Here is a 57,671-nt window from a genome sequence, read left to right on the forward strand (position 1 = left end):
CAAAAGTGCCTCGCCGTAAGGGCGAAACCGTGAGCAGCCGTTACCGCAGCAACGGATATGTACACCAGAAAGCCAGGTCGCCTGTCGACGCCATCGCTGGCAAGTCGAATCGTCGCACCGCAGCTCCCACAGCGGCCTAGGTGCAGCCGTCAGTAATCAGTCGACTACCAGACAGACACCGAGCATCCAGGGCTAAATTCCGAGGCAATAAAAAACCCGCCGAAATCACCCTCGGCGGGTTCCTCATTCCAGCAGCAGAAGAATCAAAACTCCTCCAACCGCCATACCTCATAAGCCGGCGTCTCGTACGGATGGCTACGCTTCAACGCAGCCACTACAGCCACAATCAACTCATCCGCCACCACCAACTCCACCTTCCATTCCTCAACCTGCTCGACCCGGCCCGCTTCGCCAATAAACGGCTGACTGCCATCCAATGGCCGAAACTGACCCAGGCCCAGCACCTGCCAGGCGCAGTGGTCATAAGCACCGATCCGCCCGCCACCGGCAGCAAACACAGCGCCTTTAACCACCTCGACATGGCTGTCGGGAACAAAAAAGCACAGCTTGTACACGGCGCTTAGTTCACCCACACGCGGGCGTTACGGAACATGCGCATCCACGGTGCATCTTCGGTCCACTCTTCCGAGCGCCACGAGTTTTGCACGGCGCGGAACACCCGCTCCGGGTGCGGCATCATGATCATCACGCGGCCGTCGCGGCTGGTGAGGCCGGTGATGCCACGGGGCGAGCCGTTCGGGTTGGCCGGGTATTTCTCGGTGACTTTGCCGTGGTTGTCGACGAAACGCATCGCCACGCAACCGGACAGGTCGGCTTCGAGCAGCGCTTCTTCGTTCTCGAACTCGGCGAAACCTTCACCGTGGGCGATGGCGATCGGCATGCGCGAACCGGCCATGCCTTGCAGGAAGATCGAGTTCGACTCCTGGATCTGCACCATGGCCACGCGGGCTTCGAACTGCTCCGAGCGGTTGCGCACAAAGTGCGGCCAGAACTCGCTGCCCGGCACCAGTTCGTGCAGGTTGGACATCATCTGGCACCCGTTGCACACGCCCAGGGCGAAGGTGTCGTTGCGTTCGAAGTAGCTCTGGAACGCGTCGCGGGCACGGCTGTTGAAAAGCGCCGACTTGGCCCAGCCTTCGCCGGCACCGAGCACGTCGCCGTAGGAGAAACCGCCGCAGGCCACCAGACCTTTGAACTCGTCGAGGTCAACGCGACCGGCAAGGATGTCGCTCATGTGCACGTCGATCGCGTTGAACCCGGCGCGGTCGAACGCAGCAGCCATTTCCACCTGACCGTTGACGCCCTGCTCACGCAGCACTGCCACTTGTGGGCGAATGCCTTTCTTGATGTAAGGCGCGGCCACGTCCTGGTTGACGTCGTAGCTGAGCTTGACGCTCAGGCCCGGGTTGTCTTCTTCCAGCAGCACGTCGAACTCTTGCTCGGCACACTCGGCGTTGTCGCGCAGGCGCTGGATCTGGTAGCTGGTCTCGGCCCACTGGCGTTGCAGCAGACGGCGCTGGCCTTCGAACACGGTGTCGCCGTTGAAGGTGATGTTGATCTGGCCATTGTTGATTGGCTGGCCGATTACCGACACGCACTCGCCCAGGCCCGCCGCGCTGAACTGCGCGAGGATGTCTGGAGTGGCGTCCTGGCGCACCTGGATTACCGCGCCGAGTTCTTCGTTGAACAGGATCGCCGCGATGTCGGCGGAGGTTTCCGCCAGGCCATCGAGGTTCAGGCTCAGGCCGCAGTGGCCGGCGAAGGCCATTTCCACCGCCGTGGTGAGCAGGCCACCGTCGGAACGGTCGTGGTACGCCAGCAGGTGACCGTCGGCGTTGAGGCCCTGGATCACCGCGAAGAAGGCTTTGAGGTCTTCGGCGTCGTCGACGTCCGGCGCTTGCGAGCCGAGTTTGCCGTGCACTTGTGCAAGGATCGAAGCGCCCATGCGGTTCTGCCCGCGACCGAGATCGACCAGGATCAGGTCGGTGGTGCCTTTGTCCATGCGCAGTTCTGGCGTCAGGGTCTGACGGATGTCTGCCACAGGCGCGAAACCGGTCACGATCAGCGACATCGGCGAGGTCACGGTTTTGTCGACGCCTTCGTCGGTCCAGCGGGTGGCCATGGACATCGAGTCCTTGCCGACCGGGATGGTGATGCCCAGCTCAGGGCACAGCTCCATGCCGACCGCTTTCACGGTGTCGTACAAACGCGCGTCTTCGCCTGGGTGACCGGCGGCCGACATCCAGTTCGCCGACAACTTGATATCGGAGATCTTGGCGATGCGCGACGCGGCGATGTTGGTCAGGGTTTCACCGATGGCCATGCGGCCCGACGCCGGGGCGTCCAGCAGGGCCAACGGCGTACGCTCACCCATGGCCATGGCTTCGCCGGTGTAGACGTCGAAACTGGTGGCAGTGACAGCCACGTCGGCCACCGGCACTTGCCATGGGCCGACCATCTGGTCACGGGCCACGAGGCCGGTGATGGTGCGGTCGCCAATGGTGATGAGGAAGCTCTTGCTGGCCACGGCCGGGTGGTGCAGCACGCGCTCGATGGATTCAGCGATGTCGAGGGTCGACGGATCGAAATCATCGCCCAGCTCGTTTTCGCGAACCGCCGAACGGTGCATGCGCGGGGCTTTGCCCAGCAGCACTTCGAGCGGCATGTCCACCGGGCTGTTGCCGAAGTGGCTGTCGGTCACGGTCAGTTGTGGCTCGGCAGTCGCTTCGCCGACCACGGCGAACGGGCAGCGCTCGCGCTCGCAAATCGCCTGGAAGCGTTCGAAGTCGGCCGGGCCGACCGCCAGAACGTAGCGTTCCTGGGATTCGTTACTCCAGATTTCGTGCGGCGCCATGCCCGGCTCGTCGTTTGGAATGTTGCGCAGTTCGAAGCGGCCACCGCGGTTGCCGTCGTTAACCAGTTCCGGGAAGGCGTTGGACAGACCACCCGCACCCACGTCGTGGATGAAGCTGATCGGGTTTTTGTCGCCCAGTTGCCAGCAACGGTCGATGACTTCCTGGCAGCGACGCTCCATTTCCGGGTTTTCCCGTTGCACGGAAGCAAAGTCGAGGTCTGCCGAGCTGGTGCCGGTGGCCATGGAGGATGCCGCGCCGCCGCCGAGGCCGATCAACATGGCCGGGCCGCCGAGCACGATCAGCTTCGAGCCGACGGTGATTTCGCCTTTCTGCACGTGTTCGGCGCGGATGTTGCCCATGCCGCCTGCGAGCATGATCGGCTTGTGGTAACCGCGAACTTCATCGCCACGAGGGGTGGTGATCGACTGTTCGAAGGTCCGGAAGTAACCGGTCAGGGCCGGACGGCCGAATTCGTTGTTGAATGCGGCGCCGCCGAGCGGGCCTTCAATCATGATGTCGAGCGCGGTGACGATGCGCTCAGGCTTACCGTACGGCACTTCCCACGGCTGTTCGAAGCCTGGGATCTGCAAGTTGGACACGGTGAAACCGGTCAGGCCAGCCTTGGGCTTGGCGCCGCGACCGGTGGCGCCTTCGTCGCGAATCTCGCCGCCGGAGCCGGTGGACGCGCCCGGGAACGGGGCAATCGCGGTCGGGTGGTTGTGGGTCTCGACTTTCATCAGGATGTGCACCGGTTCCTGCACCGCGCCGTACTGGCGGGTCTCAGGGTCCGGGAAGAAGCGGCCGGCGACGGAGCCGACGATTACCGAGGCGTTGTCCTTATAAGCCGACAAAACGCCTTCGCTGTGCATCTGGTAGGTGTTCTTGATCATGCCGAACAGGCTTTTTTCCTGGCTTTGGCCGTCGATGTCCCAACTGGCGTTGAAGATCTTGTGACGGCAGTGCTCGGAGTTGGCCTGCGCGAACATCATCAGTTCGATGTCATGCGGGTTGCGCTTCAAGCCGATAAAGGCGTTGACCAGGTAGTCGATTTCGTCTTCGGCCAGGGCCAGGCCCAGCTCGGTGTTGGCTTGTTCCAGCGCGGCGCGGCCGCCACCCAACACGTCGACGGCGGTCAGCGGCTTGGGTTCGGCGTGGCTGAACAGGCCGGCGGCCTGCTCGAGGTTCTGCAGCACGATCTGCGTCATGCGGTCGTGCAGCACGTCGGCTACCAGCTGTGCTTCTGCGTCGCTGAACTGGCCGGCGACGTAGAAGGCAATCCCGCGCTCCAGGCGCTGGATCTTGCTCAGGCCGCAGTTGCGGGCGATGTCGCTGGCCTTGCTCGACCACGGCGAAATGGTGCCGAAACGCGGCAACACCAGGAACAAACGACCGCTTGGCTCCTGGACCGGAACGCTTGGACCGTACTTCAGAAGGCGCGCGAGCACCTGCTGTTCGTCGCCGGTCAGGACGCCGGTGACTTCGGCGAAGTGAGCGAATTCAGCATACAAGCCACTGACAGCCGGGACTTTCTGGCTCAGTTGCTCAAGGAGTTTGCTGTGGCGAAAGGCAGAAAGGGCAGGAGCGCCGCGCAGGATCAACATCTTCGGGACAGCCTCGGGAAGGGGGTGTGCTTTGAGGCCGTGCATTCTAGCCTAAACCGCCCGCGACGGCACCCGAAACGGCACACTGGGCAACACCCGAACGTCGGCACGGGCTTCGTGCGCCTGGATGGCCCCTCATCAGGGGGCAGGTCGACGCTTATTTTGCGTCTGGAATTTACCGGCCAGCGCCCATTTTTGCAGGCTTGCAGCGGGTTTGCCGGTGGCTAGCAGACAAGCCCCTCGCTGTCGAGATATGGCGCCCGCGGTCCTTTGCGTATACTGCGCACATGTTTTCCCCAACGGCTTTGCGTCCGCGATACGCCAAATGGCTGATCGCAACCGGACTCTTCCTGATGCTCAGTGGCTGTGTTGATAAACCCAACACCCTGGAGCGCATAAAGGAGGACGGTGTGCTGCGGGTGGTTACCCGCAACAGCCCCGCCACCTACTTTCAGGATCGTAACGGTGAAACCGGCTTCGAATACGAGCTGGTGAAGCGTTTCGCCGACGATCTGGGCGTGGAGCTGAAGATCGAGACCGCTGACAACCTCGATGACTTGTTCAACCAGCTCGGCAAGCCCAACGGCCCGGTGCTGGCGGCGGCCGGCCTGGTCAGCAGCGAACCGCGCAAAAAGCAGGTGCGGTTTTCCCATTCTTACCTCGAAGTCACCCCGCAAGTGATCTACCGCAACGGCCAATCGCGGCCGACCGATGCGGGGGACCTGGTGGGCAAGAAGATCATGGTGCTCAAGGGCAGCACCCACGCCGAGCAACTGGCGCAGTTGAAGCTGACATACCCCGGCATTGAATACGAAGAGTCCGATCAGGTAGAAGTGGTCGACCTGCTGCGTATGGTCGACGAAGGCCAGATCGACCTGACGCTGGTGGACTCCAACGAAGTGGCGATGAACCAGGTCTACTTCCCCAACATTCAAGTGGCCTTCGATCTGGGCGACGCCAGCAACCAGAGCTGGGCCGTGGCCGCCGGCGAAGACAATAGCCTGCTCAGCGAAATCAACGATTACCTCGACAAGGTGCAAAAAAACGGCACCCTGCAACGCCTGAAAGATCGCTACTACGGCCACGTCGACGTGCTCGGCTACATGGGCGCCACCACCTTCGCCCAGCACTTGCAGCAACGCTTGCCCAAGTACGAACAGCACTTCAAGACCTACGCCAAGAAGGAAAAGGTCGACTGGCGACTGCTGGCGGCGGTCGGTTATCAGGAATCGCTATGGCAAGCGGCCGTTACGTCCAAGACCGGCGTGCGCGGTCTGATGATGCTGACCCAGAACACCGCGCAGGCCATGGGCGTGTCAAATCGGCTTGATCCGAAGCAGAGCATCATGGGCGGCGCCAAGTACCTGGCCTACATGAAGGATCAACTCGACGATTCGATCATGGAGCCGGACCGCACCTGGTTCGCCCTGGCAGCGTACAACGTCGGCAGCGGCCATCTGGATGACGCGCGCAAACTGGCGGCCAAGGAAGGGCTGAACCCGAACAAATGGCTGGACGTGAAGAAAATCCTGCCGCGCCTGTCCGAGAAGAAGTGGTACAGCAAAACCCGCTACGGCTACGCCCGAGGCGGCGAACCGGTGCACTTCGTGGCGAACATTCGCCGCTACTACGACATCCTGACCTGGGTCACACAGCCGCAACTGGAAGGCGACCAGGTGGCCGAAGGCGCGCTGCATGTGCCAGGGATCGACAAGAGCAAGCCGAATCAGGAAACGCCGCCGCTGTAAGCCTCAACACACACCAATGTGGGAGCGAGCCTGCTCGCGACTACCGTTCAACACTCAACATTTCTGTCGACTGTCACAACGCTTTCGCGAGCAGGCTCGCTCCCACAAGTCCCGCGGTCAACCCCACTGTCATAGTCGACACAAAACCTGTGGGAGCTGGCTTGCCAGCGATGGCAGCGCTGTCGATTTGCCTCAGGTCCTGCGGTCAACCCCGCTGTCATAGTCGACGCAAACCCTGTGGGAGCTGGCTTGCCAGCGATGGCAGCGCTGTCGATTTGCCTCAGGTCCTGCGGTAACCCCACTGTCATAGTCGACGCAAACCCTGTGGGAGCTGGCTTGCCAGCGATGGCAGCGCAGCCGATCTCAACCCTTTAACGCAGCCGCCAGGATCAACGCCTTCATCTCAGCCACTGCCGACTTGAAGCCAACGAACAACGCATGAGCCACCAGCGCGTGGCCGATGTTCAGCTCGTTGATGCCTTTGATCGCGGCCACGGCTTCGACGTTGTGGTAGTGCAAGCCATGCCCAGCGTTGACGATCAAACCCTGCGCCAGGCCAAACGCCACGCCATCGGCTACGCGCTTGAGTTCTTCGGCGACCTCGGTCGGGGTCTCGGCGTCGGCATAACGGCCGGTGTGCAGTTCGATAGCCGGCGCGCCAACGCGTTTGGACGCGGCGATCTGGCGCTCGTCAGCATCGATGAACAACGACACTTCCGCGCCGATCTTCGACAGCCGCTCCACCGCCGCTTTGATCCGCGCTTCCTGGCCGGCAACGTCGAGGCCACCCTCGGTGGTCAGTTCCTGACGGGTTTCCGGCACCAGGCAGATGTGCGCCGGGCGGATGCGCTCGGCGAACGCCATCATTTCCTCGGTGACGCCCATTTCAAAATTCATGCGGGTTTGCAGCACATCTTTGAGCACCAGCACATCGCGTTCCTGGATATGCCGGCGGTCTTCGCGCAAATGCACGGTGATGCCGTCAGCACCCGCCTCTTCTGCGTCCAGCGCAGCCTTGACCGGGTCGGGGTAGCGCGTGCCACGGGCCTGACGCAGGGTGGCAACGTGGTCGATGTTCACGCCAAGAAGAATGCGATTGCTGGTGGTCACGGAAGCGCTCCTGAATTTGAAAGATTCGGCGCACAGCATACGGGGAGACTACGGCTTGCGAAACAGCTCGCGGCTGACCAGCGGACGACCGCCCAGGTGCACCGCCAATGCCTGGCGCATCAGACGCTTGGCCGCCGACAACGCGCCGGGCGCGGACCAGTCGGCGTCGGCCATGGCCAGCAGTTCGGTGCCGTTGAACAGGCCGGGCTGTAACAGGAAAACCCGCTCCAGGCCGGCATCCACCTGCAAGCGATACAAACCGTCCGGGGCGATCGGCTCGCCGTGGATGTCAGCGCTCAGCGCAAAACCATAGCCGAGGTCATCCAGTAAACGCCATTCGAATGATCGCAGTAACGGCTCCAGCGGCCGCCCTTCAGCCAGCGCCAGCAAGGTCGCGGCGTAGTGATCGAACACCCCGGGGTGCGGGTCTTCGGCGGGCAGCAAGCGGATCAGCAGTTCGTTGAGGTACAAGCCGCTGAACAGCGCCTCGCCATTGAGCCAGGTGGAGACCCCGGCGCTTTCCATGCGCCCGACGTTTTTCAGTTCGCCTTTGCCGCGAAACTCCACGTCCAGCGGCACAAATGGCCGCGCCAGGGTCCCGGCCTTGCCCCGCGCACTGCGCAACACCGCCCGCAGCCGCCCTTGCGGCGTGAGGAAATCCACCAACGCACTGGTTTCGCGGTAGGCGCGGGAGTGGAGGACGTAGGCAGGCTGGGCGATTGGCGGGGTTTGCGACATGAATGTCTCGCTGAAGGAGTGCCGTTTTTATATCAACACAAAGCAAATGTGGGAGCGGGCTTGCCCGCGATGGCGGACTGACAGTCAACATCTCTGCTGAATGTTACATCCTCATCGCGGGCAAGCCCGCTCCCACAGGGTGTTGCTGTGTATCAGAACCGGAGTTACAGGTCGCCGTAACCCAACGACCGCAGTGCGCGCTCGTCATCGGACCAGCCACCCTTCACCTTGACCCACAGGTTGAGCATGATCTTGGAGTCGAACAACAGCTCCATGTCCTTGCGCGCTTCGGTGCCGATGCGCTTGATGCGCTCGCCCTTGTCGCCAATGATGATTTTCTTCTGGCCGTCACGTTCGACGAGGATCAGCGCATGGATGTGCAAGGTCTTGCCCTGCTGCTTGAACTCTTCGATTTCGACAGTGATCTGGTACGGCAACTCCGCACCCATCTGGCGCATGATTTTCTCGCGCACCAGTTCGGCGGCGAGGAAACGGCTGCTGCGGTCGGTGATCTGGTCTTCCGGGAAGAAGTGGTCATTTTCCGGCAGGTGACCGGCGATCACTCGCTCCAGCGCTTCGAGATTGTGCCCGTGCTGCGCCGAGATCGGCATGATCTGCGCGTTCGGCAGTTGTTCCTGCAACCAGCTCAGGTGCGGCATCAGTTCGGCTTTATCTTCGATGCGATCGGTCTTGTTCAATGCGACGATCAGCGGGCCGGTGACGTACTGCACGCGCTCCAGCACCATCTGGTCTTCGTCGGTCCACTTGGTGCGGTCAACCACGAAGATCACCACGTCGACGTCTTTCAACGCCGCCGAAGCGGTTTTGTTCATGTAGCGGTTCAGGGCCTTTTCGCCGCCCTTGTGCATGCCGGGGGTGTCGACGTAGATCGCCTGCACGGCGCCTTCGGTCTTGATGCCGAGCATGTTGTGGCGGGTGGTCTGCGGCTTGCGCGAGGTGATCGCCAGCTTCTGCCCGAGGATGTGGTTCAGCAACGTGGACTTGCCCACGTTCGGACGGCCGACGATGGCAACATAGCCACAGCGAGTTGCGGTTGAATCAGTCATGGCCATTCTCCACGCCCAGGGCTATCAGTGCTGCGGCGGCCGCTACCTGTTCGGCAATACGACGGCTCACACCCTGACCTCGGCTTTTTTCATTCAGTAAGGTGATCTCGCATTCGACGAAGAACGTGCGGCAATGCGGTTCACCCTGGATATCCACCACTTCGTAACGCGGCAGTTCACAGGCACGGGACTGCAAAAATTCCTGCAGGCGCGTTTTCGGATCTTTATTGGTGTCGACCAGGGTCAGACCTTCGAACTCACCTGCCAGCCAGGCCAGTACGCGCTCGCGCGCCATGTCCATGCCGGCATCGAGGTAAATGGCCCCGATCAGCGCTTCGAGGGCATCGGCCAGAATCGACTCGCGACGGAAGCCGCCGCTTTTCAATTCGCCGGAGCCCAGGCGCAAGTACTCGCCCAAGTCGAAGCCGCGGGCCAGCACGGCCAGGGTCTCGCCTTTCACCAGGCGCGCGCGCAATCGCGACAATTGGCCTTCGCGGGCCAGTGGGAAGCGGTCGAACAAAGCCTCGCCGGCGACGAAGTTAAGGATAGCGTCACCGAGGAATTCCAGGCGCTCGTTGTTGCGCCCGGCAAAACTGCGGTGGGTCAGGGCCAGGACCATCAGTTCCTGGTCCTTGAAGGTGTAGCCGAGCTGACGCTCTAGACGGCTTAAGGAGACGCTCACGGTTTACCCACGCTGAGTTCGTGGCTGAATTCCACCGCCATCGCCGAAAGGCGGCGCAGGCTTGGGACAATTAACGCTGTGTTCAAAAATAACGTCCTGAATATCATTGGCTTCATGCGCAGGCGCCGATTGTGTCGACTCCAGAAATGCATTCGGCGCTGTGTTCAACAGCGCCGTGTGTGTTTACTTGATCAAGCCTACCCGCGAGAAATTAGGCAGGTGGCTGAGTTTGGGTTCCGGCCAGCTCATCCAGACGGCGAAGGCCTTGCCGACGATGTTCTTGTCGGGAACCATGCCCAGTACGTCCTTGGGAATGTTCGGATCATCCCAGTAACGGCTGTCGTTGGAGTTGTCGCGGTTGTCGCCCATCATGAAATAGTGTCCGGCCGGCACGGTCCAGGAACGGTCCGGCGTGGCGCGGTAACGGGTCATTTCTTTGCGGATCAGGTGCTCGGCTTCGCCGAGTTTTTCCTTGTACAGCTCGGCGCTGCCCAAGGTGCCGGGTTCGGTGCCCACAAGTTGCTCGGCGATCGACTCGCCGTTGACGAACAGGTGCTTGTCAGCGGTGTAGCGAATCTGGTCGCCCGGCAGGCCAACCACCCGCTTGATGTAGTTGACGCTCGGGTCGCTTGGGTAGCGGAACACCATCACATCGCCGCGTTGCGGATCACCGACTTCGATGACTTTCTTGTCGATCACTGGCAAACGAATCCCGTAGGAAAACTTGTTCACCAGAATGAAATCGCCCACGTCCAGAGTTGGCTTCATCGAGCCCGACGGGATCTGGAACGGTTCCACCAGGAACGAACGCAGCACCAGGACGATGAACAGCACCGGAAAGAACGATTTGCCGTATTCGACCAGCAAAGGCTCTTTGTTGAGTTTCTCGACCACCACCACATCAGGCTGGCTGACGCTGCCCTGATAGGCGGCAATGGCGGAGCGTCGGCGCGGCGCCAGGAAAACCAGGTCGAGCAACGCCAACAAGCCGCAGACGAAAACAGCGATGACCAGCAACAGCGGGAAATTTAGTGACATAGGACCTAACTATCCAACCTGAGCACTGCAAGGAAGGCTTCCTGTGGAATTTCCACGTTGCCGACTTGCTTCATGCGTTTCTTACCGGCCTTTTGCTTTTCCAACAGCTTGCGCTTACGGCTAACGTCACCACCGTAGCATTTGGCCAATACGTTCTTTCTGAGCGCCTTGACCGAGGTCCGCGCAATGATCTGCCCGCCGATGGCGGCCTGGATCGCGACGTCGAACATCTGACGAGGAATCAGTTCTTTCATCTTCTCGGTCAACTGGCGACCTTTGTAGTGCGCGTTGTCACGGTGCACGATCAACGCCAGGGCATCGACCTTGTCGCCGTTGATCAGCACATCCAGCTTGACCAGATTGGCCGACTGGTAGCGATCAAAGTGGTAATCCAGCGAAGCATAGCCGCGGCTGGTGGATTTGAGACGATCGAAGAAGTCCAGGACCACTTCGTTCATCGGCAAATCGTAGGTCACCTGGACCTGCGTACCGAGGAACAGCATGTCGTGCTGCACGCCACGCTTCTCGATGCACAGGGTAATGACGTTGCCCAGGTGCTCTTGCGGCACAAGAATATTGGCCCGCACGATCGGCTCACGCATGTCTTCAATCGAAGACAGGTCCGGAAGCTTCGACGGGTTGTCGACGTAAATCGTTTCACCGGTTTTCAGCAACAGCTCGAAAATAACCGTTGGCGCCGTGGTGATCAGGTCCAGGTCGTACTCGCGCTCGAGGCGCTCCTGGATGATTTCCATGTGCAGCATGCCGAGGAACCCGCAGCGGAAACCGAAGCCCAGGGCGTCGGAGCTTTCCGGGGTGTACTGCAACGACGAGTCGTTAAGCGTGAGCTTTTGCAGGGCTTCGCGGAAATCTTCGAAGTCGTCGGAGCTGACGGGGAACAGACCGGCGTAGACCTGCGGCTGGATGCGTTTGAAACCTGGCAGCACGTCGACGTCCGGCGTCGAGCTGAGGGTCAGGGTGTCACCGACCGGCGCACCGTGGATGTCCTTGATGCCGGCGATGATGAAGCCCACTTCGCCGGCCTTGAGGTCGGCGGTGGCGGTGTGTTTCGGGTTGAATACACCGACGCTGTCCACCAGGTGGATTTTGCCGGTGGATTTGACCAGGATCTTGTCGCCCTTCTTCACTCGGCCATGGCGCACGCGTACCAGGGACACGACGCCCAGGTAGTTGTCGAACCAGGAGTCGATGATCAACGCTTGCAGCGGATCTTCGTAATTGCCGGTCGGCGCGGGGATGGTGTGGACCAGGCGTTCGAGCACTTCGTCGACGCCCAGGCCGGTCTTGGCGCTGCATTCGACGGCGTCGGTGGCATCGATGCCGATGATTTTCTCGATTTCTTCTTTGACACGGTCTGGATCGGCCTGTGGCAGGTCGATCTTGTTCAGTACCGGCATGACCTCCAGGCCCTGCTCGATGGCGGTGTAGCAGTTGGCTACCGACTGCGCTTCCACGCCTTGACCGGCGTCAACCACCAGCAATGCACCTTCACAGGCCGCCAGGGAACGGCTGACTTCATAGGTGAAGTCGACGTGGCCGGGGGTGTCAATGAAGTTCAGCTGATACTTGATGCCATCGCGGGCGGTGTAATAGAGAGTAACGCTGTGGGCCTTGATGGTGATCCCGCGTTCCCGCTCGAGGTCCATGGAGTCCAGCACCTGGGCTTCCATTTCACGTTCGGCCAGGCCACCGCACATCTGGATAAAGCGATCGGCCAGCGTCGACTTGCCATGGTCAATGTGGGCGATGATGGAGAAATTGCGGATATGACTCAAATCACTCACGGATCAACACTCAAAAAGGCTGCAGGCATAGCCCGCCGAAAAATAGCCGGGAATTGTACCTGATCCACGGCGCAAGCGTCACGTTCGCCGGTGGGCGGCTTTGCCTGCAAAAACGCCCCGATCATCGGACCAGGGCGTTTCTTGAGCAATCGTCGCAGGAAAAATCTGCGATCAACCGGCTCGACGCAACAGCCAGATCCCCGCCAAGGCGCAAATCCCGGCCGGCACCAGCACCGCGAACAACGGCGAGAAACCGAACACCAGGCTCGACGGCCCCAGCAAATCCTGGGCGATGCGGAAAGTGAAACCCACCAGTACGCCGGTAAACACCCGTTGACCGAGGGTCACCGAACGCAACGGCCCGAAGATGAAGGAGATCGCCATCAGCACCAGCGCGGCGGTCACCAGCGGCTGCAACACCTTGACCCAAAACGCCAGCCAGTAACGACCATTCGCCAGGCCTTGGTCCGCCAGGTAGTGGATGTAGCCCCACAAACCGCTGATTGACAGGGTATCCGGCGACATCACCACGGTACTCAGCAGTTGCGGGCTCAGCGCCACGTCCCAGCGTTCTTCCGGGGTGGTGACGACTTCGGTGCTGTTTTCGTGAAACAGCGTGGTGGTGACTTCGCTTAACTGCCAGTGATCTTCGTCGAACTTGGCGCGTTTGGCGAAACTGGACGAGAGCATGTGCCGCTCGTTATCGAAGCGGTAGCGGGTCACGCCGTAGAGCAGGCCGTTGGGCTGGACCGAGTTGACGTGGATGAACTCGTCACCCTGGCGGTGCCACAAACCGTGCTTGGCGCTCTGCGCATCGCCCCCGCCCTGAGCCAGAGAACGATTGGCCTGGGCCGTGACTTCGGTGGCCGGCGCTACGTACTCGCCGATCAGCAGACCCACCAGCATCAGAACCAGCATGGGTTTCATCACGGCCCAGACGATCCGTCCGATCGACACGCCGGCGGCGCGCATGATGGTTAATTCGCTGTTGCTGGCCAGGCTGCCGAGGCCGATCAGGCAGCCGATCAGCGCTGCCATCGGCAACATGTCGTAGAGACGACGTGGCGCGGTCAACAGCACGTAGCTGAGGACGTCGGCCAGGGTGTAGGTGTCGCTGACGTCGCCCATCTCATCGATGAAGGCAAACAGGGTGGCCAGACCGAGGATGATCCCCAACACCGCAAGGATCGCCACGAATACGCTGCTACCAATGTAGCGATCGAGCTTAACCACGGGCCACCTCCAGCGCACTGCGGCGACTCGCCCGCTTCAAGCGCATGGGCTCCCAGTAGAGCAAGCCGAGGCCGATGGCCAGGAAGATCGCGTGCACCCACCACAGGCCCAGCGCCGGGGGAATCTTGCCCTTTTCCAGGGCGCCGCGGGCGGCAATCAGGATGGTCAGGTAAGCCATATAAAGAAGAATCGCCGGCAACAGTTTGAGGAAGCGACCCTGACGCGGGTTGACCCGCGACAGCGGCACCGCCATCAGCGTGACGATAAACACCAGCAACGGCAGCGACAGGCGCCATTGCAGCTCGGTGCGCGAGCGGATGTCGTCGCTGCCGATCAACGACGAAGTGGTCATTGCATCACGATCGGTGACTTCATCGCTGACGTCCGGCTTGGGCAGCAGCACGCCGTACTCGTCGTACTTGATCGCCCGGTAATCGGCCTGGCCTGGGTTGCCGTCGTAACGATAGCCGTTGTCGAGAATCAGGTAGCGGTTGCCGTCCGGGCGGATTTCCTGGCGTCCCTTTTCGGCCACCAGCACGGAAATGCCACGATCCTTTTGGTCGGTCGAGGTGTTTTTCTGCGAGATGAATACCCCGGACAGGTTGATGCGGTCGTCCGACAGCTGTTCGGTGTAGGTGACTCGGGTGCCGTCGCGCAACGCCTGGAAGCGGCCGGGCTCGAGCGTGTCGAACTCGGTCAGCGCATCCTGCTTGTTCAGCAACAGCTGGAATTGATTCGCCCCCTGCGGCGCCAGGCTCAGGCTCAGCCACGCCACCAGCAACGCCACCAGGGTGGCCGGAAACAGGGTCATGGTGAACAGCTTCTGCTGGCTCATGCCGGTGGCCGACAACACGGTCATTTCGCTTTCCAGGTACAACCGGCCATACGCCAGCAGAATCCCCAGGAACAACCCCAATGGCAGGATCAGTTGCAGGAAACCCGGCAGGCGGAAGCCCATGATCAGGAACAGCGACCCCGGATCGAGCAGGCCGGACGCGGCCTGGGCAAGGTATTTGATGAAGCGTCCGCTCATGATGATGACCAGCAATACGGCGCTCACGGCGCTCAAGGTCACCAAAACTTCGCGGGATAGGTAGCGGAAGACGATCAAACCAGACACTCCAGGGTTGTCAGGCTAAGGCGGCCAAACAAAGCAAACCCGAACTCATGTGGCTGAGCCGGCGAAAAAGATGGCGCATTATCCTGTGATTGACCACGCCTGTCACTTCGCACGCTCAAGCTGAGGCGCAAAGCAGTGAAGTTCACGCATCCGAGGGTTGTCAGGCCGAGGCGGCGAGGTTCAAACTGCGGCCCTTGTCGCCGGCACCTCGCCGCGCCTACTTCTTCTACTTGGGCTTGCGTGCCTGACCCGGCACCGAGCCATTTGACCATTCACTCAGGGACCCGGACATGGAACTGGTTGTAAAAAGCGTCAGCCCAGAAACGTTGAAAACCGCCACTCTGGTGGTCGCCGTCGGCGAAAGCCGCAAGCTTGGCGCCGTTGCCACTCAACTCGACGCCCTGACCGGCGGCACCATCAGCGCTCTGCTCAAGCGCGGCGACCTGGCCGGCAAAGTCGGCCAGAGCCTGTTGCTGCACAACCTGCCGAACCTCAAGGCCGACCGCGTGCTGCTGGTCGGTGTGGGCAAGGACGCCGAACTCGGTGACCGCCCTTTCCGCAAAATCATTGCCAGCGTACTCAACACCCTGAAAGGCCTGGGCGGCGGCGATGCCGTGCTGGCGCTGGACGAAGTGGTCGTCAAGGGCCGCGACAGTTATGGCAAGACTCGCCTGCTGGCGGAAACCTTGCTGGACGGCGGTTATCAGTTCGAACAGTTCAAGAGCCAGAAATCCGAACCGCGCGCCCTGAAAAAAATCACCCTGACCACCATCAAGGCCGCCCAGGCTGAAGTACAGCGCGCAGTCACCCACGCCACGGCAATCGCCAATGGCATGGCGTTCACCCGCGACCTGGGCAACTTGCCGCCGAACATCTGCCACCCGACCTTCCTCGGCGAGCAGGCGAAAACGCTGGGCAAGGAATTCAAGGACCTCAAAGTCGAAGTCCTCGACGAGAAGAAGATCAAGTCGCTGGGCATGGGCTCGTTCTACGCCGTAGGCCAGGGCAGCGACCAGCCGCCGCGGCTGATCGTCATGCAGTACAACGGTGGCAAGAAATCCGAGAAGCCGTACGCGCTGGTCGGCAAAGGCATCACCTTCGACACCGGCGGCATCAGCCTCAAGCCTGGCTTGGGCATGGATGAAATGAAGTACGACATGGGTGGCGCCGCCAGCGTGTTTGGCACCCTGCGCGCCGTGCTCGAGCTGAAACTGCCGATCAACCTGGTGTGCATCCTGGCCTGCGCCGAGAACATGCCGAGCGGCAACGCATCGCGCCCGGGCGACATCGTCACCACCATGAGCGGCCAGACCGTGGAAATCCTCAACACCGACGCCGAAGGCCGTCTGGTGCTGTGCGACGCGCTGACCTACTCCGAGCGCTTCAAGCCGCAAGCGGTGATCGACATCGCCACCCTGACCGGCGCGTGCGTGGTTGCCTTGGGCGCCCACACCTCGGGCCTGCTGGGCAACAACGACGAACTGATCGGCCAATTGCTCAGCGCCGGTAAAACCGCCGACGACCGTGCCTGGCAACTGCCGTTGTTCGATGAGTACCAAGAACAGCTGGACAGCCCGTTCGCCGACATCGCCAACATCGGCGGACCGAAAGCCGGGACCATCACAGCGGCCTGCTTCCTGTCGCGGTTCACCAAGAACCTCAACTGGGCGCATCTGGACATCGCCGGTACCGCGTGGACCAGCGGCAAGGACAAGGGCGCCACTGGCCGTCCGGTGCCACTGCTGACTCAATACCTGCTGGACCGCGCCAAAGCCTGAAACCGATGACCGTGGGCGGCGTTGTTGTGCAACGACGCCGCCCACGACTCAGGAACCGCAATGACCAAAGTCGACTTTTATATCCTGCCCAGCGCCGATCCCTCGGCGCGGCTGGATTTCGCCTGCAAGCTCACCGAAAAAGCCTGGCGCATGGGCCACCGCATCTATCTGCATTGCAGCGATGCCGCCCAGCGTGACGATCTCGATGCGCGGCTGTGGGCGTTCAAGGGCGAGAGCTTTGTACCGCATGGCCCCGCCGACAGCGAGCCGGACGGATTGATCGTTCTTGGCCTGGGCGATGATTGCGGCCTACACCAGGACCTGTTGGTTAACCTGGACCTGAAAGTCCCGGCCTTCGCGTCGCGATTCGCCCGAGTGGCGGAAGTGGTGGTGGAAGATCCGACGATTCGTCAGGCCGCGCGGGAGAGTTTCCGTTTCTACCGCGAACAGGGCTATTCTCTGCAGGATCACCGTTTACAGCGACTCTGAGCCTTCCAATGGACACTCCGAAACCGCAGCAAAAGTCCGCGCACTTGCTGGATGACCTTGAGTCGATCCGCCAACTGCTGGGCGACGACAACCTGCAACCACCGCTGTTGACCGACGAAGTCAATGACGGCGACCAGGAACAGATTCCCATGTTGTTCGACCAGATTGACGGTCAACAACCAGCCGCAACCGCGGCGCCTGCACCAGCGGCCGTAAAGGGTCCTGGCGACCTGCTGCACCTGGACAGCGAACTGCGCGCCGCCGCGCAACTGATCCTGCAGGACGTAATCGACGACTTCGCCCCGCACATCGAAACCGAGATCAAGCGCCGGTTGGATGCGCGGATGGAGCGGTTGCTCAGCCAGTACGAGTAATTTCCTGTGGAACGAGCCTGCTCGCGAATAAACGCAGACACGGCGCAGCTGGAAAACCGTGGCGCCTGCTTCGCGAGCAGGCTCGCTCCCACTGTTGATCCCCACAGTATTTGATGCCACGCCCGGTCAGGGCTCTCTCGCCCTGCGCCCGATGCGCCGCTATACTTGCCGGCTTTTCCTGAATAAATGCCTATAGGGTCCCGCCGCGCATGGATAAGACCTACCAGCCGCACGCCATTGAAACTTCCTGGTACACCACCTGGGAGTCCGAGAACTACTTCGCCCCGCAAGGCGCGGGCGACTCCTACACCATCATGATCCCGCCGCCGAACGTCACCGGCAGCCTGCACATGGGCCACGGCTTCAACAACGCGATCATGGACGCCCTGATCCGTTTTCGCCGCATGCAGGGTCGCAACACCCTGTGGCAGCCAGGCACCGACCACGCCGGTATCGCCACGCAAATGCTGGTGGAGCGCCAACTAGAAGCCAAAGGCCAGAGCCGTCACGACCTGGGCCGCGAGAAATTCCTGGAAAAGATCTGGGAGTGGAAGGATGAATCCGGCGGCAACATCAGCCGGCAGATCCGCCGCCTCGGCTCATCCGTGGACTGGAGCCGCGAACGCTTCACCATGGATGACGGGCTCTCGGAAGCGGTGAAAGAAGCCTTCGTGCGCCTGCATGAAGACGGTCTGATTTATCGCGGCAAGCGTCTGGTCAACTGGGACACCAAGCTGCACACGGCGATTTCCGACCTCGAAGTGGAAAACCACGACGACAAGGGTTTCCTGTGGAATCTCAAATACCCGCTGGCCGACGGCGTCAAAACCGCGGAAGGCAACGCTTACCTGATCGTCGCGACCACTCGCCCGGAAACCATGCTCGGCGACGCCGCTGTAGCCGTTAACCCGAACGATGAGCGCTACAAAGCCCTGATCGGCAAGTTTGTCGAACTGCCGCTGGTCGGACGCCGCATCCCGATCATCGCCGACGATTATTGCGACCCCGAATTCGGCACCGGCTGCGTGAAAATCACCCCGGCCCACGACTTCAACGACTACGAAGTCGGCAAGCGCCACAACCTGCCGCTGCTGAACATCTTCGACAAGAACGCCGCAGTGTTGCCGGCCTGCCAGGTGTTCAACCTCGACGGCACGCTGAACGAGAGCATCGATGGCAAGATCCCGGCCGAATACGCCGGCCTCGACCGCTTCGAAGCGCGCAAGCAGATCGTGGCTGCGTTCGACGCCGCCGGCCTGCTGGTCAGCATCGATGACCACAACCTGAAAGTGCCGAAAGGCGACCGTTCGGGCACCATCATCGAGCCGTGGCTGACCGACCAGTGGTACGTGTCGACCAAACCGCTGGCCGAGCCGGCGATCGCCGCCGTGGAAGACGGGCGCATCCAGTTCGTGCCCAAGCAATACGAAAACATGTACTTCTCGTGGATGCGTGACATCCAGGATTGGTGCATCAGCCGTCAGCTGTGGTGGGGCCACCGGATTCCGGCTTGGTACGACGAGTCGGGCAAAGTCTACGTCGGTCGCGACGAAGCCGAAGTGCGCAGCAAGCACAACCTCGGCCCGGACGTGGTGCTGCAACAAGACAACGACGTGCTCGACACCTGGTTCAGCTCGGGGCTGTGGACCTTCTCCACCCTCGGCTGGCCTGCGCAGACGGAATTCCTCAAGAAATTCCACTCCACGGACGTGCTGGTCACCGGCTTCGATATCATTTTCTTCTGGGTCGCCCGGATGATCATGCTCACCATGCACTTGGTGAAGAACGAGGACGGCACCCCGCAGGTACCGTTCAAGACTGTGTACGTGCACGGCCTGGTGCGCGATGGCCAGGGCCAGAAGATGTCCAAGTCCAAGGGCAACGTCCTGGACCCGCTGGACATCATCGACGGCATCGAACTCGAAGCCTTGGTGCAAAAACGCACCTCGGGGCTGATGCAGCCAAAACTGGCGAAGAAGATCGAAAAGCAAACCCGCGATGAGTTCGCCGATGGCATTGCCAGCTACGGCACCGACGCCCTGCGCTTCACCTTCTGCTCGCTGGCGTCGACCGGTCGCGACATCAAGTTCGACATGGGTCGCGTCGAAGGCTATCGCAACTTCTGCAACAAGATCTGGAACGCCGCGCGCTACGTGCTGGACAAGGGCGAGGACTGCGGCCAGAACGGCGAAGAAGTCGAACTGTCCCTGGCTGATCGCTGGATCATTTCGCAGTTGCAGCGCACCGAAGCCGAAGTGACCCGTCAACTCGACCAGTTCCGCTTCGACCTGGCGGCGCAGGCCTTGTACGAATTTATCTGGAACCAGTATTGCGACTGGTACCTGGAACTGTCGAAGCCGGTGCTGTGGGACGAAAACGGCCCGATCGAACGCCAGCGCGGCACCCGCCGCACCCTGGTGCGCGTGCTCGAAGTGGCCCTGCGCCTGGCGCACCCGTTCATGCCGTTCATCACTGAAGAAATCTGGCAGCGCATCGCGCCGCTGGCCGGTATTCAGGGCAAGACGATCATGCTGCAACCTTGGCCAGTGGCCAACGAAGCACGCATCGATCAGGCCGCCGAAGACGACATCGAATGGCTCAAGGGCCTGATGCTCGGCACACGGAACATCCGTGGCGAGATGAACATTGGCCCGGGCAAACCGTTGCCGCTGTTCCTGAAAAACGTCAGCGCCGAAGACCAGCGGCGCCTGACCGAGAACGAAGTGCTGCTGAAGAAACTGGCCAAGCTCGAATCGATCACTGTACTGGCCGCCGGCGACGAAGCGCCGCTGTCCGCCACCGCCCTGGTCGGCGAGATGGAAGTGCTGGTGCCGATGGCCGGGCTGATCGACAAGGGCGCCGAACTGGCGCGCCTGGACAAGGAAATCCAGCGCCTGCAAGGTGAAGTGCAGCGGGTTGGCGGCAAGCTGTCCAATGCCGGTTTCGTCGACAAGGCCCCGGCCGAAGTCATCGACAAGGAACGCGCCAAACTGGCCGAGGCGGAACAAGCCTTGGGCAAACTGGCCGAGCAGCATGCGCGGATTGCTAGTCTGTAAGGGCTGATCCGCAACGCAAAAGGGAGGCCAGCGATGGCCTCCCTTTTTTTGTCTCGCTAATCCTGCCACGCCTCTGTGGGAGCTAGCCTGCTCGCGAAAGCGGTGGAACAGTCAATTATGATGTCGACTGACACGACGCCTTCGCGGGCAAGCCCGCTCCCACAGGAGGATTGTGCTATTGCGTCACAATTGGGTTCACGACGTGCGGATGTGGGACAATGCCCGCCACTTTCAGCCACACCCGAATCGACCCCGCCCATGAATGCCCCCCGCACGCCCAAACCGCCGCGCAACAAGCCTGAATCCGCAACCCCGGCCAAAGCCGTGGAACCCCGGGAAAAGGCCAGCCTGCACCCGCGCAATCGTCATCAGGGTCGCTACGACTTCCCGGCGCTGATCAAGACCACGCCGGAGCTGGCGAAGTTTGTGATCACCAACCCGTATGGCAAGGAAAGCATCGACTTCGCCAGCCCGGACGCGGTGCGCGTGTTCAACCGCGCATTGCTCAAGTCGTTTTACGGCATCGCCCACTGGGACATTCCCGCCGACTACCTGTGCCCGCCGGTGCCGGGGCGTGCCGATTACGTGCATTTCCTGGCGGACCTGCTGGCCAGCGTCAACGATGGCGAAATCCCTCGCGGCGCGCCGGTCAAGGTGCTGGACATCGGCATGGGCGCCAACTGCGTGTACCCGCTGATCGGCTACAGCGACTATCGCTGGCACTTCCTCGGTTCGGAAATCGACCCGACTGCCGTGGCCGCCGCCAAAGCCATCGTGCAATCGAACGGCTTGAACAAAGCCATCCAGTTGCGCCAGCAAAGCAATCCCAAGCACATACTGTTGGGCTTGCTGGAGCCGGGCGAACGTTTTGACCTGACCATGTGCAACCCGCCGTTCCACGCTTCGATGGCGGAAGCCACCAAAGGCAGCGAGCGCAAATGGCGCGCCCTGGGCCGGGCCGACCCGAAACGCAAATTACCGGTACTCAACTTCGGCGGGCAATCGGCTGAGCTGTGGTGCGAGGGCGGCGAAGCGCGGTTCGTGACACAGCTGATCGCCGAGAGCGCGCACTTCCAGCACAAAGTGCTGTGGTTCAGCACCCTGGTATCGAAAGCCTCCAACCTGCCGGCCATTCAAACAGCACTGAAAAAGGCGGGCGTGCTGGAAAGCCAGGTGGTGGAAATGTCCCAGGGCCAGAAGCAAAGTCGCTTCGTCGCCTGGACCTTCCAGACCAAGAGCGAGCAGCAGGTCTGGCGCGAGCGTTGGGTGCGCAAGGGCTGAGTGCAGACTCCAGGGTGTCGATGAACCTGTGGGAGCGGGCTTGCCCGCGAATGCGATCTGTCAGGCACCCCTTTGGCGACTGATACACCGCCATCGCGGGCAAGCCCGCTCCCACAGGGTTCTGCACTGTGTCGAAGAATCACAGCCACAAAAAAACCGTGCCCGGATCGCTCCGCAGCACGGTTTTTTAACAAGTCTTACTTGTTGACAGCGTCGGTCAGGCCTTTGGCCACAACCAGCTTGATCACTTTCTTGGCAGCGATTTCGATGGCAGCGCCAGTCGAAGGGTTGCGGCCGGTACGGGCAGGACGCTCGGTCACTTTCAATTTGCCGATGCCTGGCAGGGTGATTTCGCCGCCGTTTTCCAGCTGATCGGCAACGATTTGGCCCAGTTGGTCCAGAGCGTTACGCGCGGTGGTTTTTGGCGCGTCGATAGCTTCAGCGATGTCAGCGATCAGTTGGTCTTTAGTAAGAGCCATGTAGTGTTCCTTCCCTATCAAATTCATATGGATTGCAGAGTGCAGTGTCAGCCATCGAGCCCGATCTTCTGGATCCGGCACCCTCGGCCATAACCACGACGGATCGGGGTTATAGATGCCGAAATCAGGGTTTGGTTCGACCTGACAAATGCTGAGTGCACGCTTAACGCAGTGACTTCGCGTAAGACCGGGCAAAACTAGCACAGAGACGGGGAAATATCCGCCTCTAGCTACCCATTTGGTCAGCTTTATTGCTCTAAACATGTAAAAAACTGCATAAGCCCGCCTGAAGCAGGCTGAAACGTCGCCAGCACAGCGCCAAAACCAGTGGTTGCGGTACACTGGGCACTTTTTCGGGGAGAGCGCCCCGCTCCCTTCAACCAGCCGAGAAGCCCATGCCGATCCGTCATTGCATCGTCCACCTGATCGACAAAAAACCCGACGGCAGCCCAGCAGTCCTGCACGCCCGCGACTCCGAACTGGCCGAGTCGAGCGCCATCGAGAACATGCTGGCCGACCTCAACGAGAGCTATAACGCCAAGCAAGGCAAGGCCTGGGGTTTCTTCCATGCCGAGTCGGGGGCGCATCCGTTCAGTGGCTGGCTGAAAGAGTATTTCGATGGCGGCAAGGACTTCACCGCGTTCAGCCGGGTGGCGGTGGAACATCTGCAAAAACTGATGGAAGAATCCAACCTCTCGGTCGGCGGCCATGTGTTGTTCGCCCACTACCAGCAAGGCATGACCGATTACTTAGCGATCGCTTTGCTGCACCACAGCGAAGGCGTGGCGGTGACCGAAGAACTGGACGTTACCCCGTCGCGACATCTGGACCTGGGACAGTTGCACCTGGCGGCGCGGATCAACGTTTCGGAATGGCAGAACAATAAGCAATCCAAGCAATACATTTCATTTATCAAAGGCAAGAACGGCAAGAAAGTCTCGGAGTATTTCCGCGACTTCATCGGCTGCCAGGAAGGCGTCGACGGCCCCGGCGAAACCCGCACCCTGCTCAAGGCCTTCAGTGACTTCGTCGAAAGCGAAGACTTGCCGGAAGACTCTGCCCGCGAAAAGACCAAGACCCTGGTCGACTACGCCAGCAGCCAGGCCAAACTCGGCGAACCCATGGGGCTTGCGGAGTTGTCGGAACTGATCGACGAAGAGCGCCCGAAAGCGTTCTACGATCACATCCGCAACAAGGACTATGGCCTGTCCCCGGAAATCCCGGCGGACAAACGCACCCTCAATCAATTCCGCCGTTTCACTGGCCGCGCCGAAGGCCTGTCGATCAGCTTTGAAGCGCACCTGCTGGGCTCGAAGATCGAATACGACGAGGAAGCCGGAACCTTGATCATCAAGGGCCTGCCGACTCAACTCACCGATCAGTTGAAGCGCCGCAACTGATGCTCGGGCGCGTACTGAAAAAAGTCCTGCTGATCCTCGTGGTCGTGGTGGTGTACCAGAACTGGGGCAAAATCGAGCGTGTGTTCAATCCTTCGCAAGTAGCGTCGGAACACGTCCGCGCCAACGCCCGCGTGACGCTGTACGCCACCGAGTGGTGCGGCTACTGCAAACAGGCTCGACGCTTTCTCGACCAAAAAGGCATTGCCTATAAGGAATTCGATATCGAGAAAGACGCCGAGGCGCGCAAGGCTTACGAGGCCCTCGGCGGACGCGGGATTCCGCTGATCGATGTCAATGGCACGCTGATTCGCGGGTTCGAGCCGGAAAAGATTCTGGCGGCGCTGGAATAAACACGCCGCACCGTACTTCCGTCAATCAGCCCGCGCCACACTCGCCACCAGACACTCCTTGGCGCTCTTGCGCAGCTTCTTGATCAGCCGCTCCTGGCGCAGTGCATCGCCTTTGTCGCGGCAGGCTTCGGTGTAGACCAACGCCATCGCCGGGCTGGAGAGGAAGAACCGCGCGCCCTTGCCGCTCTGATGCTTGGCGAAGCGCCGCGCCGGGTCGTCGCTGATGCCGCAATACAACGAACCATTGGCCGCGCGCACCAGGTAGACGAACCAGGTTTTGGGCGGCGCAGGCAAGACGTCAGCGGAGGCTTCGTTGAGACTGGTCACGTCACGGTCAGAGCGATAGAAAACAAGCGCCGATCTTATCAGCGACTGGCCTGAAATGCCTTCAGACCTTTCAGCGCTTGAGCACGCACCGCGTTGCGCACCAGCGGCGTCCAGCCGAGCAACAAGCCTTTGGTACCCAAGGCCTGACGCGACCAGCGCCACAGGTCGAAGTGGTCGTGGTGCTCGCAAATCTTGCCGTCGCGGAACACGAAACGCGCCTGGATATCGTTGACCACGGTGTTGCCAGTCTGGCTGAACAGATAGGTGGCGACCCAATGCGCGCCACCGGTGCGCTCATCGGCGCGGACGTTGTCAAACGTCAGCGAGAAATCCTTGGCCCGGCTGGTGAGCATGCGCCACATGTCGCCGGCATCGCGCCCGCGCAGTTCGCCGAACGCCGGATCGCTGAACAGCACGTCGTCGGTGTAGCAAGCGCTCATGGCCTCGGCGTCGAGGCGTTGGAAGGCTTGGTAGAACTGAGTGATCAAGGCGCTGTGGGCATCAGTCATGGGCAGGCTCCGGCATAGAAAGGAATGCCGAGCACGATAGTCCGCAAACGCCCGCGAGGCCACCGGCATTCGTGGGCCGAATGCCGGCAGTGCGCGGCCTCAGACTTTTTCGCTGTGCACATTCACGTAAAGCGCGCGCCCGGCACCGAGGCCGGCAATGATCGCGGCCAGGCCGATCACGCCGAAGATCCAGCCAACCGCGCTCCAGCCGCCGGTCCAGTCGTGCACCACGCCCACGGCGAAGGGCCCCATGGACGCCAGGGTGTAACCGAAGCCCTGGGCCATGCTCGACAGATTGGCCGCGACGTGGGCATCCCGCGAGCGCAGCACGATCAAGGTCAGCGCCAGGCTGAACGCTCCGCCCTGCCCCAATCCCAACAGAATCGCCCAACCCCACAGGCCTTCGAGCGGCGCGTACAGGAAGCCGAACAAACCGCCGAGGGCCAGCAGCATCACCACGACGATCGCCAACCGTTGATCTTTGCCTCGGGTCGCTAACCAAGGTGCCGCCAAGGAACTGGCCAATTGCACGATGATCGAGCCCGAAAGCACTACGCCGGCCTGGGTCGCGGTCAGCCCGCGACCGATCATGATTGACGGCAACCAGCCAAAAACAATGTACGCCAGCGACGATTGCAGCCCCATGTACAGCGTTACCTGCCAGGCCAGCCGATCGCGCAGCAAACCGCGCACCCGATAGGCCACTGGGTGCGCACCCTGGCGACGACCGACTTGCGGCAACCAGAACAGCGCCGCCAAAAGCGCCGGCACTACCCAGAACCCAAGGCCCATCGACCATTCGTTGTCGAAGCGCTCACTGAGCGGCACGGTCGCCCCCGCTGCCAGTGCCGCGCCCAGGCACAGCGCCATGGTGTAGACGCCCGTCATGGCCCCGGCCTGCTTGGCAAAGTCGCGCTTGACGATGCCCGGCAGCAAAACACCGATCACCCCAATGCTGGCGCCGGCCAGGATGCTGCCGCCAAACAAGCCGATCTCCCCGAACGAACTGCGCAGGATAATGCCACCGGCCAGTGTCAGCAGAATCCCCAGCACCACCCTCTCGGCGCCGAACCGTCGGGCCAGCCACGGCGCCAGGGGCGCGAACAAGCCCAGGCAGAGCACCGGTAAAGTGGTCAACAATCCCGCTTCAGCGGCGGACAAACCGAGCGCCCGAGACACCTCGCTGAGCATCGGCGCCAAGCTCGACAGCGCCGGGCGCAGGTTCAGCGCCACCAGCACCAGGCCCAACAGCAGCAACCACGGGCGGCTCGGTGTTGGTAGCGTGTGCTGCACGGTGTCGTCATCGGCTTCGGCGTCGATCAACAGCTGGTCGAGTTCCGCCGCACGTTTCGTCGGTGCGGGTTGGGCGTTCTTTGTTTCAGGGTTCATTGATCAACTGTCTCGAGAGGGACTTGGCCCGTTCCGGGTCGCGTTGTTCGACGGCATCGAGCAACTCGATGTGCAGGTCGAACACTTCCTGGCGGCGGGGCGTGACGTTCAGCGATTGACGCAACTGCGCGCCCACCAGACTGGAGAAATAGCGATACAACTCACTGAGCGCCGGGTTGTGCGCGGCGTCCACCAGTCGGCGGTGAAACACCAGGTCGCAGGCAATGTAGCTGTCGAGATCACCGTGGTAATGGCTGCCGCTGACACCGAGGGCCTCGCGCAACGCCAGCAAGTCTTCATCGGTTCGGCGCAGCGCCGCCAGACCAATCGCCTCGACTTCCAGAATGTGCCGGGTTTCCCGCGCCTGCTCTTGGCCACAGCGCGACAGCACCTTGATGGTGTCGAGCGGATCGACCAGCCCGCGCAGGTAGCTGCCGTCGCCCTGGCGAATTTCAATCAACCCGGAAAACGCCAGCACGCGCATGGCTTCACGCACGGTATTACGGCTGATGCCCAACTCGGCCGACAACTCCGGCTCCGTGGGCAGACGCTGACCGACCTGCCACACACCGTTGGTGATGCGCAGGCGCAGCTGGTCCAAGGCCTGATCGACCAGAGACCGTTTAATCAATGGAGAAATGTCTGACATATGCGGCGCCCCTTTCATCCAATCATAGGACGAATTTTCTGACATGATAGTCAGCTCCGTGTAGGACGGCAACCGCCTAGCGTTACAGAGCAGGAATGGAGCGGGATTTTCGATTGGTCAAAATTACCCTTTAAGGGTAATTTCGGGGACAGTTACCACACGATCTTGAGATTTACATCAAGGTGACTTACCGCCCTGCCAGCGGGCCACCGGTAATCTCGTTCAAGGAGAAAAACCCATGAAAACCCGGCAATGTTTTAGCTGCGGTGCGCGTGAGGGGATGCGGCATTTCGAGGGTCGCGGCGAAACCCTGAGTGTCAAAGGGATGGAACGCCGTGTCGATGATCTCGCTGGCTGGGAATGCCAGCAATGCGCAGAAGTCGAGTGGGATGACGATACCGATAGCGCGGAGCGTTATGGGGAAGCCGGCGATGAGCTGGTCATTGCCGCCCGGCGAATGATCGGCGCGGAGATGAAGCGCATCCGGCGCAAATTGCAGCTTACGCAAAAAGAGACCGTGCAACTGCTCTCGGGTGGCGGACATAACGCCTTCTCTCGCTACGAGCGCGGTGAGGTATTGCCGCCGAAGGCGTTGATGCTGCTGATGCGTTTGCTCGATCGCTATCCGCATTTACTTGCCGATGCAAAAGTATTGGCTGAAGGCGCGGATTTGCGGGGCGCATTCAAATACACGATCCATTACGAGACTGAGTCACTCACGACATCGTGACCTATCAAAAACAAACCCGGCACATGGCCGGGTTTGTTTTATCAGTCATCCAGCCATCAATGCAGGATCTGGCTGAGGAACATCTTGGTGCGATCGTTCTGCGGGTTGTCGAAGAAGTCGTTCGGTGCAGCCTGCTCGACGATTTCGCCCTTGTCCATGAAGATCACGCGGTTGGCCACGGTGCGGGCGAAGCCCATTTCGTGGGTCACGCAGAGCATGGTCATGCCGTCTTCGGCCAGGCTGATCATGGTGTCCAGCACCTCTTTGACCATTTCCGGGTCGAGGGCCGAGGTCGGTTCGTCGAACAACATGATTTTCGGCTTCATGCACAGGGCACGGGCAATCGCCACACGCTGCTGCTGACCACCGGACAGTTGCCCCGGATACTTGTGCGCCTGCTCTGGAATGCGCACGCGCTCCAGGTAGTGCATGGCGATTTCTTCGGCCTTGCGCTTGGGCATCTTGCGCACCCACATCGGCGCCAGGGTGCAGTTCTGCAGGATGGTCAGGTGCGGGAACAGGTTGAAATGCTGGAACACCATGCCGACTTCGCGACGCACCGTCTCGATCTGCTTGAGGTCGTTGGTCAGCTCCACACCATCGACCACGATGCGGCCCTGCTGGTGCTCTTCCAGACGATTTAGGCAGCGGATGGTGGTCGACTTGCCCGAACCCGACGGCCCGCACAGGACGATACGCTCGCCCTGCTTGACGTTCAGGTTGATGTCTTTCAGTACGTGGAACTGGCCATACCACTTGTTCACGCCCTGCATCTGAATAATGCCTTCAGGGCTCACAGGCTGTTTGATCGCTTCGCTCATAAATTACGCTCCTAACGCTTGTGGCCAGTGTCGAGCTTGCGTTCCAGATGCATGGAATAGCGCGACATACCAAAACAGAAAATCCAGAACACCAGGGCTGCGAACACATAGCCTTCGGTGGCCATGCCCAGCCATTTCGGGTCGGCGGCGGCTTGCTTGACACTGTTGAGCAGGTCGAACAGGCCGATGATGATCACCAGGCTGGTGTCCTTGAACAGGGCAATGAAGGTGTTGACGATCCCGGGGATCACCATCTTCAGGGCTTGCGGCAGAATCACCAGGCCCATGCTCCGCCAGTAGCCGAGACCCATGGCTGCGGCAGCTTCGTATTGACCCTTGGGAATCGCTTGCAGACCACCGCGCACCACCTCGGCCACGTAGGCCGACTGGAACAGGATCACGCCGATCAGCGCCCGCAGCAGCTTGTCGAAGTTCATGCCTTCGGGCAGGAACAGCGGCAGCATCACCGAGGACATGAACAGCACCGTGATCAACGGCACGCCGCGCCAGAATTCGATGAAGGTCACGCAGACCACACGAATCGCCGGCATGTTCGAACGCCGCCCCAGCGCCAGGACAATCCCCAGCGGCAGTGCGCCGGCAATACCGACCGTGGCAATCACCAGGGTCAGCATCAGGCCACCCCATTGGCTGGTCGCCACCTGAGGCAAGCCGAACACACCGCCATGCAGCAAGCACCAGGCAATGATCGGGTACAGCACCAGGAAACTCAGGCCGTATATGGCTTTACGCGGGAAGCGCGAGATGAACAACGGTGCCACGCCAATGACCGCCAGCCACACGGTCAGGTCAACGCGCCAGCGCAATTCCGGCGGGTAGTAGCCGTACATGAACTGGCCGAAGCGCTGCTGGATGAACACCCAGCAGGCGCCCTCCTTGGTGCAGTCGGCGCGCGTAGTGCCGACCCAGTTGGCATCGATGATGGTCCACTGCAGGATCGGCGGTACCACCAGGTAGATCAGGTAGAACGCGAACAGGGTCAGCAGGGTGTTGATCCAGCTGGAGAACATGTTCGCGCGCATCCACGCCACCGGCCCGAAGACTTTGCTCGGTGGCGGCATGTCAGGTTTGAAAGTATGAGTGCTCATGCGCTATTCCTTACCGCTCGATCAGCGCAATGCGCTTGTTGTACCAGTTCATCAGCAGGGAAATGCTGATACTGATCGCCAGGTACACGCTCATGGTGATGGCAATGACTTCGATGGCCTGTCCGGTCTGGTTCAGCACCGTACCGGCAAACAGCGACACCATTTCCGGGTAACCGATACCGGCGGCCAGCGAGGAGTTTTTCGCCAGGTTCAGGTATTGGCTGGTCAGGGGCGGGATGATCACGCGCAGGGCTTGCGGGATGATCACCTTGCGCAGGGTTGGACCGTTGCGCAGGCCCAGGGAACGCGCCGCTTCGGTCTGGCCGTGGCTCACTGACTTGATGCCCGAACGGACGATCTCAGCGATAAACGCTGCGGTGTATACGGTCAGCGCCAGGGTCAACGCCAGCAGTTCCGGGATCAGCACCCAGCCACCGACAAAGTTGAAACCCTTGAGCTCTGGCAATTCCCAATGCAGCGGCGAGCCGAAGATCAAGGCGCACAGCGCCGGGATCACGATGATGATCGCCAGGCCTGCCCAGAACTTGTGGAACGGCACACCGGTCGCTTCGAAGCGCTTGTTGGCCCAGCGGCACATCAGCACGACCGCGACGATGGCGATCACGATGCTCACCACAAACGCCCAGAAACCGTCAGCGGCCATCGCGGCCGGCATGTTCAGACCCCGGCTGCTGACGAAGAAGGTGTCATTGAAGTTATGACTGGCGCGCGGCCCAGGCATGGTCAGGAACACCGCGAAGTACCAGAACAGGATTTGCAGCAGCGGCGGAATGTTGCGGAAAACTTCCACATACACCGTCGCCAGCTTGCTCACGATCCAGTTCGGCGACAAGCGCGCCACACCGACGATGAAGCCGAGGATAGTTGCCAGGACCACGCCGATGATGGTCACCAGCAAGGTATTGAGCAGGCCGATGACAAACACCCGGGCATAGCTGTCCGCTTCGGTGTAGTCGATCAGGTGTTGAGCGATGCCGAAACCGGCACTGCGCTCCAGGAAGCTGAAACCGGAGGTAATGCCCCGGTGCTGAAGGTTGGTCTGTGTGTTATCGAACAGAAACCAGCCCATCGCGACCACCGCCACAATGGTGATGATCTGAAAGAGCCACGCACGCACTTTTGGGTCGCTGAGGCTGAGCCTCTGCTTTGGTGCGCCGATTGAATTTTGCATGAAGTGCCCCAGAAATAATGGAACAGAACATCACCCGGTGGTTGGCCCACCGGGTGATAGAACCATTAGCGCACAGGTGGTGCGTATTGAATGCCGCCAGCGTTCCACAGGGCGTTCTGCCCGCGGTCGATGGCCAGCGGAGTGCTCTTGCCGAGGTTTTTCTCGAACACTTCGCCGTAGTTGCCGACTTGCTTGACGATCTGCACGACCCAGTCTTTGCGCAACTTCAGGTCTTTGCCGTATTCACCGTCAGCACCCAGCAGACGAGCGACGTCCGGGTTCTTGGTGGACTTGGCTTCAGCTTCAACGTTTTTCGAGGTCACGCCCGCTTCTTCAGCGTTGAGCATGGCGAACAGGGTCCACTTGACGATGCTGAACCACTCTTCGTCGCCTTTACGCACGACCGGGCCCAGAGGCTCCTTGGAGATGGTTTCCGGCAGAACGACGTAGTCGGTCGGGGTCGCCAGCTTGCTGCGCTGTGCGTAGAGCTGGGATTTGTCGGAAGTCAGCACGTCGCAACGACCGGATTCCAGCGACTTGGCGCTTTCATCGGAGGTGTCGAAGGTGATCGGAGTGTATTTCAGACCGTTGCCGCGGAAGTAGTCGGAAACGTTCAGCTCGGTGGTGGTACCGGCCTGGATGCAGATGGTCGCGCCGTCCAGCTCTTTAGCGGATTTCACGCCCAGCTTGTTGTTTACCAGGAAGCCGATGCCGTCGTAGTAAGTCACGCCGGCAAACACCAGGCCCATGCCCGAATCGCGGGAGCTGGTCCAGGTGGTGTTACGCGACAGCACGTCGATTTCGCCCGATTGCAGCGCGGTGAAACGCTCTTTGGCGTTCAACTGGCTGAACTTGACCTTGGTCGCGTCGCCGAATACGGCAGCGGCCACGGCACGGCAGACATCAGCGTCGATACCGATGATCTTGCCGGTGGAGTCCGGAACCGAGAAACCCGGCAGACCGTCACTCACGCCGCACTGTACAAAACCTTTTTTCTGCACTGCGTCCAGGGTTGCACCCGCCTGAGCGAACCCGCTGACACCGAGAACTGCGGCTGCAGTCACGATCGCCAGAGTGGATTTCAACATCTTCATTCAAAACCTCCAGTTTTGCTCTTGTTGTGTCGGAGCTTGAGTCCAGTCGCACCCTTTTGAGGCGTTGTTGACCCGTGTTGGCTTTTTTTAGGGTCAACCGACAGCGAACCTTCGCTATGAGTCTAGTAGGAGACAATCCACATCATGGACAACTCACTTCTCACCAATCGGCCGAACGGGCTGTAGCCCTTTCACGTTCGCGAAGCCCGTAGCGGCCACTGGCGAACATCCATCACCGGATTCGTTGCTATCCCACTGCCGGCAGTAGACTGATAGTGTTACCGCCAGGCATGAGATTACTTGCACGGGTTTTCCCATAGCAAAGCCCGTACCATACCGGCCGCTTAAGCGCTTCAGCCGCAGGTCAAGAGCAAAACTTGTAGCCTTGCGACATCTTATTAACGGATCAACCGACCGCGCACCTGAACCACGCACTCAATGGGAGCGCGCGCACAGTATTGGAGCAGCCATGACCCAGCCTTTGATTATTCAGCCCGACAAGCCCGTAGATGCCTGCGTTATCTGGCTGCATGGCCTGGGTGCCGACCGCTACGACTTCCTGCCGGTGGCCGAAGCTCTGCAGCAGAGCCTGCAGACCACCCGCTTCGTCCTGCCCCAGGCACCGACCCGCGCCGTGACCATCAACGGCGGTTATGCGATGCCGAGCTGGTACGACATATTGGCCATGAGCCCGGCGCGGGCGATCAGCCGCGAGCAACTCGATGAGTCGGCAAAAATGGTCACGGATTTGATCGAAGAACAGCGGGCCAGCGGAATAGACGCCTCGCGGATCTTTCTAGCGGGTTTTTCCCAGGGCGGCGCGGTGGTGTTACACGCGGCGTTTTTAAACTGGCAAGGTCCGCTGGGTGGCGTACTTGCCCTCTCCACCTACGCGCCGACCTTCAGCGATGAACTGCAGTTGTCCGCCAGCCAGCAACGGATTCCAGTGCTGTCGCTGCACGGTCAATACGATGAAGTGGTGCTCAATTCCATGGGTCGCAGCGCGTATGAGTATTTGAAGCAGCATGGTGTCACCGTGACATGGCAGGAATACCCAATGGGCCACGAAGTGTTACCCGAGGAAATTCGCGACATCGGCACCTGGCTGGCCGCGCGCATTAACTGACTATTTAGGTGATAACCACGGTTTTGATCATCACACTACGCCGCGCCCGATTCTTGCATTACACTGGCCGGCGTACATTCCTTAACCAATTGATGAGATGACCGTGCTCAAAGCACTCAAAAAAATGTTCGGCAAAAGCGAGGCTGAGCAGCTCGCGCCCGGCTCCAGCGCTCCTTCCTCCAGCCCCAGCCACCGCACCGACGGTCATCAGCCTGGGCGGACCGCGACTGCAGCGGCACCGAAGCACGAGCCGGTGACCACACCGGCCACCCCGCCAGCCCCTGTGGCGGCGCCCGAACAACCGCCGATTGAAGCCGTAAAACCGGCACGCCCGCGGCGCGAACCCAAGCCCAAGGCGCCGGTGACTCCCTGGAAACTCGAGGACTTCGTCGTCGAACCCCAAGAAGGCAAGACCCGCTTCCACGATTTCAAACTGGCCCCGGAACTGATGCACGCCATCCAGGACCTCGGCTTCCCGTACTGCACGCCGATCCAGGCGCAGGTATTGGGCTTCACCCTGGCCGGCAAAGACGCCATCGGTCGCGCCCAGACCGGCACCGGCAAAACTGCCGCGTTCCTGATTTCGATCATCACCCAATTGCTGCAAACCCCGCCGCCGAAAGAACGCTACATGGGCGAACCCCGTGCGCTGATCATCGCGCCGACCCGTGAGCTGGTGGTGCAGATCGCCAAGGACGCCGCTGACCTGACCAAGTACACCGGCCTCAACGTCATGACGTTCGTCGGCGGCATGGACTTCGACAAACAGCTCAAGCACCTCGAAGCCCGCCACTGCGACATTCTGGTGGCCACGCCGGGCCGTTTGCTGGACTTCAACCAGCGCGGCGACGTGCACCTGGACATGGTCGAAGTGATGGTGCTCGACGAAGCCGATCGCATGCTCGACATGGGCTTCATCCCGCAAGTGCGTCAGATCATTCGCCAGACGCCGCCGAAAAGCGAACGCCAGACCCTGCTGTTCTCCGCGACCTTCACCGAAGACGTGATGAACCTCGCCAAGCAATGGACCACCGACCCGTCGATCGTCGAGATCGAAGCCTTGAACGTGGCCAGCGAAAACGTCGAGCAACACATCTACGCAGTCGCCGGCGCCGACAAATACAAGCTGCTGTACAACCTGGTCACCGATAACGGCTGGGAGCGGGTGATGGTGTTCGCCAACCGCAAGGATGAAGTGCGGCGCATCGAAGAACGCCTGGTGCGCGATGGCGTCAACGCCGCGCAACTGTCCGGCGACGTGCCGCAACACAAGCGCATCAAGACCCTGGAAGGTTTCCGCGAGGGCAAGATCCGTGTGCTGGTGGCCACCGATGTTGCCGGTCGCGGCATCCACATTGACGGCATCAGCCACGTGATCAACTTCACCCTGCCGGAAATGCCCGACGACTACGTGCACCGCATCGGCCGTACCGGGCGTGCCGGGGCCGATGGCGTGTCCATCAGCTTCGCCGGTGAAGACGACTCTTATCAGTTGCCGTCCATCGAAGCCTTGCTGGGCCGCAAGATCAGCTGCGAGACCCCGCCGATGCATCTGTTGCGCCCGGTCGAACGCAAGCGCACCTGAGGCCATAGCCGCAAAAAAAAGCGCAGCCGGAAACGGACTGCGCTTTTTTTTCGTCTATCGGTTGCTCAACAAAACCAAAAGTCCATAATGGACAAATAAGTTTAATCCCAAGCCGACGCAGCGCCCGCCCTCCCGCTAACACAGTCATGTGACATGGGCGCTCTCCAGGAGACCCCTCATGATTCAGGCAGATTTCATCATCATCGGCGGCGGCATCGCGGGGGCTTCTACAGGCTACTGGCTGTCGCAACGTGCCCGGGTGATCGTCCTCGAACGTGAAAGTCACCCGGGCTATCACTCCACCGGACGTTCGGCGGCTTTGTACACCGCTGCTTATGGCACGGCACAAGTGCGCGCCCTGACCCAAGCCAGTCGGGAATTTTTCGATACGCCGCCCGACGGGTTCTGCGAGCATCCGCTGCTGATGCCGCGCGGCGAGATGACCGTGGATTTCACCGGCAACCCCACCGAGTTGAATCAGCAATACCTCAGCGCGAAAGCGACCGTGCCGCAGATGCAATGGCTTAGTGCCGATGAAGCCTGCGCGCGTGTGCCGGTCCTGCGCCGCGAAAGGGTTCACGGCGCGATCTACGACCCCACCGCCAGCGACATCGATACCGATGCGTTGCATCAGGGTTATCTGAGGGGGATTCGTCGTCATCAGGGCAGCGTGCACACGGATTGCGAAGTCACTGGCCTACAGCGTGAGGACAACGGTCAATGGCGGGTGGACACTCCCGGCCAGACCTTCACTGCGCCGATCGTGATCAACGCCGCTGGCGCCTGGGCCGACCGCATCGGGGCACTGGGCGGCGCCAAGCCTCTGGGCCTGCAACCGAAACGGCGCGCGGCGTTTATCTTTGCCGGGCCCGAAGGCGTGGACATTCATCACTGGCCCATGCTGGTCAGCCTCGACGAATCGTTCTACATGAAACCCGACGCGGGCATGTTCCTCGGTTCACCGGCAAATGCGGACCCGGTCGATCCTCATGATGTGCAACCGGAAGAACTGGACATCGCCATGGGCATCTACCAGATCGAAGAAGCCACCACCCTCATCATCCGCCGCCCCACTCGGACTTGGGCCGGGCTGCGCAGTTTTGTCCAGGATGGCGATCTGGTCAGCGGTTTCGATCCACACGTGCCGGGGTTGTTCTGGGTCGCGGCCCAGGGCGGATATGGCATCCAGACCTCACCGGCGATGGGCCAGGCCAGCGCGGCACTGGTGCGTGGCGAGCCTCTGCCACCAAGCTTACAGCTGTTTGGCCTGAGCGCCGCCAGCCTGTCGCCCGCGCGCCTGGCAAGGTGACGCTGCGCGTCGATTACGGCACACTTCCAGCGCCTCGTTTAACAAGGCGCTGACGCTGCCTGGAGCACTCTGTAATGACCGTTCCCCAAACCCCGCCGACCTTGGAGTTGTCACCCATGGACAACTTCCGGGCGATCGCCGACGCCATCGCGACGCTGTTCTTCCCCCACGCGGAAGTGGTGCTGCATGACTTGCTTACGCAGAAGATCGACTACATCGCCAACAACCTGTCCAAACGGGAAATCGGCGGCGACTCGGCGCTGGATGACATGCTCAGCGAGGAGGTCAACGAACGAAACATTGGCCCCTACGAAAAGCTCAATTGGGACGGGCAGAAGATTCGCAGTGTCAGCAGCGTCCTGAGCGACAGCGACGGCCGGCCAATGGCGGTCCTGTGCATCAACCTGAACATCTCGCTGTTCGAAAACGCCAAGGCGGCGCTGGACCTGTTTCTGTCACCGAGCAAACTGATCGCCCAGCCCGAATCGTTATTCCGCGATGACTGGCAGGAGCGTATCAACACCTTCCTCCATGGATGGCTGCGGGAACGGCAGTTGAGCCTCAACGTACTGACCCGCGACCACAAGCGCGAACTGGTGCTGGCGTTGCATGCCGAGGGCGCCTTCAAAGGCAAAAGCGCCTCCAACTATGTGGCCAATGTGCTGAACATGGGTCGCGCGACGGTGTACAAGCATTTGAAGGAATTGAAAGAGCAGGCCTGAAATCTGTTGGCAGGCTGGCTCCCCACTGACACGCGATCAATGAAGGGAGCCTGGCCTGCTGGCGCAACGATCAATCAGTCATAGATATCTGTCTTGAAATACTTCTCGGAAATCTGCTGATACTCCCCGCTCGCGCGAATCCCGTCGATGGCGGCGTTCAGTTGGTTGACCAGTTCGGTATTGCCCTTGCGCACCGCAATTCCCGAGCCTTCGCCCACGTATTTCGGGTCCTTGAGTTCAGGCCCGACAAACGCATAGCCCTTGCCTCGCGGCATGCTCAGGAAATCCTTCAGAGGAATGGTGTCGGCAAACATCGCATCCAGGCGACCAGCCGCCAGGTCCATGTAGATCTCTTCATTATTGCTATACCGCTTGACGCTTACACCCTTGGGCTCGAGCACCTCGGTGGCGTAACGGTCAGTGGTGGTTGCGCGTTGCACACCCACGGATTTGCCTTTCAGACTGGCGTATTGGTCATCGACCACCGCGCCTTCTCTCATCACCAGTCGCGAGGAGGTGAAGTAATACTTGCGGGTGAAATCCACTGATTTCTTGCGATCTTCGTTGATGGTCATGGACGACAGCGCCATGTCGATTTTCTTCACTTTCAGTGAAGGAATCAGGCCGTCGAATTCGCCTTCGATCCACACGCATTTGGCCTTGATATACGCGCACAACGCATTGCCGATGTCGTAATCGAAACCGACGATCTCGCCTTTATCAGTCTTGGAGGCGAATGGTGGGTAAGCCGCTTCGATGCCGATGCGCAAGGTTTTCTCGGCGGCAAATACGCTGCTGGCCGTCAGGCACAACGCCAGGCCGGTCAAGAGGGGCAGTTGTTTCATGTTTATGCTCTCGCTGTTGTTGTTGGTTTAGGCAAGGGAGCTGAAACGGAGTCACATTTTTTTGTACTTATATTTCCATACTGGACTTTTATGTATTTATCGTCAATCAGACACGAAAATTCGAACTGGCCGCCGGTCGGCAGCCAATGCTCGGTTTTTCGAATGTTGAGGTGACGCCGAGAGGAACTACCGGTTCCAGCGATCCGCCGCCGCGTGATCGCTATCGCGACCTTCCACCCAACGAGGGCCGTCGCTGGTGTTTTCTTTCTTCCAGAACGGCGCGCGGGTTTTCAGGTAGTCCATGACGAAGGCGCAGGCATCGAACGCGGCCTGGCGATGGGCACTGGCGGCACCGACGAAGACGATCGGCTCACCGGGCTCCAAGGCGCCGATGCGGTGCAGCACTTCAAGCTTGAGCAACGGCCAGCGCTGCTCGGCCTCGACCGCAATTTTAGCCAAGGCTTTTTCGGTCATGCCTGGATAGTGCTCCAGGAACATGCCGGCCACATCGAGCCCGTCATTGAAGTCGCGCACGTACCCGACAAAACTCACCACCGCACCGACGCCGACATTGGCCGCATGCATTGCATTGACTTCAGCGCCCGGATCGAACGCCGTGGCCTGCACCCGAATCGCCATGGTCAGCCTCCGGTCACGGTCGGAAAGAACGCCACTTCGTCGTCGTCCGCCAAGGGTTCGTCGAGCTGGCAGAGGTCTTCGTTACGCGCACACATCAGGTTTTGCTCGCGCAACACGTCGTAGCCTTCGCGCTGGATAAGGTCCCTGCGCACATCGTCGACCGTGGCGAACTCGCCTTCGATGCGAGTCGAGTCCTGGCCAATGGCTTCCCGATAACGGGCGAAAAACTTCACGTTGATGTTCATTGTGCGTCTGCCTGAAAGTGTCCGCTCTTGCCGCCGAGTTTCTCCAGCAAGCGCACGTTTTCGATGACCATGCCACGGTCCACGGCCTTGCACATGTCGTAGATCGTCAACGCGGCGACGCTAGCGGCGGTCAGGGCTTCCATTTCCACGCCGGTCTGGCCGGACAGTTTGCAGCGCGCGGTGATGCGCACCGCGTCATCGCCCTCGGCGCTGAGCTCGACCTTGACCCCGGTCAGCATCAGCGGATGGCACAGCGGTATCAGGTCACTGGTTTTCTTCGCTGCCTGGATGCCGGCAATCCGCGCCACGGCGAACACATCGCCCTTGGGGTGGCCGCCGCTGACAATCATTTGCAGGGTGGCGGGCAGCATGCGCACGCACGCCTCAGCGGTGGCCTCGCGGAACGTCACGGCTTTTTCGGTGACGTCGACCATGTTGGCGCGACCTTGGGAATCGAGATGAGTCAGCACGGGATTACTCCTGATCAGGAGCGGCGATTGTAAACCTGCGAGTCAAAGTTCGGCGAGTTGGATTCTCCATCCGGCGCACAACCACACTTTGCATAAGTAGAGGCCACAAAAAACCGGGCAGCTTTGCGGGCCGCCCGGTTCCGGTGGAAGGTTACAAATGCGATTCGGCGTATTCAGCCAGGATCGAGCGTGGCACCCCTTGCAGGGTGATGTGCACCCCGTTGGGGAAATCTTTGAAGCGTTCGGTCAGGTAGGTCAGCCCGGAGCTGGTCGCGGACAGGTAAGGGGTGTCGATCTGCGCCAGGTTGCCCAGGCACACCACTTTGGAACCGGCGCCGGCACGGGTGATGATGGTTTTCATCTGGTGCGGCGTGAGGTTCTGGCATTCATCGATCAGGATCAGGCTTTGCTGGAAGCTGCGACCTCGAATGTAGTTGAGGGATTTGAACTGCAACGGCACTTTGCTGAGGATGTAATCGACGCTGCCATGGGTGTTTTCGTCATCCATGTGCAAGGCTTCGAGGTTGTCGGTGATAGCGCCCAGCCAAGGCTCCATTTTTTCCGCCTCGGTGCCGGGCAGGAAGCCGATTTCCTGGTCCAGACCCTGCACGCTGCGGGTGGCGATGATGCGGCGGTAACGTTTGCTGACCATGGTCTGCTCGATGGCAGCGGCCAGGGCCAGGATGGTTTTACCGGAGCCGGCGGCGCCGGACAGGTTGACCAGGTGGATGTCCGGGTCGAGCAAGGCGTACAGCGCCAGGCTCTGGTAGATGTCACGCGGTTTCAGGCCCCAGGCTTCCTGGTGCAACAGAGGCTCCTGATGCAGATCGAGAATCAGCAGCTTGTCGACCTGGATTTCCTTGATCCAGCCCACGAAACCCTGTTCGTCGATGATGAATTCGTTGATGTGCACCGCCGGCAGGTTGTCGATCAGTTGCACTTGGTGCCAGGTGCGACCGTGGTCCTGGCGGGTTTCGACCTTGCTCACGCGGTCCCAGAATGAGCCGGTCATGGTGTGGTAGCCGTTGGGCAGCAGCGACACGTCGTCAACCAACTGGTCGGTGCTGTAGTCCTCGGAAGCAATGCCGCAAGCACGGGCCTTGAGGCGCATGTTGATGTCTTTGGTCACCAGCACCAGGCGCAGGTCTTTGTCCCGCGCATGCAGGTCAATTAACTGATTGATGATGATGTTGTCGTTCAGGTGCTCCGGCAAAATGATGTTCGGCTCGGCACGCTTGCTCATCAGAATTGACAGCAAACCCTTGGGCCCGCTTTTGCCGCGCTGGATCGGCACGCCCAGCTCGACGTCCTCTGGAGAGGCATCGCCCAGGGTTTTGTCGATCAGGCGAATCGCCTGGCGACATTCCGCAGCGACGCTGTGATGGCCGCTCTTGAGCTTGTCCAGCTCTTCCAGCACGGTCATCGGGATGGCGACGTGATGTTCTTCGAAGTTGAGCAGCGCGTTTGGATCGTGAATCAGAACATTGGTATCGAGTACATAAAGGATTGGCTGGTTGGAGGAAAGGCTACGTCCGTGGTCATCCATACTCGGTCACCTTATGTGGGGGCCAGTCGACGCAATACCGTGACAGTGCTGCGCCTCGATGTAGCCACCAAATTCACCTGCAACGACTCAAGTGAACTGCAACCAGGGGGAGTCTTGGAAGACGCCACCTGTGTTGCAGGTTTCGGCGGTCTGTCTTCGTAATACTCCAAAAGCTGTGACAGGAAAAAGCCCTTTGACGCTTTTTTGAAGTTTATTTTTCAGAGTGACGAATAGCCCTTGGCCTGCAGGCAATGTGCCGTTAAAGTCGGAAGTCCGCCTGCATCGAAATCTTCCTAAAAATCGCCCCGCGCCCAATGTTTACGGGCTTTCGCGGTTTTCTCAGCGAAACGCTTCCTGACAATCTTCCCAGCCGATTCCGCTTTGCGCCGTTTGCGTGATCAACCACGGCATGGCGACTTTCACCGCATCCTGCTTACTGTTGAAATTGATCACCCCGTGGCGCCATAGCAGCATCAGGGTCAGGGTCCGCTGCGCACTCTGCTCGCCCCGCAGTTTGCCGGCGCCGTCCTGCGGATCGATGTCCCACAACGCCACTTGCAAGCCCTGGCTATTGAAGAAGCTCGCACCATCAGACCGGCGCTGGCCTTGGGGCGGGCGGAACAGCGGGACGAAATTCTCCGGCAGTTTGTTCTTCACCAGGTCGGCACTGCGGCGCACCGAATCCTGCCAATCCTGCCAATGGCTGTGTGAACGATACTCCCAACCCTGCACACCTACGCATTGCTGCGAGTAAGTCGCTTGCAGACTGGCCACCGGCGCATCGCTGAGGCGCGCCTGGATGTCCTTGCCCAACACGAAAAACGTGCCGCTCATGTTGGCTTTGCGCAGGTAATCGGCCAGCCACGGCGTGTTGTCCGGTTGCGCGTTGGCGGCGCTGTCGAACGTCAGCAGAAACAGCCGATCGTGCATGCCGTCGCCGTTGCGCTCAAAGTCGCCGAAACGATCGATTTCGCTGCTGGTGGTCGGCCACAACGCGGCTTTGCGCAATTGCTCGTCCAGATACAGGCTGTGAAACACCCGGCTCGGTTCGGCCCACTTGATATAGAAAGACTCATCGCTAAGGCGAAACTTCTCGGCCTGCTCGCGCAAAGTGGCCATGTCTTCGACCAGGAAACAGAACGAGGCGTCCTGATCGCAACTCTGCTGGGCGAAGTTGTAGCTGGCGAGCAACTGCTGCCACATCCGCTGACGTAAACCGTTGATCGCGTCCATGTTCACTACACGCAAACCCAGGTGCTGTTTGAGCATGGGTTCGTCCAGCGCTTCGCTGGCCCGCAGGACGCTGGCGAACATGAGGATTTCCGCCCGCGACGCGACGTCGAACAGGGTCGGCGTGTCGAGTTTTTCCGGCCAGGTACTGCGATCAATCGTGGCGATGTCGTTCGGCGCAGCGAACGCCGCCGCACTGAGCAGCCAGGCCGATAATAGAAGAGCGATGCGCAATGGGATGTCTCCAGAACAAAACCCGCGCGGCACTATAGCCGATCCGCGGCCGATGATCCGAGCCGCCACCGATCACCTATAACCTTGATAGCTGGAGTCAAACCCGCCAACCCCCTAGAATCGCGCCACGATTACAGGAGACGACTTCATGCTGATGGTGATTTCCCCCGCCAAGACCCTTGATTACGAAACGCCGCCGGCGACCCAGCGCTTTACCCAGCCGCAGTACCTCGATCATTCCCAAGAGTTGATCCAGCAATTGCGCGAGTTCTCGCCCGCGCAGATCAGCGAGCTGATGCACGTCTCCGACAAGATCGGCGGCCTGAACGCCGCGCGGTTCGGCAGTTGGACCCCGGCTTTCACCCCCGACAACGCCAAACAGGCATTGCTGGCCTTCAAGGGCGACGTGTACACCGGGCTCGACGCCAACACTTTCAGCGAAGCCGACTTCGATTACGCGCAGCGGCACCTGCGCATGTTGTCCGGTCTGTACGGCTTGTTGAGGCCACTTGACCTGATGCAGCCCTATCGCCTGGAGATGGGCACCAAACTGGCCAACGCTCGGGGTAAGGACCTTTATGCGTTCTGGGGCGAGCGTATCAGCGAGTGGCTGAACGAAGCCCTGGCCGAGCAAGGTGATGATGTGCTGTTGAACCTGGCGTCCAACGAGTATTTCTCGGCGGTCAAGCGCAACGCCCTGAAGGCTCGCATCATCAACACTGACTTCAAGGACTTGAAAAACGGCCAGTACAAGATCATCAGTTTCTACGCCAAGAAAGCCCGGGGCATGATGAGCCGCTTTGTCATTGAAGAACGCATCAATGACCCGGCCTCACTCAAGCAATTTGATGTGCAAGGCTATCGCTACAGCGCCGAACAATCGAAACCCGACCACCTGATTTTTCTGCGCGACCACGCGCCAGAATAATGCACCTGATTGGCGCACCGCAGTCCGCAGACTGCGGTGCCAATCGTGCAGTTATCCCCGCCTCAACCCCCGCCTCGATCGCCATGTTTTTGGCGCCAATAAATCACCACCCAGATGCCTAACATTAATTTCACTCGACAACCCTGACTTTTTTTAATAGTGGCACCAAAAATTTTTATCGGTAGTGGCACAAAAATATCTCAGCCGATTTCGACCTTATATATAAAGGGCCAAATCAAAAGTGCTATCAAAATGAAAGCAGTGCCATCTTTGCCAATATTTCAGGAAATTTCAGAAATCACGATAGGCGGACAGGAACTTCGTCCAAATGCGTCGCTCATACCACCGGTAACGATTCTCACAGAGAATGTACGAGATAACTTACGGAGTGGTGAGAGCAAGTAACCAAGTTGTCACACTAACTTGGCTATATCCGTCACTTAACTTGGAGAAGCATCCAGGACGGGACAAAGTGTCCCACGACAAATTCCTCAAGGCCAAGGCTGCGCCCCTATAACCGTGCTCACCTGAGCACCCAACCGCTTGATTCTGCTGGCTTTAAGCCGAGATCAAGCGCGCTTCACCCTTGCACATACATCTCCGCCAACGGGGATTGGCTGCAATAAAGGGCAGGTCATTACAACTAGGCCAAGTTTCGCACAGCTTGAGTGCATTTATTTAGACACTCGGAACTTACATGCCAACACCCGGCACTGTGGCGCCTGCCCGGCACACTAGCGAGTGTATTTGACCGATGAACACCATTAACTCCAGCCATGTAATGGCTTGATTAACATAGAGGTAATTGCGATGCGCATCAGCATATTTGGTTTGGGTTACGTCGGTGCAGTATGTGCCGGCTGCCTGTCTGCACGGGGCCATGAAGTCGTTGGCGTAGATGTCGCCAAAGACAAGATCGACATGATTAACGCCGGCAAGTCGCCGATCGTTGAACCGGGCCTGGGCGAGCTGTTAGCGCAAGGTATTCAGACCGGTCGTCTGCGCGGTACTACCAACTTCGCCGAAGCAATTCGCGACACTGACTTGTCGATGATCTGCGTCGGCACGCCGAGCAAGAAGAACGGCGACCTGGAGCTGAACTACATCGAAGCGGTGTGCCGCGAAATTGGTTTCGTTCTGCGTGACAAGACCACCCGCCACACCATCGTGGTGCGCAGCACCGTGTTGCCGGGCACCGTGGCCAATGTGGTGATCCCGATTCTCGAAGACTGCTCCGGCAAGAAGGCCGGCGTCGACTTCGGCGTTGCGGTCAACCCTGAGTTCTTGCGTGAAAGCACCGCGATCGCCGACTACGATCAGCCGCCGATGACCGTCATCGGCGAATTCGACAAAGCCTCGGGCGATGTTCTGCAATCGCTGTACGAAGAACTCGACGCGCCGATTATCCGCAAGGACATCGCCGTCGCCGAGATGATCAAGTACACCTGCAACGTCTGGCACGCCACTAAAGTGACCTTCGCCAATGAGATCGGCAACATCGCCAAAGCCGTCGGCGTTGACGGTCGCGAAGTGATGGAAGTGGTCTGCCAGGACAAAACCCTGAACCTGTCGCAGTACTACATGCGCCCCGGTTTTGCCTTCGGCGGCTCGTGCCTGCCCAAGGACGTCCGCGCCCTGACCTTCCGCGCCGGCTCCCTGGACGTCGAGGCCCCGCTGCTCAACTCGCTGATGCGCAGCAACGAGTCGCAAGTGCAGAACGCTTTCGACATCGTCTCCAGCCATGAAAAACGCAAAGTCGCCCTGCTCGGCCTGAGCTTCAAGGCCGGTACCGATGACCTGCGCGAAAGCCCGCTGGTGGAACTGGCGGAAATGCTGATCGGCAAGGGCTACGACCTGAGCATCTACGACAGCAACGTTGAATACGCCCGCGTGCACGGTGCGAACAAGGATTACATCGAGTCGAAAATCCCCCACGTCTCGTCCTTGCTCAACTCGGACTTCGACTCGGTGATCGACAACTCCGACGTGATCATCCTCGGCAACCGTGACGAGAAGTTCCGCGCCCTGGCCGAAACCGCGCCGCACGGCAAGCAAGTGGTCGACCTGGTCGGCTTCATGTCCAAAGCCACCAGCGTGAGTGGCCGGACCGAAGGCATCTGCTGGTAAGTCAGTGACCCGGCCGGGGGCGTGAACCCCGGCCGGTCTTTCGCCTGCCTTAACCCCATCGGGCCACCCCACAGGCTCGCCCGAGATCGAGACGGATGCAGATTATGCACAGGCTAAAGCACGGCCTACTCCAGGCCGCCGGTTGGCTGTTTTACTTAAGTTTATTGATGGGCATCGCCATGGTGTTGCCGACGTCGACCTTCGACGCCGAGTCCAAGGACTTCATCTTCCTGATTGGCTTCATCGGTATCTGGCGATACTCGATGGGCGCCACGCACTTTGTGCGCGGCATGATTTTCCTGTACGTGGTCTACCCGCACCTGCGGCGCAAAGTGCGCAAGCTGGGCAAAGCCGCAGACCCGTCCCACGTGTTTCTGATGGTCACCAGTTTCCGCATCGACGCCCTGACTACAGCGCAGGTCTACAGCTCGGTGATCCGCGAAGCCATCGACTGCGAACTGCCGACCACCGTGGTCTGCTCGATCGTCGAAATGTCCGATGAACTGCTGGTGAAAAGCCTGTGGGCGCGGATGAATCCGCCGGACCGCGTCAAGCTCGACTTCGTGCGCATTCCCGGCACCGGCAAGCGCGATGGCCTGGCCTATGGTTTCCGCGCCATCTCCCGACACCTGCCGGACGACCGCGCCGTGGTGGCCGTGATCGACGGCGACACCGTGCTGGCCGAGGGCGTGGTGCTCAAGACCGTGCCGTGGTTCCAGTTGTTCGGCAACGTCGGTGGCCTGACCACCAACGAGTTCTGCGAAGTGCGCGGCGGCTACATCATGAGCGAATGGCACAAGCTGCGTTTCGCCCAGCGCCACATCAACATGTGCTCGATGGCTTTGTCCAAGCGCGTGCTGACCATGACCGGGCGTATGTCGGTGTTCCGCGCCAGCGTGGTGACAAATCCGGACTTCATCGCCGACGTCGAAAGCGACTCGCTGCAACACTGGCGCCTGGGCCGCTTCAAGTTCCTCACCGGTGACGACAAGTCGAGCTGGTTCAGCCTGATGCGCCTGGGCTACGACACGTTCTACGTGCCTGACGCGGCGATCCACACCGTCGAGCACCCGCCGGAAAAGAGCTTCATCAAGGCCAGCCGCAAGTTGATGTTCCGCTGGTACGGCAACAACCTGCGGCAGAATTCCCGGGCCCTGGGCCTGGGGGTCAAGCGACTCGGCGCGTTCACCTCGGTGGTGCTGTTCGATCAGCGCGTGTCGATGTGGACCTCGCTGCTGGGCCTGACCGTGGCGATCATCGCCAGCTTCAAGTACGGCACCGCGTTCATCCTCGTGTACCTGCTGTGGATCGGCATCACTCGCCTGATCCTGACCCTGCTGCTGTCGTGCTCGGGGCACCGCATCGGCCCGGCCTACCCGGCCATTCTCTATTACAACCAGATCGTCGGCGCGCTGGTGAAGATCTACGTGTTCTTCCGCCTCGACCAACAGTCCTGGACCCGCCAGGACACCAAACTGACCCGTGATCTCGCCAGCTTTCAACGTTGGTTCAACACCTGGTCGTCTCGGACCATGACCTTCTCCGCCGGCAGCATTTTCGTCGCCGTGCTGCTGATGATGGTCTGACCGCCCCCTTATTGAATTAACCAGGAATCGCCTCTATGAATACCGCCGTCAACGCCAACGTAGTGCATGAATCTGAAGCCCAGCGCCAGCACGCCCGAGTAAAAATTCCGGCCAAGCTGCGCTTCTTCGGCCCCGACCGGACCCCGGTGGAAGCTAGGGTCATCGACCTGTCCGCCGGCGGTCTGGCGTTCAATGCCGGGCAACTGCCGCTGAAAACCGGCGATGTGCACAAGGCGCGTTTGCAGTTCGTCATCGACAACCTGGGCCTGGCGATGGACGTGGAACTGATGGTGCGTTCCTACGATCGCCAGACCGGCCGCGTCGGTTGCCAGTTCCAGAACCTCGAACCGCAAGACATCTCGACCCTGCGTCACCTGATCACCTCGCACCTGGCCGGTGACATCGTCACCATGGGCGAGGTGCTGGCGACCCTGCAGCGCGATAACTTCACCAAGGCGCGCAAGGTCAAGGACGGCGGCCACGGCATGACCCCGTTCGGTCGTCTGCGGGCGGTGACCTTCAGCCTGGCGATTTTCCTGGTGGGCCTGGCCGCGTTCGGTTTCATCTTCAAATCGGTGTACGGCATGTACTTCGTCAGCCACGCCCAGGCCGGGCTGGTCAGCGTGCCCGGCATGAACATCACCATGCCCCGCGATGGCACCGTGCAGAGCCTGGTCAAAGACGACGGCATTGCCGCCAAAGGCGCGCCACTGGCGACCTTCAGCACCAGCATGCTCGACGTGCTCAAGGGGCACCTCGACGAAGACCAGTTGCAGCCCGCCAAGGTGGAAGAACTGTTCGGCAAACAAATGACCGGCACCCTCACCTCGCCGTGCGATTGCACCGTGGCCCAGCAACTGGTGGCCAACGGCCAATACGCCAGCAAGGGTGACGTAATCTTCCAACTGGTACCGCGCAACACCCAGGCCAGCGTCGAAGCACGCTTCTCCTATCGCCAGTTCGGCGACGTGCGCCCAGGCGCCCCGGTGACCTTCCAGATCGCCGGCGAAGACCAGACCCGCACCGGCAAAATCGTCAGCAGCACCAGCCTGAAAAGTGCCGACCTGTCCTCCGACATCCGCGTGCAGATCCAGCCCGACGAACCCCTGGACAGCGCCTTCGCCGGCCGCCCGGTGGAAGTCAACAGCGATCGCGGCCCGAACTTCAACTGGCTGATCGACAAAGCCATGGCCGCCGGTCTCTAAGCGGAGGACATGCCTGTGACTATCAGTCTCCTGAAAACACCACAATCCCTGTGGGAGCTGGCTTGCCAGCGATCGGGGCAACGCGGTCTGTCTGATGCACCGCAGAGCGGCATTCGCGAGCAGGCTCGCTCCCGCATGAGCCCACTGTGTGCCGTAGCCCTGGCGGTCAGCCTCAGCGGCTGCGTCGGCCTGCCCGACCAGCGTCTGGCCAACGAAGCCCTGAAGCGCGGCGATACCGTGACCGCGCAGCAGAATTACAAACAGCTCGCCGACCTCGGCTATAGCGAAGCGCAAGTGGGCCTGGCGGATATTCAGGTCGACAGCCGCGACCCGGCGCAGATCAAGCAGGCCGAGGCCACTTACCGCGCCGCCGCCGATGTCTCGCCACGGGCGCAGGCCCGCTTGGGCCGCTTGCTGGTGGCCAAGCCTGGCGCCACCGAAGCCGAGCAGCACGAAGCCGAAGGCCTGTTGAAAAAAGCTTTTGCCAACGGTGAAGGCAACACCTTGATCCCACTGGCGATGCTGTACCTGCAATACCCGCACAGTTTCCCTGAGGTCAACGCGCAGCAGCAGATCGATAAGTGGCGCACCGCCGGTTACCCGGAAGCGGGGCTGGCGCAGGTGCTGCTCTATCGCACCCAAGGCACTTACGATCAGCACCTGGATGACGTCGAGCGCATCTGCAAAGCGGCGCTCAATAACACCGATATCTGCTACGTCGAACTGGCCACGGTCTACCAGAAAAAAGCCCAACCCGAGCAACAGGCCGAGCTGATCAAGCAGATGCAGGCCGCCCACACTCGCGGCACTGTGTCGGCGCAACGGGTCGACAGCGTTGCTCGCGTGCTCGGCGATTCGACCCTCGGCACCCCTGACGAAAAAACCGCGCAAGCGCTGCTCGAAGACATCGCCCCCGGCTACCCGGCGTCCTGGGTCAGCCTCGCGCAATTGCTGTACGACTTCCCCGAACTGGGCGACGTCGACAAGATGATGGGCTACCTGGACAACGGTCGCGCCGCCGACCAGCCGCGCGCCGAACTGTTGCTCGGCAAGCTGTACTACGAAGGCAAATGGGTACCGGCCGACGCCAAGGCTGCCGAAGCGCATTTCCAGAAAGCCGTGGGCAAGGAAGTTGCCGCTGATTACTACCTCGGGCAAATCTACCGCCGTGGTTACCTCGGCCAGGTCTACCCGCAGAAAGCCCTGGACCATTTGCTGACCGCGGCGCGTAACGGCCAGAACAGCGCCGACTTCGCCATCGCCCAGTTGTTTTCCCAAGGCAAGGGTACCAAGCCCGACCCGCTCAACGCTTACGTGTTCAGCCAATTGGCCAAGGCGCAAAACACGCCGCAAGCCACTGAACTGGCGCAAACACTCGAAGCGCAACTGCCGCCTGCCCAGCTCGCCGAGGCCCAACGCCTGTTGAAACAAGAACAGGCCGCCCGTGGTGCCTTGAGCCAGAACACGCTGGAACTGCACGCTCTGCAAGAAGAAGACGGCGAGGAAGCCCTATGAAGTTGAATCCCTTTGTGAAGGCCGGTATTGGCCTCACCTTCGCCCTGCTGTGGTCGTGCCCGACCCTCGCGGCGCTCACCGAAGACAAGAACTTCGGCCTGGAAGTGAAGATCACCGGCCAGTCCGAAGACGACCGTGACCTCGGCACCCTCAGTGGCGGCGACGTCAACGGCGTGGGCCTTGACCTGCGCCCGTGGGTCTATGGCGAAAGCGGCGCGTGGAGCGCCTACGCCATGGGCCAGGCCGTGACGTCCACCGACATCATCGAAACCGACACCCTGCAGCAGTCCGACAACGAAGGCACCCAGACCACCGACAACGGTGATCGCAAGACCAAGAAAAACTACCTGGCCATGCGTGAATTCTGGGTCGGCTACAGCGGCCTCACGCCCTACCCCGGCGAGATTCTCAAGCTCGGTCGCCAGCGCCTGCGCAACGACGACGGGCAATGGCGCGACACCAACATCGAAGCGCTGAACTGGACCTTCGACACGACTCTGCTGCGGGCCAATGCCGGTGTTGCCGAACGCTTCAGCGAGTACCGCACCGACCTCAAGGAACTGGCGCCGAAAGACAAAGATCGCCTGCACGTCTACGCCGACGCTGCATATCAGTGGACGCCGGGCAACTGGGTCGGGATTCGCGGGCACCACACCCACGACGACGGCAAGCTCGACTACCCGGAACCGGGCGTGGCCGGCGATTCGCTGGATAAAAAACAGAACGGCGACATCAGCTGGCTCGGCCTCACCGCCGACAGCGACGCCTACAACTACCGCAACACCAACACCGTCAATTACTGGGGCAGCATCACCGGCATGAGCGGCGACCGCGACACGGTCAACGCCCTGAACGCCGACGGCACCCGCCCGGCACAAGCCAAGCGTGGCGAAGACGTCAACGGCTGGGCCACCGACATCGGCGTGCGCCTGCGCCTCGATCCGCAGTGGCAAGTCGGCGCGGCCTATGCCCGCGCCAGCGGCGATTACGAACAGAATGGCCTGGAAAGCAACCGCTCGAACTACACCGGGACCCGCTCGCGGGTGCACCGTTTCGGCGAGGCCTTCCGCGGCGAAATGAACAACATGCAGACCGCCACCCTGTTCGGTTCATGGATGCTCAACGACGAATACGACGCCAGCCTGATCTATCACAAATTCTGGCGCGTCGACGGCAACAAGCCGGTCGGCAGCAACGGCATCAACGCCGTGGAAAACAACTACGACGACGCCACCGGCGCCCTGCTCTCGAGCTCTTCGCTGCCGCTGGAAGACGGCAACAAAGACCTTGGCCAAGAGATGGACCTGGTGGTCACCAAATACTTCAAGCAAGGCCTGTTGCCGGCGGCGTTGAGCCAGTCGATCGACGAGCCTTCGGCCCTGGTGCGGTTTCGTGGCGGTGTGTTCAAGCCCGGCGACGCCTACGGCAAAGAAGTCGACTCGTACATGCACCGCGCCTTTGTCGACGTGATCTGGCGCTTCTGATGCGAGCCGCGAAGGGAGTGCCCCCGATGCACAATCAACGGATAAACAGCCCGGCCAGTCTACTGACCGTGGCCCTGCTGCTGGCCAGTTCGGTGGCGTTTGCCGCTGGCGAGCCAACGGGCAAAGCGCCGGTGGTGGCCAAGGAATTACAGCAAGCCAAGACCTACACCGTGACCAGTGCGCCAACCGACTCGCTGCACCTGGACGCGCCGAAGCTGCCCGACCTGTCCGGCTACACCGCCGAAGCCGCCGCCGCGAAAATCGTGCGCAGCAAACCGGCCAAGGTCAGCGTGCGCCGGATGATGCAGGAAAACGCCCTGAAGGACTTTATCGGCGGCGACAACAAGATGGCTGAATGGGTGGTGCGTCAGCACGGCATCCCGCAGGCGATCTTCGTCGACGACGGTTACCTCAACCTCAAGGACCTGGCGAAGAAAGTCCCCAAGCAGTACTTCAGCGAAACCGCGCCGGGGGTTTACCTGGCGAAGTTGCCGATCGTGGTTGGCAACAAAGGCATCCTTGAAATCGACCAGCAGACCCAGGAACTGCGCCTGTCGCAAGAGGCCGGGTCGTTCCTGGTCAACGACGGCCAGTTGTTCGTGCGCGATACCAAGGTCACTGGCTGGCGCGAGAAGGACAACGGCCCAGCGACCTTCCGCTCGGCGAAGGAGTTCCGCCCGTTCCTGCTGGCCTGGGGCGGCACTCAGACCTACATCGTCAACAGCAAAATGGCCAGTTTCGGCTACGCCAACAGTAAGTCGTACGGCGTGAGTATTTCCCAGTACACGCCGAACATGGCCAAGGTCCTCAAGCGTCCCGAGCCGACCGGCTGGATCGTCGGCTCCGAGTTCTCGGACATGTGGTACGGCTTCTATTGCTATGAGACACGCGACTTTGTGGTCAAGGGCAATACCTACAAAGACAACATCGTCTACGGCATCGACCCGCACGACCGCTCGCACGGGTTGATCATCGCCGACAACACGGTGCACGGGACCAAGAAGAAGCACGGGATCATCATTTCCCGGGAAGTGAACGACAGCTTCATCTTCAACAACCGCAGCTACGACAACAAACTCTCGGGCCTGGTGATCGACCGTAACAGCGTCAACAACATCGTCGCCTACAACGAGATCTACAAGAACCACACCGACGGCATCACCCTCTACGAGAGCGCCGACAACCTGCTGTGGGGCAACAAGGTCATCAGTAACCAGCGCCACGGCATTCGCATTCGTAACAGCGTGAACATCCGCCTCTACGAAAACCTGTCGATGGCCAACGGTTTGACCGGCGTCTACGGCCACATCAAGGACCTGACCGACACCGACCGCGACATCAAGCTCGACCCGTTCGACGCCCAGGTCTCGCTGATCGTGGTCGGCGGCGAACTGGCCGGCAACCGCAGCGGCCCGCTGTCGATCGACTCGCCATTGAGCGTCGAGCTGTACCGGGTTTCGATGCTGGCCCCGACCAAATCCAGCGGCATCAGCTTCAGCGGGATCCTTGGCGAGCGCCAGGATGAAATTCTCGATCTGTTGGTACGCCAGCAAAAAGCCGTGCTGATCGACCCTGTCGAACGCCAGACCGAACTGCAGGACTGAGGATAATTTTATGCACCCACACTTGATCAAATTACTCAGCCTGTCCGCGTTGACCGCCGGCATTCTGGCCGCCAGCACAGGCGCCCGCGCCGACGCGCAGCAGGCTCCGACGTTCACCGCCGAGCCTTGCTGCAGCCTGTGCCCGGCCGCCCACGACGCGAAGAACTACACCACGCGATACCAGCAGAACTTCACCACTCTGGTGCAGGCCCAGGGCGACTGGTTGTTCCGGACTCAGGAAGATTTGCGCACCGAATTCGACACCACCCCCGCCGGCTACAAACGCATGAAAGAACTGCACGACGCGTTCAAGAGCAAAGGCGTGGAACTGGTGGTGGTCTACCAGCCGACCCGTGGTCTGGTGAACCGCAACAAGCTCAACCCGCAGGAAAAAGCCGCGTTCGATTACGACAAGGCACTGAGGAACTACAAGACCATGCTCGGCCGTTTCGCGCAGATGGGTTACGTGGTGCCGGACCTCTCGCCGCTGACCAACGAATCGCTGCCCGACACTTTGCCGGCGCACGATTTCTATTTCCGTGGCGACCAGCACTGGACCCCCTACGGCGCGCAGCGCACGGCGAAAATCGTCGCCGAAGAGGTCAAGCAAATCCCGGCCTTCGCTGACATTCCCAAGCGTGAATTCGAGACCAAGAAGTCCGGACGCATGGGCAAGACCGGCACCCTGCATAACATGGCCGGGCAACTGTGCGGCACCAGTTACGCGATCCAATACATGGACCAATTCACCACCGAGCCGAAGGGCGAGGCGGCGGACGGCGACCTGTTCGACGATTCCGGCAACCCGCAGATCACCCTGGTCGGCACCTCGCACAGCGGCAAGAACTACAACTTCGCCGGCTTCCTCGAAGAAGCCATCGGCGCCGACATCCTCAACGTTGCCTTCCCCGGCGGCGGCCTCGAAGGCTCGATGCTGCAGTACCTGGGCAGCGAAGAGTTCCAAAAGTCCCCGCCGAAAATCCTTATCTGGGAATTTTCGCCGCTGTACCGCCTCGATCAGGAAACCATCTATCGCCAGATGATGGCCCTGCTCGATAACGGCTGCGAAGGCAAAGCTGCCCAGTTGTCCGCCAGCACCACGCTGAAAGCGGGCAGCAAGCAAGAACTGCTGGTCAACAGCAAAAACCTGAACCTGCAAAACAGCAGCCACCAGGTCGACATTCGCTTCGCCGACACCTCGGTGAAAACCCTGCAAGCCACCCTCTGGTACATGAACGGTCGCCACGAGGACATCAAGATCGAAAAACCGGAAACCTCCGACACCGACGGTCGTTTCGCCTTTGAGCTGCGCACGGACCAGGACTGGGCCTCGCAAAACCTGCTGGCGGTCGAAATCCAGGGCCCCGAAGCGGGTGCCGCGCCGCAAAAAGTCGAAGCGAAAATCTGCAAACGCAACGTATTCCCGGGCGCTGAGCAACGCACCGCTCAGCTCGGGCAATGAGGTCTGCTATGCGACATTCGAGAGTGAAAAACCTGTTGGCGCCAACCCTGTTAAGCCTGGCGATGTTCGCCGGTGCGACACAGGCCGCCGCGCCACTGCGTCCACCCCAGGGTTATTTCGCGCCTGTGGATAAATTCAAGACCGGCGACAAGAGCGAAAACTGCGACGCCACGCCGACGCCCTACACCGGTTCGCTGCAATTTCGCAGCAAGTACGAAGGCTCCGACAAGGCGCGCTCGACCCTGAACAAGCAGTCGGAAAAAGCCTTTCGCGACACCACCGCCGACATCACCAAGATCGAGCGCGGCACCAGCAAGCGGGTGATGCAGTTCATGCGCGACGGCCGCCCGGAACAACTGGAATGCACACTCAACTGGCTGACCGCCTGGGCCAAGGCCGATGCCTTGATGTCCAAGGACTTCAACCACACCGGCAAGTCGATGCGCAAATGGGCGCTGGGCAGCATGGCCTCGTCCTACATCCGCCTGAAGTTTTCTGATTCGCACCCGCTGGCCAATCATCAGCAGGAGGCGCAGCAGATCGAAGCCTGGTTCAGCAAAATGGCCGACCAGGTGGTCAGCGACTGGGACAACCTGCCGCTGGAAAAAACCAACAACCACTCGTACTGGGCCGCCTGGTCGGTGATGGCCACTTCGGTCGCCACCAACCGCCGCGACCTGTTCGACTGGGCCGTGAAGGAATACAAGGTCGGCGCCAACCAGGTCGACGCCGACGGTTTCCTGCCCAACGAACTCAAGCGTGACCAGCGCGCCCTCGCCTATCACAACTACGCCCTGCCGCCGCTGGCGATGATTGCCAGTTTTGCCCAGGTCAACGGTGTCGATCTGCGTCAGGAAAACAACGGCGCGTTGAAACGCCTGGGTGATCGCGTGCTGGCCGGGGTGAAAGACCCGGAGGCATTCGAGAAGAAGAACGGCAAAGAGCAGGACATGACCGACCTGAAGGTCGACTCGAAATTCGCCTGGCTCGAACCCTTCTGCAGCCTCTATACCTGCCCGGCGGACGTGCTCGCGACCAAGCACAAGATGCAGCCGTTCAAGACCTTCCGCCTCGGCGGCGACTTGACCAAGGTCTACGACCCGGCGAATGAAAAGGGCAGCAAAGGCTCTTAGCGCCAGACACAAAACCCTGTGGGAGCTGGTTTGCCAGCGATAAGGCCGGCACATCCGGCATTGATGGTGACTGACACTCTGCCATCGCGGGCAAGCCCGCTCCCACAGGACTAATGGTCGGCTCTGCGATTCGAGTTACTCCCCCGTTTTCGGCGGGGGGTTTGGGGGGGCCGTTGGCCCTTGACTGTTGATGCAAACAAGGAGAGATCGGGATGGTTTTTTCGTCCAACGTGTTCCTGTTTTTGTTCTTGCCGATCTTTCTCGGCCTGTACTACCTGAGCGGCCAGCGCTATCGCAATCTGCTGCTGTTGATCGCCAGCTACGTGTTCTATGCCTGGTGGCGGGTGGACTTCCTGGCGCTGTTCGCCGGCGTCACCCTGTGGAATTACTGGATCGGCCTCAAGGTCGGTGCCGCCGGTGTGCGCACCAAGCCAGCCCAGCGCTGGCTGCTGCTAGGCGTGGGTGTCGACCTGTGCATCCTCGGCTACTTCAAGTACGCCAACTTCGGCGTCGACAGCATCAACGCGATCATGACCTCGTATGGGCTTGAGCCGTTCATCCTGACCCACATCCTGTTGCCGATCGGGATCTCGTTCTACATCTTCGAGTCGATCAGCTACATCATCGACGTCTATCGCGGCGACACTCCGGCAACCCGCAACCTGATCGACTTCGCGGCATTCGTGGCGATCTTCCCGCACCTGATTGCCGGCCCGGTCTTGCGTTTCCGCGACCTCGCCGACCAGTTCAACAACCGCACCCACACCCTCGACAAATTCTCCGAGGGCTGCACCCGGTTCATGCAGGGTTTCGTCAAAAAGGTCTTCATCGCCGACACCCTGGCGGTGGTCGCCGATCATTGCTTCGCCTTGCAAAACCCCACCACCGGCGACGCCTGGCTCGGCGCGCTGGCGTACACCGCGCAACTGTATTTCGACTTCTCCGGCTACAGCGACATGGCCATCGGCCTGGGCCTGATGATGGGTTTCCGCTTCATGGAAAACTTCAAGCAGCCGTACATCAGCCAGTCGATCACCGAGTTCTGGCGCCGCTGGCACATCAGCCTGTCGACCTGGCTGCGCGACTACCTCTACATCACCCTCGGCGGTAACCGCAAAGGCACGTTGATGACCTATCGCAACCTGTTCCTGACCATGCTGCTCGGTGGTCTGTGGCACGGCGCGAACATCACCTACATCGTCTGGGGCGCCTGGCACGGCATGTGGCTGGCGATTGAAAAAGCCATCGGCCTCAACACCTCGCCACGCCGCTTCAACCCGGTTCGCTGGGCGCTGACCTTCCTGCTGGTGGTGATGGGCTGGGTGATCTTCCGTGCGGAAAACCTGCACGTCGCCGGGCGCATGTACGGCGCGATGTTCAGCTTCGGTGACTGGTCGCTGTCGGAACTCAACCGTGCCAGCCTCACCGGCCTGCAAGTGGCGACCATGGTGGTGGCTTACGCGACCCTGGCGTTCTTCGGCCTGCGCGACTTCTACAGCAACCAGCCGCCGGTCAAGACCAAGCCCGACGTCAGCGTCGACAGCGATGGCCCGGCCGCTTCGCAACCAGGGCTGATTAAAGCCGCCCCAGGGGAAAACCCCGGCAGCATCCATCAGCCGGGCTACACCGTCGGCGTTGACGCCCAGGTGCAACCGGCTTATTGGGCTGCCGATTGGCCACGCTACGTCATGCGCGCCCTGGTGCTGCTGCTGTTCATTGCCTCGATTCTCAAACTCTCGGCGCAAAGCTTCTCGCCGTTCCTTTACTTCCAGTTCTGAGGGATCTGACCATGACCCGCTCATTACGCGTGTTCTACATCGCCCTGTTCCTGGTGACCCTGCTAGTCCTGGGTCTGTGGTCGGTGCGCAGCTTCTTCGGCTTCAGCACCAACGCCGAGGCCACGGTGCTCAACGGCCGCTGGACCAAAGCCGTGGAGACTCACTACGACGCCGAATTCCCGATCAAGCGCCTGGGTACCAACCTCTGGGCGGCTCTGGACTTCAAACTGTTCAACGAAGGTCGCCCGGGCGTGGTGCTCGGCCAGGACCAATGGCTGTACAGCGATGAAGAGTTCAACCCGATCGTCAACGAAGAGTCCAACCTGCAAGGCAATTACGCGCTGGTCGAAGGTGTGCGCCAGACCCTGAAAGACAAAGGCGTGAAACTGGTGATGGCGATTGTTCCGGCCAAAGCGCGGCTGTACCCGGAACACCTGGGTGACGTGAAGCCGTCGCGCATCCACAGCAACCTGTACCAGGACTTCCATGCCCGGGTGGCCGCCGACAAGATCATCGCCCCCGACCTGCTCGGCCCGTTCAACCAGGCCAAGCTCAAAGGCCAGCAAGTGTTCCTGCGCACCGATACCCACTGGACGCCGGAAGGCGCGCAAATCGCCGCCGAGACCCTGGCCAACACCATTGCCGCAAAAACCCCGCTCAACGGTGAACCGCAGCGTTTCGTCACCGAGCCGGCGGAAAAAATCACCCACAAGGGCGACTTGCGGCTGTTCCTGCCGCTGGACCCGCTGTTCGAAAACCTGATGCCGGCCACCGAGCCTTTGCAAAAGCGCAACACCCGGGCCGTGGAAGACCAGGCCGGTGGCGACGACGCCTTGTTCGCCGACGCCGAAGT

General features: G+C 60.6%; 49 protein-coding genes and 1 pseudogene (1 of these 50 running past the window's edge). 25 read left to right on the plus strand and 25 right to left on the minus strand.

Going from position 1 to position 57,671, the window contains the following annotated elements; genetic code table 11:
- Positions 1-263: 263 nt before the first annotated feature.
- Together RG836_RS08120 and purL are read right to left on the minus strand one after the other, a co-directional pair.
- Entirely contained in the window at positions 264-575 is a 312-nt protein-coding gene (locus RG836_RS08120) for a YqfO family protein (RefSeq protein WP_310844643.1), read from the minus strand.
- A gap of 5 nt (positions 576-580) precedes the next feature.
- Complete coding sequence (purL, locus tag RG836_RS08125; protein WP_310844644.1) at positions 581-4,477, minus strand: phosphoribosylformylglycinamidine synthase; 3,897 nt, start codon at positions 4,475-4,477, stop codon at positions 581-583.
- A 287-nt stretch (positions 4,478-4,764) separates the two neighbouring features.
- Here purL and mltF point away from each other — a divergent pair, with 287 nt between their 5' ends.
- Entirely contained in the window at positions 4,765-6,225 is a 1,461-nt protein-coding gene (mltF, locus tag RG836_RS08130) for a membrane-bound lytic murein transglycosylase MltF (protein WP_310844646.1), read from the plus strand.
- A gap of 363 nt (positions 6,226-6,588) precedes the next feature.
- Here the strand turns inward: mltF and pdxJ are convergent, their stop codons facing one another.
- From pdxJ to lptF, 8 genes are all read right to left on the minus strand, one after another.
- Entirely contained in the window at positions 6,589-7,335 is a 747-nt protein-coding gene (gene pdxJ / locus RG836_RS08135) for a pyridoxine 5'-phosphate synthase (RefSeq protein ID WP_310844647.1), read from the minus strand.
- A 48-nt stretch (positions 7,336-7,383) separates the two neighbouring features.
- Positions 7,384-8,073 (minus strand): DNA repair protein RecO, encoded by a 690-nt coding sequence (gene recO, locus RG836_RS08140; protein WP_310844648.1) that lies wholly within the window; start codon positions 8,071-8,073, stop codon positions 7,384-7,386.
- Positions 8,074-8,237: 164 nt separating this feature from the next.
- Positions 8,238-9,140, minus strand: coding sequence for a GTPase Era (era, locus tag RG836_RS08145; RefSeq protein ID WP_310844649.1), 903 nt, complete (start codon positions 9,138-9,140; stop codon positions 8,238-8,240).
- Positions 9,133-9,822 (minus strand): ribonuclease III, encoded by a 690-nt coding sequence (rnc, locus tag RG836_RS08150; RefSeq protein WP_310844651.1) that lies wholly within the window; start codon positions 9,820-9,822, stop codon positions 9,133-9,135. Before rnc ends, era begins: the two co-directional genes overlap by 8 nt.
- A 183-nt stretch (positions 9,823-10,005) precedes the next feature.
- Positions 10,006-10,860: a signal peptidase I gene (gene lepB, locus RG836_RS08155; RefSeq protein ID WP_310844653.1), complete on the minus strand. Its 855-nt coding sequence runs from the start codon at positions 10,858-10,860 to the stop codon at positions 10,006-10,008.
- A 5-nt stretch (positions 10,861-10,865) separates the two neighbouring features.
- Complete coding sequence (gene lepA, locus RG836_RS08160; protein ID WP_310844655.1) at positions 10,866-12,665, minus strand: translation elongation factor 4; 1,800 nt, start codon at positions 12,663-12,665, stop codon at positions 10,866-10,868.
- Positions 12,666-12,836: 171 nt separating this feature from the next.
- The gene (gene lptG, locus RG836_RS08165; RefSeq protein ID WP_310844657.1) at positions 12,837-13,898 is read right to left on the minus strand and encodes an LPS export ABC transporter permease LptG; all 1,062 of its coding nucleotides are present in this window, start codon (positions 13,896-13,898) and stop codon (positions 12,837-12,839) included.
- A complete protein-coding gene (gene lptF / locus RG836_RS08170) occupies positions 13,891-15,009 on the minus strand; it encodes an LPS export ABC transporter permease LptF (RefSeq protein ID WP_310844658.1) in 1,119 nt (372 codons plus the stop codon). The genes lptG and lptF overlap by 8 nt, the downstream gene beginning before the upstream one ends.
- A 299-nt stretch (positions 15,010-15,308) precedes the next feature.
- Here lptF and RG836_RS08175 point away from each other — a divergent pair, with 299 nt between their 5' ends.
- From RG836_RS08175 to rlmF, 5 genes are all read left to right on the plus strand, one after another.
- Positions 15,309-16,796, plus strand: coding sequence for a leucyl aminopeptidase (locus RG836_RS08175; protein WP_310844660.1), 1,488 nt, complete (start codon positions 15,309-15,311; stop codon positions 16,794-16,796).
- 60 nt (positions 16,797-16,856) lie between these two features.
- Complete coding sequence (locus RG836_RS08180) at positions 16,857-17,285, plus strand: DNA polymerase III subunit chi (RefSeq protein ID WP_310844661.1); 429 nt, start codon at positions 16,857-16,859, stop codon at positions 17,283-17,285.
- An 8-nt stretch (positions 17,286-17,293) separates the two neighbouring features.
- Positions 17,294-17,659, plus strand: coding sequence for a DNA polymerase III subunit chi (locus RG836_RS08185; RefSeq protein WP_310844662.1), 366 nt, complete (start codon positions 17,294-17,296; stop codon positions 17,657-17,659).
- A gap of 209 nt (positions 17,660-17,868) precedes the next feature.
- A complete protein-coding gene (locus RG836_RS08190) occupies positions 17,869-20,715 on the plus strand; it encodes a valine--tRNA ligase (protein WP_310844663.1) in 2,847 nt (948 codons plus the stop codon).
- A 258-nt stretch (positions 20,716-20,973) separates the two neighbouring features.
- On the plus strand, positions 20,974-21,996 hold the full coding sequence (gene rlmF, locus RG836_RS08195; RefSeq protein WP_310844664.1) for a 23S rRNA (adenine(1618)-N(6))-methyltransferase RlmF: 1,023 nt from the start codon (positions 20,974-20,976) through the stop codon (positions 21,994-21,996).
- A gap of 197 nt (positions 21,997-22,193) precedes the next feature.
- Here rlmF and RG836_RS08200 read toward each other — a convergent pair whose 3' ends face one another.
- Positions 22,194-22,475: an HU family DNA-binding protein gene (locus tag RG836_RS08200; RefSeq protein WP_007905514.1), complete on the minus strand. Its 282-nt coding sequence runs from the start codon at positions 22,473-22,475 to the stop codon at positions 22,194-22,196.
- Positions 22,476-22,870: 395 nt separating this feature from the next.
- Here RG836_RS08200 and yejK point away from each other — a divergent pair, with 395 nt between their 5' ends.
- Both yejK and RG836_RS08210 read left to right on the plus strand, forming a co-directional pair.
- On the plus strand, positions 22,871-23,875 hold the full coding sequence (yejK, locus tag RG836_RS08205; protein WP_310844666.1) for a nucleoid-associated protein YejK: 1,005 nt from the start codon (positions 22,871-22,873) through the stop codon (positions 23,873-23,875).
- Complete coding sequence (locus tag RG836_RS08210; RefSeq protein ID WP_310844667.1) at positions 23,875-24,225, plus strand: glutaredoxin family protein; 351 nt, start codon at positions 23,875-23,877, stop codon at positions 24,223-24,225. Before yejK ends, RG836_RS08210 begins: the two co-directional genes overlap by 1 nt.
- A 21-nt stretch (positions 24,226-24,246) precedes the next feature.
- Here the strand turns inward: RG836_RS08210 and RG836_RS08215 are convergent, their stop codons facing one another.
- From RG836_RS08215 to RG836_RS08230, 4 genes are all read right to left on the minus strand, one after another.
- Positions 24,247-24,552 (minus strand): GIY-YIG nuclease family protein, encoded by a 306-nt coding sequence (locus tag RG836_RS08215; RefSeq protein WP_310844669.1) that lies wholly within the window; start codon positions 24,550-24,552, stop codon positions 24,247-24,249.
- Between the two features lie 38 nt (positions 24,553-24,590).
- Positions 24,591-25,061 carry a nuclear transport factor 2 family protein gene (locus RG836_RS08220; RefSeq protein ID WP_310844670.1) on the minus strand — a complete coding sequence of 157 codons (471 nt, stop codon included), beginning with the start codon at positions 25,059-25,061 and terminating at the stop codon, positions 24,591-24,593.
- A gap of 99 nt (positions 25,062-25,160) precedes the next feature.
- Positions 25,161-26,450 carry a CynX/NimT family MFS transporter gene (locus tag RG836_RS08225; protein ID WP_310844672.1) on the minus strand — a complete coding sequence of 430 codons (1,290 nt, stop codon included), beginning with the start codon at positions 26,448-26,450 and terminating at the stop codon, positions 25,161-25,163.
- Positions 26,440-27,099: a FadR/GntR family transcriptional regulator gene (locus tag RG836_RS08230; RefSeq protein WP_310844673.1), complete on the minus strand. Its 660-nt coding sequence runs from the start codon at positions 27,097-27,099 to the stop codon at positions 26,440-26,442. The genes RG836_RS08225 and RG836_RS08230 overlap by 11 nt, the downstream gene beginning before the upstream one ends.
- A gap of 158 nt (positions 27,100-27,257) precedes the next feature.
- Here RG836_RS08230 and RG836_RS08235 point away from each other — a divergent pair.
- Positions 27,258-27,341 (plus strand): annotated as a pseudogene (locus RG836_RS08235) (type II toxin-antitoxin system MqsR family toxin); the annotation flags it as partial.
- The gene (locus tag RG836_RS08240) at positions 27,338-27,829 is read left to right on the plus strand and encodes a type II TA system antitoxin MqsA family protein (RefSeq protein WP_310844675.1); all 492 of its coding nucleotides are present in this window, start codon (positions 27,338-27,340) and stop codon (positions 27,827-27,829) included. The pseudogene RG836_RS08235 and the gene RG836_RS08240, both read left to right, overlap by 4 nt.
- Positions 27,830-27,885: 56 nt before the next feature.
- Here the strand turns inward: RG836_RS08240 and RG836_RS08245 are convergent, their stop codons facing one another.
- From RG836_RS08245 to RG836_RS08260, 4 genes are all read right to left on the minus strand, one after another.
- Positions 27,886-28,650, minus strand: a complete 765-nt coding sequence (locus tag RG836_RS08245; protein WP_310844677.1) for an amino acid ABC transporter ATP-binding protein — start codon at positions 28,648-28,650, stop codon at positions 27,886-27,888.
- 11 nt (positions 28,651-28,661) lie between these two features.
- A complete protein-coding gene (locus RG836_RS08250) occupies positions 28,662-29,759 on the minus strand; it encodes an amino acid ABC transporter permease (protein ID WP_310844678.1) in 1,098 nt (365 codons plus the stop codon).
- Between the two features lie 10 nt (positions 29,760-29,769).
- Positions 29,770-30,951 (minus strand): amino acid ABC transporter permease, encoded by a 1,182-nt coding sequence (locus RG836_RS08255; protein WP_310844679.1) that lies wholly within the window; start codon positions 30,949-30,951, stop codon positions 29,770-29,772.
- Between the two features lie 65 nt (positions 30,952-31,016).
- Complete coding sequence (locus tag RG836_RS08260) at positions 31,017-32,045, minus strand: amino acid ABC transporter substrate-binding protein (RefSeq protein ID WP_310844681.1); 1,029 nt, start codon at positions 32,043-32,045, stop codon at positions 31,017-31,019.
- A 469-nt stretch (positions 32,046-32,514) separates the two neighbouring features.
- Here RG836_RS08260 and RG836_RS08265 point away from each other — a divergent pair, with 469 nt between their 5' ends.
- The 4 genes from RG836_RS08265 to RG836_RS08280 all read left to right on the plus strand — a co-directional run bounded on the left by RG836_RS08265 (position 32,515) and on the right by RG836_RS08280 (position 36,787).
- Complete coding sequence (locus RG836_RS08265; protein WP_310844682.1) at positions 32,515-33,171, plus strand: alpha/beta hydrolase; 657 nt, start codon at positions 32,515-32,517, stop codon at positions 33,169-33,171.
- Positions 33,172-33,268: 97 nt separating this feature from the next.
- Positions 33,269-34,756: an ATP-dependent RNA helicase RhlB gene (gene rhlB, locus RG836_RS08270; RefSeq protein WP_310844683.1), complete on the plus strand. Its 1,488-nt coding sequence runs from the start codon at positions 33,269-33,271 to the stop codon at positions 34,754-34,756.
- A gap of 178 nt (positions 34,757-34,934) precedes the next feature.
- A complete protein-coding gene (locus RG836_RS08275; RefSeq protein ID WP_310844684.1) occupies positions 34,935-36,065 on the plus strand; it encodes an NAD(P)/FAD-dependent oxidoreductase in 1,131 nt (376 codons plus the stop codon).
- A gap of 116 nt (positions 36,066-36,181) precedes the next feature.
- Positions 36,182-36,787: a helix-turn-helix transcriptional regulator gene (locus RG836_RS08280; RefSeq protein ID WP_310844706.1), complete on the plus strand. Its 606-nt coding sequence runs from the start codon at positions 36,182-36,184 to the stop codon at positions 36,785-36,787.
- Positions 36,788-36,861: 74 nt separating this feature from the next.
- Here the strand turns inward: RG836_RS08280 and RG836_RS08285 are convergent, their stop codons facing one another.
- The 6 genes from RG836_RS08285 to RG836_RS08310 form a co-directional block, all read right to left on the minus strand.
- A complete protein-coding gene (locus tag RG836_RS08285; RefSeq protein WP_310844685.1) occupies positions 36,862-37,632 on the minus strand; it encodes an ABC transporter substrate-binding protein in 771 nt (256 codons plus the stop codon).
- A 186-nt stretch (positions 37,633-37,818) separates the two neighbouring features.
- Positions 37,819-38,271, minus strand: coding sequence for a molybdopterin synthase catalytic subunit MoaE (gene moaE / locus RG836_RS08290; RefSeq protein ID WP_310844686.1), 453 nt, complete (start codon positions 38,269-38,271; stop codon positions 37,819-37,821).
- Positions 38,272-38,273: 2 nt separating this feature from the next.
- On the minus strand, positions 38,274-38,516 hold the full coding sequence (locus RG836_RS08295) for a MoaD/ThiS family protein (RefSeq protein WP_310844687.1): 243 nt from the start codon (positions 38,514-38,516) through the stop codon (positions 38,274-38,276).
- Positions 38,513-38,986 carry a cyclic pyranopterin monophosphate synthase MoaC gene (gene moaC, locus RG836_RS08300; RefSeq protein ID WP_310844689.1) on the minus strand — a complete coding sequence of 158 codons (474 nt, stop codon included), beginning with the start codon at positions 38,984-38,986 and terminating at the stop codon, positions 38,513-38,515. The genes RG836_RS08295 and moaC overlap by 4 nt, the downstream gene beginning before the upstream one ends.
- Positions 38,987-39,137: 151 nt before the next feature.
- Positions 39,138-40,532, minus strand: coding sequence for a PhoH family protein (locus RG836_RS08305; protein ID WP_310844690.1), 1,395 nt, complete (start codon positions 40,530-40,532; stop codon positions 39,138-39,140).
- A gap of 339 nt (positions 40,533-40,871) precedes the next feature.
- Positions 40,872-41,996: a polysaccharide deacetylase family protein gene (locus RG836_RS08310; protein WP_310844691.1), complete on the minus strand. Its 1,125-nt coding sequence runs from the start codon at positions 41,994-41,996 to the stop codon at positions 40,872-40,874.
- A 148-nt stretch (positions 41,997-42,144) separates the two neighbouring features.
- On the opposite strand from RG836_RS08310, the gene yaaA reads away from it, so the two are divergent.
- From yaaA to RG836_RS08365, 11 genes are all read left to right on the plus strand, one after another.
- Positions 42,145-42,924 (plus strand): peroxide stress protein YaaA, encoded by a 780-nt coding sequence (gene yaaA / locus RG836_RS08315; protein ID WP_310844692.1) that lies wholly within the window; start codon positions 42,145-42,147, stop codon positions 42,922-42,924.
- A gap of 810 nt (positions 42,925-43,734) precedes the next feature.
- Complete coding sequence (locus RG836_RS08320; protein ID WP_310844693.1) at positions 43,735-45,051, plus strand: nucleotide sugar dehydrogenase; 1,317 nt, start codon at positions 43,735-43,737, stop codon at positions 45,049-45,051.
- A gap of 104 nt (positions 45,052-45,155) precedes the next feature.
- Positions 45,156-46,637 (plus strand): mannuronan synthase, encoded by a 1,482-nt coding sequence (gene alg8 / locus RG836_RS08325; RefSeq protein ID WP_409078060.1) that lies wholly within the window; start codon positions 45,156-45,158, stop codon positions 46,635-46,637.
- Between the two features lie 35 nt (positions 46,638-46,672).
- Positions 46,673-47,842 (plus strand): alginate biosynthesis protein Alg44, encoded by a 1,170-nt coding sequence (locus RG836_RS08330; RefSeq protein ID WP_310844694.1) that lies wholly within the window; start codon positions 46,673-46,675, stop codon positions 47,840-47,842.
- Positions 47,843-47,851: 9 nt separating this feature from the next.
- On the plus strand, positions 47,852-49,357 hold the full coding sequence (gene algK, locus RG836_RS08335; RefSeq protein ID WP_310844695.1) for an alginate biosynthesis TPR repeat lipoprotein AlgK: 1,506 nt from the start codon (positions 47,852-47,854) through the stop codon (positions 49,355-49,357).
- Positions 49,354-50,841, plus strand: a complete 1,488-nt coding sequence (locus tag RG836_RS08340) for an alginate export family protein (RefSeq protein WP_310844696.1) — start codon at positions 49,354-49,356, stop codon at positions 50,839-50,841. The genes algK and RG836_RS08340 overlap by 4 nt, the downstream gene beginning before the upstream one ends.
- A 26-nt stretch (positions 50,842-50,867) precedes the next feature.
- Positions 50,868-52,445 (plus strand): mannuronan 5-epimerase AlgG, encoded by a 1,578-nt coding sequence (algG, locus tag RG836_RS08345; protein ID WP_310844697.1) that lies wholly within the window; start codon positions 50,868-50,870, stop codon positions 52,443-52,445.
- 10 nt (positions 52,446-52,455) lie between these two features.
- Positions 52,456-53,907: an alginate O-acetyltransferase gene (locus RG836_RS08350; RefSeq protein ID WP_310844698.1), complete on the plus strand. Its 1,452-nt coding sequence runs from the start codon at positions 52,456-52,458 to the stop codon at positions 53,905-53,907.
- An 8-nt stretch (positions 53,908-53,915) separates the two neighbouring features.
- On the plus strand, positions 53,916-55,040 hold the full coding sequence (locus tag RG836_RS08355) for a mannuronate-specific alginate lyase (protein ID WP_310844699.1): 1,125 nt from the start codon (positions 53,916-53,918) through the stop codon (positions 55,038-55,040).
- A 212-nt stretch (positions 55,041-55,252) separates the two neighbouring features.
- Positions 55,253-56,818: an MBOAT family O-acyltransferase gene (locus RG836_RS08360; RefSeq protein ID WP_310844700.1), complete on the plus strand. Its 1,566-nt coding sequence runs from the start codon at positions 55,253-55,255 to the stop codon at positions 56,816-56,818.
- 11 nt (positions 56,819-56,829) lie between these two features.
- Positions 56,830-57,671 carry the 5' portion of an alginate O-acetyltransferase gene (locus RG836_RS08365; protein ID WP_310844701.1) on the plus strand. 334 nt of this gene lie beyond the right edge of the window, so 842 of the gene's 1,176 nt are visible here — the first part of the coding sequence; its start codon is at positions 56,830-56,832; its stop codon lies off the right edge, out of view.

Origin of the sequence: Pseudomonas rhizozeae (genome assembly GCF_031583775.1) — a bacterium.
Classification (GTDB): Bacteria; Pseudomonadota; Gammaproteobacteria; order Pseudomonadales; family Pseudomonadaceae; genus Aquipseudomonas.

Excerpts from the sequence above, each read along its gene's own strand:
- purL (WP_310844644.1), bottom strand. The coding sequence starts at position 4,477 with ATGTTGATCCTGCGCGGCGCTCCTGCCCTTTCTGCCTTTCGCCACAGC.
- mltF (WP_310844646.1), top strand. The coding sequence starts at position 4,765 with ATGTTTTCCCCAACGGCTTTGCGTCCGCGATACGCCAAATGGCTGATC.
- recO (WP_310844648.1), bottom strand. The coding sequence starts at position 8,073 with ATGTCGCAAACCCCGCCAATCGCCCAGCCTGCCTACGTCCTCCACTCC.
- era (WP_310844649.1), bottom strand. The coding sequence starts at position 9,140 with ATGACTGATTCAACCGCAACTCGCTGTGGCTATGTTGCCATCGTCGGC.
- lepB (WP_310844653.1), bottom strand. The coding sequence starts at position 10,860 with ATGTCACTAAATTTCCCGCTGTTGCTGGTCATCGCTGTTTTCGTCTGC.
- RG836_RS08175 (WP_310844660.1), top strand. The coding sequence starts at position 15,309 with ATGGAACTGGTTGTAAAAAGCGTCAGCCCAGAAACGTTGAAAACCGCC.
- RG836_RS08180 (WP_310844661.1), top strand. The coding sequence starts at position 16,857 with ATGACCAAAGTCGACTTTTATATCCTGCCCAGCGCCGATCCCTCGGCG.
- RG836_RS08185 (WP_310844662.1), top strand. The coding sequence starts at position 17,294 with ATGGACACTCCGAAACCGCAGCAAAAGTCCGCGCACTTGCTGGATGAC.
- RG836_RS08190 (WP_310844663.1), top strand. The coding sequence starts at position 17,869 with ATGGATAAGACCTACCAGCCGCACGCCATTGAAACTTCCTGGTACACC.
- rlmF (WP_310844664.1), top strand. The coding sequence starts at position 20,974 with ATGAATGCCCCCCGCACGCCCAAACCGCCGCGCAACAAGCCTGAATCC.
- RG836_RS08200 (WP_007905514.1), bottom strand. The coding sequence starts at position 22,475 with ATGGCTCTTACTAAAGACCAACTGATCGCTGACATCGCTGAAGCTATC.
- yejK (WP_310844666.1), top strand. The coding sequence starts at position 22,871 with ATGCCGATCCGTCATTGCATCGTCCACCTGATCGACAAAAAACCCGAC.
- RG836_RS08210 (WP_310844667.1), top strand. The coding sequence starts at position 23,875 with ATGCTCGGGCGCGTACTGAAAAAAGTCCTGCTGATCCTCGTGGTCGTG.
- RG836_RS08220 (WP_310844670.1), bottom strand. The coding sequence starts at position 25,061 with ATGACTGATGCCCACAGCGCCTTGATCACTCAGTTCTACCAAGCCTTC.
- RG836_RS08225 (WP_310844672.1), bottom strand. The coding sequence starts at position 26,450 with ATGAACCCTGAAACAAAGAACGCCCAACCCGCACCGACGAAACGTGCG.
- RG836_RS08230 (WP_310844673.1), bottom strand. The coding sequence starts at position 27,099 with ATGTCAGACATTTCTCCATTGATTAAACGGTCTCTGGTCGATCAGGCC.
- RG836_RS08240 (WP_310844675.1), top strand. The coding sequence starts at position 27,338 with ATGAAAACCCGGCAATGTTTTAGCTGCGGTGCGCGTGAGGGGATGCGG.
- RG836_RS08245 (WP_310844677.1), bottom strand. The coding sequence starts at position 28,650 with ATGAGCGAAGCGATCAAACAGCCTGTGAGCCCTGAAGGCATTATTCAG.
- RG836_RS08250 (WP_310844678.1), bottom strand. The coding sequence starts at position 29,759 with ATGAGCACTCATACTTTCAAACCTGACATGCCGCCACCGAGCAAAGTC.
- RG836_RS08255 (WP_310844679.1), bottom strand. The coding sequence starts at position 30,951 with ATGCAAAATTCAATCGGCGCACCAAAGCAGAGGCTCAGCCTCAGCGAC.
- RG836_RS08260 (WP_310844681.1), bottom strand. The coding sequence starts at position 32,045 with ATGAAGATGTTGAAATCCACTCTGGCGATCGTGACTGCAGCCGCAGTT.
- RG836_RS08265 (WP_310844682.1), top strand. The coding sequence starts at position 32,515 with ATGACCCAGCCTTTGATTATTCAGCCCGACAAGCCCGTAGATGCCTGC.
- rhlB (WP_310844683.1), top strand. The coding sequence starts at position 33,269 with ATGACCGTGCTCAAAGCACTCAAAAAAATGTTCGGCAAAAGCGAGGCT.
- RG836_RS08275 (WP_310844684.1), top strand. The coding sequence starts at position 34,935 with ATGATTCAGGCAGATTTCATCATCATCGGCGGCGGCATCGCGGGGGCT.
- RG836_RS08280 (WP_310844706.1), top strand. The coding sequence starts at position 36,182 with ATGGACAACTTCCGGGCGATCGCCGACGCCATCGCGACGCTGTTCTTC.
- RG836_RS08285 (WP_310844685.1), bottom strand. The coding sequence starts at position 37,632 with ATGAAACAACTGCCCCTCTTGACCGGCCTGGCGTTGTGCCTGACGGCC.
- moaE (WP_310844686.1), bottom strand. The coding sequence starts at position 38,271 with ATGGCGATTCGGGTGCAGGCCACGGCGTTCGATCCGGGCGCTGAAGTC.
- RG836_RS08295 (WP_310844687.1), bottom strand. The coding sequence starts at position 38,516 with ATGAACATCAACGTGAAGTTTTTCGCCCGTTATCGGGAAGCCATTGGC.
- RG836_RS08305 (WP_310844690.1), bottom strand. The coding sequence starts at position 40,532 with ATGGATGACCACGGACGTAGCCTTTCCTCCAACCAGCCAATCCTTTAT.
- yaaA (WP_310844692.1), top strand. The coding sequence starts at position 42,145 with ATGCTGATGGTGATTTCCCCCGCCAAGACCCTTGATTACGAAACGCCG.
- RG836_RS08320 (WP_310844693.1), top strand. The coding sequence starts at position 43,735 with ATGCGCATCAGCATATTTGGTTTGGGTTACGTCGGTGCAGTATGTGCC.
- alg8 (WP_409078060.1), top strand. The coding sequence starts at position 45,156 with ATGCACAGGCTAAAGCACGGCCTACTCCAGGCCGCCGGTTGGCTGTTT.
- RG836_RS08330 (WP_310844694.1), top strand. The coding sequence starts at position 46,673 with ATGAATACCGCCGTCAACGCCAACGTAGTGCATGAATCTGAAGCCCAG.
- algK (WP_310844695.1), top strand. The coding sequence starts at position 47,852 with ATGCCTGTGACTATCAGTCTCCTGAAAACACCACAATCCCTGTGGGAG.
- RG836_RS08340 (WP_310844696.1), top strand. The coding sequence starts at position 49,354 with ATGAAGTTGAATCCCTTTGTGAAGGCCGGTATTGGCCTCACCTTCGCC.
- algG (WP_310844697.1), top strand. The coding sequence starts at position 50,868 with ATGCACAATCAACGGATAAACAGCCCGGCCAGTCTACTGACCGTGGCC.
- RG836_RS08350 (WP_310844698.1), top strand. The coding sequence starts at position 52,456 with ATGCACCCACACTTGATCAAATTACTCAGCCTGTCCGCGTTGACCGCC.
- RG836_RS08355 (WP_310844699.1), top strand. The coding sequence starts at position 53,916 with ATGCGACATTCGAGAGTGAAAAACCTGTTGGCGCCAACCCTGTTAAGC.
- RG836_RS08360 (WP_310844700.1), top strand. The coding sequence starts at position 55,253 with ATGGTTTTTTCGTCCAACGTGTTCCTGTTTTTGTTCTTGCCGATCTTT.